This is a genomic window from Trinickia mobilis, assembly GCF_017315705.1.
GTDB classification, from domain to species: domain Bacteria; phylum Pseudomonadota; class Gammaproteobacteria; order Burkholderiales; family Burkholderiaceae; genus Trinickia_A; species Trinickia_A mobilis.
Genome location: NZ_JAFLRF010000006.1, coordinates 50,748 through 105,579, shown reverse-complemented (window position 1 = coordinate 105,579; position 54,832 = coordinate 50,748). Strand labels below are relative to the sequence as shown.

Here is a 54,832-nt window from a genome sequence, read left to right as displayed (position 1 = left end):
CCGAAGAGTTCGAACGCCACGCATACCCATGCGTAATCGGCATCACCCATCACCCAGACGCCGTCTTCCTTCTCGGCAGCATCGATATGCATCATCGCTGCGTGGGCTTCTTGTATGTCCGCAATTTCGTCTGGATGGTATCCGAGCCGACACAGCTCCTCGGCAATCAAAAGCTGTCGCTCCAAAGTCGTGAAGAGTTCGCGCGAACCACGACCTCGCCGAAAGGCGTCCAGGCCCGTGTAGCACTGAAGGAGCATGGCTTGGGTTATGGGCTCATGGGCAGCCCGACTGAAAGTAAGTGCACGCAGCAATGGTGACATCGCCGGCCGGGCGTGTTTGCGGGTTCGCGATTTACTAGGCATGTTGATTTCAAACTCGTTCAATAACTCTCAGTGCCGCCACCGACGCGACGCCCGCCGGTAAAAGACGCCGCCGATACGTTGGCGGGGAAACAGGGGACTTTGGACGTGCGTGCGACGATGATGGGAGGCAATAATTAAGACAGGCTTAAACATTGCGGCGAGCAACGCTGTTCCCGAGCATTACTCTTCGTGTGCCGCGTGTTTCTGCGCCGCCTGTTCCTCGGCGTGCTTTTTCGCCAGGTGATGTCCGACGATACAGCCGCCAACCGCTCCTGCGACCGCGTGATGTCCAGCATAGTGTCCGGCAACTCCGCCCACGACCGCGCCCTTGACGCAACCGGCTGCGTTTGCCGTTCCGATGCCTGCGAGTGCTGACATGGCAATAGTGAGCGCGAACTTGCTTATCGTTTTCATTTTGTAATACTCGTTGGTTGTGTTGAGGGGATGTTGAGGCTGTTATCGAGATTTCAATCGCGACGCAGGCGTCGCTCGTCACACGCTATATTCAAGAACGCCCACATCGGAGAACTCTCCTGTGCACGCTGACGCATATAACGCTCGCGCCGTCATTGCCGTGCACGTTGGAAACATGGCCTTTGTAAGCAATTGTCAGCTGCCGCAAGCGCATCGTGGCCGTCGCAGAAAGGAAGATACTTGCGCACTCCGGCGAACGGATTGTGTTGGCCGCGGCTGATTTCGGGGTGCGGATGTAGCGCGCCGCCTCGGCCGGGCTGTGCGCGCGCAGGAAACGAAGTGACGACAGTGATGTCCAAATCGACCAAGACGTTGCGGCGACGGCTGCACTGGTGACAGAGACATGACGACACGAAACACACTCTCGCCGGAAGCCATTGCGCTCGAGCGCATTGCGGTCGCGGCGCGGGAAGTGCAGGCAGCCTCGGCTGCACTAGAAAGGCATATCACCGTCGACGCGGGCGCGCTGCCATCGACGCTGGAACTCGCGCGTTTCGCAGCGGCGATGCAGGAACTGCTCAATGCGCGCGAAGCATTCGACTGCCTCATGGCCAAATCGCCGCCTCAGTAACGTGCCGGCAATGGCGAAGGCCGTCGGGCTTTTCGTGTGTGCCTCGCATGCGACATCGGATTCCGCACGCGAGCGACCTCGCTTCGCTAACGGTCTGTTACCTAATGCATACGTTGGTTTCAGCTATTCACGAGTTCCGTCCGTAGACTCTAATCGTTCCGTCGCCATGGCGATTCTTGAGACGAGGCTGAGGCTGCGCTTCCCATGCTGTCAGTCGTTGTGCAGCCGTCTGGTCCATCCCGTCGCACATGATAGGAGTGACTGATGCCACAAACACGTTGCCTGCGAGTCATCACGCAAGTGAGGGGTATTGAAATATGCGTCGAGTATAGTTCGGCGACGGGTCGCGTTCGCCTTCTGCGCGATGGCGCTGTGTTGCACGAGTGGTTCCCGCCGAACTCGTGGATTGCTATCGCGTCGGTAAGCGGCGCTCGAAACTGGGGAACACCTCCTAGTTCTGATGAACTTCGTGCGCTGCTCGAAAGTCACGTGTCAACGTTGTCCGAGAGATACTGTCTATGACGGGCATCGCTATCGGCAACGTAGAGCGTGGGAGGAGCGTCAGCAAGAGCTAAGGATGCCAAAAGAATCATCCATTCGACAGATAGGTAATTGTGCTGAGCGCTCCAGATTGCTGCTGCCGAAATCGGTGCGATTCCCTTCGCGATATTCGATGGCATGGACAGCAGGCCGCTGATTGCCCCATAGCCTTCCGTCCACATAACGTCCTGCACGATGGTGCCGCGCAGTATCGTCATCATCCCGTTTGCGCCGCCGTACCTGAGCGAAAACAAGATGACCGCGTTGGGGATTTGCCTTTCCAACATTAGCGGCACCAGGTGTAATGTCAGCGCAGCGAAGGTAGCGTAGTAGGCGGTGAAGCACACGGCCGGCGCCCAGAAAGCCGGCGTACGAAGCGCGCGCCGTGTTGAAGCCTTGTTCGCAGCCTTCAAATGCATCCTGTCGCTGATAGTCGTGTCGGAGTCTTCACCCCGTCCGATAGCCACCAAGTGAATAGGTAAACTGATCAATCCAGGTGCCAAGGGGGTACGCAGCAAGCCCTGACACCAGCAACCCGAGCGACAAGGCGGCATTGGGGGCCGGCCAATCGAACAACTCAACGCGGTCGCCTCAGGAGGGGTTGATGTTGTCACACAGTACGTCCCCACAAGCGGACGCCTACCGGAAATTCTACTTGTAATTTCTCCATATTTCCATAGAATTGGAAATATCAAATATTCCAGCGATTTACGGTTTCGATGACTTCTCACCTCGCCCCAGACAACCATTCGCTTTCTGCTGCAAAGCCGCAGTTTCTGGACACCAGCATCGCCGGACGGCTTGGCATGCCGGATGCACCGCCCGTGCGCATCCTTTTGCTCTACGGCTCCTTGCGGCAGCGGTCTTATTCGCGTTTGCTCGTCGAGGAAGCGGCGCGCCTCCTTCAGCTCTTGGGTGCTGAAACGCGCATCTTTGACCCCCGTGGACTGCCGTACCCGGACGAGGTCGAGGGCAACGACCATCCGAAAGTGAAGGAGCTGCGCGATCTGTCGGCGTGGTCGGAGGGGCAGGTCTGGTGCAGTCCGGAACGTCACGGGACGATTTCCGGGGTGCTCAAGACGCAGATTGACCAGTTACCCCTGTCGATGGGCGGTGTCCGCCCCACGCAGGGGCGAACGCTCGCCGTCATGCAGGTCAGCGGCGGCTCGCAGTCGTTCAACACCGTGAACCAGTTGAGGCAGTTGGGACGCTGGATGCGCATGTTCACCATCCCCAACCAGTCGTCGGTCGCGAAGGCATATGAGGAGTTCGACGATGACGGGCGTATGAAACCTTCGTCCTACTACGACCGTCTGGTCGACGTGATGGAAGAGCTCGTGAAGTTCACGCTGTTGCTGCGCGGCCGGGCCGATTACCTGGTGGACCGCTACAGCGAGCGGGTCGAGGAAGGGCGGCCGCTCGACCCGAGCACCGACCTGGCGTCGCTGGCGATGGGGCTTCGATCGGCGGTTCCCCAACAGGAAGACATCGAGTAACCAAGATGGCGACCATCGACTCAAAGTCAGCAGTGACGGCGTTGGCAGCCCTCGCGCAGGAGTCGCGGCTTGCGGCGTTCCGGCTGCTCGTCACGGCGGGGCCGTCCGGCATGAGCGCGGGCGCGATTGCCGAGGCCCTCGGACTTCCCTCGCCGAGCCTTTCATTCCATCTGAAAGAGTTGAGTCACGCCGGACTCATCGAAGGCCGGTCGCAGGGTCGCCACATCATGTACAGCGCCAACTACGGCAACATGCAGGCGCTTATCGACTTTCTGCTTGAGAACTGCTGTGCGGCGCAGCAGTGCGCCTGCGCGCCCAACCCGATGGAGGCTTGAATGAAGCGCTTTCACGTGCACGTGGTGGTCCCAAAACTCGACGACAGCGTTCGTTTCTACCGTGGTCTGTTCGGTGCAGAGCCTACTGTGCTGAAGGACGACTACGCCAAATGGATGCTCGAGGACCCACGCATTAACTTCGCCATCTCCGCGCGTGGCGGCGAAGTCGGCGTCAACCACCTCGGTTTCCAGGTGGACAGCGATGAGGAGCTCGCAGCACTGCGTGAACAGGCCGTCGCCGCAAGTGTGAACGTTGTTGACCAAGCGGATGCGCAGTGTTGCTACGCGTCGTCCAACAAGTACTGGAGCCAGGACCCGGCCGGCGTGCCGTGGGAGACGTATCGCACGCTCGGCGATATCCCGCTTTTCGGCGCGGATGACCGCCAGGCCGCAGCGGCGAAGAGTGAGGGTTGCCGTGTTCCGACGACCTCGATTCCGGCGGCCATTGGCCGGAAGGTCAGCTGCTGCTGAACCCCGGAAAACCGACGGCCGCCCGAGAGGCGGCCGTTGCAGGCGCATTCTCTTTCCCGTCAGACGCGGTACCCGCTCCGCCGGGACCGGTTTCCCGGCGGCCCTGCGCTTTTTCATCCACTCGCGCAGGTTACAGGTTATCGGGGCCGACTGCCCGCCGCTCGAAGGCTCAGGCAGGCACGGCCTTCGGCTTGCACTTCACCTTCTTCTTGGGCGCGCAGGCGGCCGAATCCACTCCCTGGCAGCAGTTTTCGGTCAGGAACCCGATTAGCTCGTTCATGTGCTCGATTTCGGGCGCGTAATAAACGAACCGGCCTTCCTGGCGCGACGCCACCAGGCCGGCGTGCGTCAGCTCTTTCAGATGGAAAGACAGCGTTGCACTCGCCAGTTCCAATTGTTCCTGGATAACGCCCACGCTCAACCCATCCGGGCCGGCTGTCACGAGCAGTCGAAAAATTCCGAGGCGCGTCGGCTGGGCCAACGCGGACAGGGCTTTGATGGCGTCTTTTTCCTTCATGATGCGAGCGTTGTGGGAATGAACGAACGATTCTAAACCGATTGAGATAACCGTGGCGCCCACTATCGACCAGAATCACTCCGGCCGCGAAACACCTCATGGCTTACGACCGTTGCAAGTGATGCGACAGCCGCATAGCACAGCGTGGTGTGGTTGATAGTCCAAAGAAAATGAGGCGAAGCACTCGTCTCTCTGGAGTCAGCCCATGCGTTAATGAAATGTCTGTGACGCCACCGACTGGCGACCCACTAACGCACCATCCTCCAAAACAAGCTTGTCACGGGTAGATAGTTCCATTAAATTGGAGATATCGATATATAAAACCTGCCCGAGGCACAACTCGGCCGGAGCGCCCCGTGGCTGAACACCGCAAATACAACGTCCTCTTCTTGTGTACGCATAACTCTGCGCGTTCCATCCTCGCTGAGGCTACCCTCAATGCGGTGGCCGCCAACCGGTTCGTCGGCTACAGCGCCGGTAGCCACCCGGGCGCGGCTCCCAATCCGTTTGCCCTGGAGTTGCTACGCTCGTGGAACATCCCGACGGAAGGCCTGCGCAGCAAAAGCTGGGACGAGTTCGCAAAGGATGGCGCACCGCAAATCGACTTCATCATCACCGTATGCGATGACGCTGCAGGCGAGGTTTGCCCGATTTGGCCGGGGCATCCGACGAAAGCGCACTGGGGCGTGCCCGACCCGTCAAGGGCCGAGGGTGGGGACGATGAGAAACGTGCGGCGTTTCGCGTGGCATACGGTCAACTGCGTAAGCGCATCGACCTCTTCACGAACTTGCCGTTCGACAAGCTCGACCCTATCGCCATACAGCAAGAAATGCAGGACATTGGCACGTCTTTGCGTGAGAAAGGGGAATAACGCGTCCGCGTCTCAGAAAGAGGAGGTGATATGAACGACAAGGTCTATAACGTGCTGTTTCTCTGCACAGGCAATTCAGCCCGAAGCGTACTCGCTGAGGTTCAGTTGAATGCATTGGGAGGCGGGCGCTTCCACGGATACTCCGCTGGCAGTCATCCGAAGGGAGAAATCAATCCGCTTACACTGGAGCTTCTGCAGCAGATGAGACTTCCCATAGAGGGTCTTCGGAGCAAGTCGTGGGACGAATTTGCGACCCAGGAAGCGCCAGTGATGGACTTCGTCTTTACCGTTTGCGATGCCGCGGCGGACGAGCAATGTCCGGTCTGGCCGGGTCAACCCGTTACCGCACATTGGGGCGTTCCCGACCCGGCTGCCGTGGAAGGCTCCGACGACGCGAAAATGCGCGCCTTCAAGGATGCTGCGGCCACATTGCGCAAGCGCATTGAACTCTTCAAGAGCCTTCCACTGGCATCGCTCGACCGTCTCGCAATCAAGAAAGAAGTCACTGATATCGGGAAGTCCGTACCATGAGACTGCGTCATGCTGTCGTCGCCGAATTCCTTGGCTCGGCAATGCTCCTTGCGACCGTCGTTGGCTCGGGCATCATGGGAGAGCGCCTTGCTGGCGGCAATGTCGCAATCGCGCTGCTGGCCAATACCATCGCGACTGGGGCAGGCCTGGTCGCACTGATTGCCACGTTCATCAGTGTCTCAGGCGCGCACTTCAACCCTTTGGTGACGCTCGCGGAGGTCTGTCTCGGCAAGTTGCGATGGAAGCACGCCGCAGCCTATGTAGCGGCACAAGCCCTCGGTGCGATTGCCGGTGTGATAGCCGCTCACGGGATGTTTGACCTGCCGTTGATAGAAGCCTCGCGGCACGTTCGCACCGGCCCGTCGCAATGGTGGAGCGAGGTGGTTGCCTCGTTCGGCTTGCTCACGGTCATTCTGAACGTAGCAAAGCGGCGCATCGAGTTTATTCCGCTGGCCGTCGGCGGCTATATCACGGCGGCCTACTGGTTCACGGCTTCGACCTCGTTCGCCAATCCGACGGTGACAATCGCACGTTCGCTCACGGACACCTTCGCTGGCATCAGACCCGTCGACGCGCCTGGTTTTATCGTCAGCGAAGTGGTGGGCGGCGCCCTCGCAGTCCTCCTGTTCCGCTGGATGGAGCGCTCACACGATTCATCGCGAAGCGAGCCTGAAGCGGTTCACAAAGAAGGCGCCCGCGATGATGCCGGACGCCCGCGTGAAGAGGCTGCCAAGCAGATTGACGACGCCGGACTCCGGGTTGTGGAGAGGCGCTAGCGCCTATGGATCGTGAAAGCGCACCTTCTTTCACCCTGGCGATTCGCCCGCCCTTACAGGGTGGGCAACCGCTCGAAGTTGTCGAAGCGGGCAAACGGCGGCTGCAGTTCGGTCACCTCGAGCTCGTCGACGAGCGCTGCGGACATGCCCTCGCTTAACCAAGCGCACATGTCTGCCAGCTGTTCTGGCGAGCCCTGCAGCATCGCCTCTACCGACCCATCCATACGGTTGCGGACCCAGCCGGTGACGCCTAGCGCTGTCGCCCGGCGTACACAGGCCTCCCGATAGCCGATGCCCTGTACCTGACCACGCACCTGCACCAGTCGGGTCTCGAGCGGCTCGTCCTTGTCGTGAGATTCCATGCGCGTACTCCGGTTGCAGGTTGATGCGCCTGCGAGGGTGGTTCAATGAAGAGGTTCGGCTGCAATCGCATGTTTGCGCATCTTCTCCCACAGACTCTTCCTGGAAATACCAAGGGCATGGGCGGTCTCGGAAATGTGGCCTTGGTGCTGCAACAGCGCGGCGCGAATGAACGCGTTTTCGCAGGCGGCCATGTAGCCCTCGAGCGGAGTGTCCATATCCAATACTGCAGCAGCCTGAGTCCCGTCTTCCTCGAAAATATCGGTCGAAAAGAGCATGTTGCGGGAACACACGATGCATGCCCGCTCAAGGCGGTTTTGCAGCTCCCGCACGTTGCCCGGCCAGCCGTGCGTTGCGAGCCGCGCCTCCGCCGATGGGTGAAACAGTTTCGTCGATTCTCCGAGCCGGCCGGCGATATCTCGCACGAAGCGGTGAGCAAGCCACAGGACATCGTCGGGCCGGTCGCGAAGCGCCGGCACACGTAGTTGCAGGATGTTGATGCGATAGAACAGGTCTTCCCGAAACTTCCCGATGCGGACCCGTTCCGCAAGGTCCCGATTCGTCGCACAGACCAGCCGGAAGTTAGTTTCGAATTCTCTCTCCCCTCCAACTCTCGTGATGCGACGCTCCTGCAAGGCACGCAGCAGCTTTACCTGCATCGACAGCGGCAAATCACCTATCTCATCGAGAAAGAGAGTGCCTCCCTCGGCCTGCTCGAAATAGCCTTTTTTCTGCCGCTCTGCACCCGTGAACGCGCCTCTTTCGTGTCCGAAAAATTCGGATTCGAGAAGCGACTCGGGAACGGCGCCACAGTTGACTGCGACGAACGGGAACGCGTCGCTGGGCGCATGCCGATGAATGAACCGTGCGAGCACTTCCTTGCCGACACCCGACTCGCCGGTAATCAGAACCGATTTGGCGCGGCCTGCGACTCTCGGTACAAGTTCAGCCAAGCGCCGCATGGCTTCAGACACACCAAGCTCGCTGTGGGCGGGCATGGCCTGGTCGGGGATGCCAGTGCCTGTGAGGAGCCGGATCTTGTCGACCAGCGCCCCGATGTCAAACGGCTTCGTGATGTAGTCCGCAGCACCGCTCTTCAGGAGCGAAACCGCCGTGTCGACCGACGCATAAGCCGTAATAAAAACAAATGGCGGGATGGACGTCTGCGCTGAAGTGGAACGTGAAAACAGGTCCTCTCCCGATATGTCAGGCAACCGGATATCGCTGATGACCGCCTGATACGGACGAGTTTGAAGCGCTTCGAGGGCGGACGCGCCGTCGGTATGCCAGTCCACGTCGAAACCTTCCAGGCGGAAGCGGTCGGCCAATGACTCTCCCATGATGGGATCGTCTTCGACGACACAGATAAGCGTAGTCGACATGATGCGCTCCTGCTTCAACGAGGCGTAATCGGCAACAGTACAGCAAAGCATGTCTGACCAGGCTCGCTGTTCACTGAAATGGTGCCGCCAAGCTGCGTAACAATTTGATAACTCACCCACAGACCTAGGCTGTACGACCGCCGGCCCTCCGTTGCAGCGACCGAACCGAACGGCTCGAATAGATGCTCCATGGCAACACCCGATATGTGCTGACCCGTGTTGGAAATGGTGATTTGAAGACCGGCTTCACCGACCGTCGCAAGGCAGTTCACGCGTCCACCGATTTCCACGGCTTTCACTGCGTTCAGCAGCAGATTGAGGACGAGCTGACGCACCAGGTGTGCGGGCAGTGCAATTGCCTCATCCAGCTCGACTTCCCAATGAAATGCCGCTTGCTTTGCGTGTATCTGCGGCGCCACCAGAAGCTTCAAATCCTGCCAGTCTGACAGGCTCATTGCTGGCGAATCCAGTCGCGCCTCAAACAGCAGCGCACCGACGATCGCACGGATTTGGCCCAAACCTCGCTCAAGGAGTCCCAGGGTTTTCCTCGTCTGGGCATCCGGCTCCCCATGAGTGTTAAGCGTGTCGATGGCGTTTAGCATGCCGCCTAACGGATTGTTGATTTCGTGTGCGATGCCCGCCGCGACCCGCCCGACAGCCGCAAGCCTTTCGGACACGACGACTTCGCGTTCGAGCGCCTGCTTTTGTTCAAGTTCGGAAAGCATGAGTTGGAACTGCTGCCCTAGTTGACCTATCTCGTCGTTGCTCTCTGTCGCTATCCCCGCGCCGACTTTCTCCGGCGGCTCCTTCCCGATGCGGGCCATGGCCGCCGAGAGGCGCAGGAGCGGTTTGGCCATCCGGTCACCCCACAGCCATCCCAATGGGATGAGCAGGAGCAATGCGGGCACGGTAGCCAGCGCAAGTTTGAGAAGCGTTGACTGAACCCTGCTGTACACAACCTTGGAGTCGTAAACGAGCACCACATATCCAAGCCGACTCCCGTCGTCGGAATTGACCGACATGCCGGCGGAAATGTCGTTTGTTGAGAGCGGGCCAGGAAAATCGAAATAGAACGAGTTGCCGGAACCCGTGAGATGCGAGATTGCAGCGCCGTATAGTGCCGGCAGCTGTGCCGCCACGCTTTGGATGTGTTCCTCCCTGGGAGAGGTTGACGCATACACGCGTGCGTTGCCGTCGAAGAGGATGATTTTCTTGAGCGGATTCATGGGCTCGCGGACAGCCACCGGTGTTCGAATAATTTCGAACGCTCGCCACAGGTCATCTTTGACCATCGGGTCCCGGACGGAGAGGGTGAGAACGCGGCAAAGATTCTGAGCGCTGCTTTCGAGGTCGCTCCTGGCGTCCGAAACGGCGAGCGTTATCAGCCCGATGGTGACGACAAGTTCCGTAAGCAGAATAACGGCGCTCAGCGCCAGCGGAATCTTATAGCGGTAACTGAGGCGGGAAAACATCTGCGCGGCCTTAGACTGGCCCAGCATGCAAAATGGCAACCAGACGGCGGATGCCATCGAACACCTTGTCGTCGTCGGGCACAAAGCCGTCGAGATTCAATCGCTGCAGGACCTCTCGACCAGCCGGCTGGTCTTTCATGCCGACCAAGGCGTGCTGAATGCGAAGAAAAGCTGCTTCATCGAGCGAGCGGCGCGCCACTATCGGCGGAAAGCCATACTGAGGCGAGCGCCATGCTACCCGTACGTCGCGAGTGCGCTCCGGGTACTGCTTCTCGATGGTGTCGTACACGTACCCATCAATCTCACCTGCATCCGCAAGCCCGGATGTCACTGCATCAACCACTTTCCTGTGTGCATACGTGAAAAAGAACCTCTTGAAAAAACGAGTGGGCCGGATACCCGTACGTATCAGTTCGGTAGTTGGAACGAGAAAGCCCGAGTTCGACTCCGGGTCGCTAAACGCGAACACCCGGTCCCGCAACTGCTTGATATGGGTCGTCTGCGTATCGCTTCTGGGAACAATCAAATAAGAACGATAGAGCGGATGCCCGTGATAGTCGGGAATCGCCATCAAGCGCATTGTCTGCGGATGCGTAACGTACGGAAACCCACAGACCCAGGCGAGGTCGACACGGCTGTCGGCGAGCAGGCCATCGATTTCACGATAGCTATTGCGCTGCACAAACCTCACATTGGCGCTGCACACATCTCCGAGTTCCTGGCTCCACTGGTCGAGCAGGCTGATTTCGTTGTCGAGGAACACAGCGGTCGTGCCGAACGCGACTGCCGGATTTTCGTTGCAGGCAACCCACTTGAGCCGCAAAAGGAGCGGAAGGCTGAGGGCGAGGCGCAGAATCTGTCGCCTTTGGACGTTACGAATTGGTGACATAACGGCTCACTCCCCATCACGAACCGTTACCGGACGGTAATGCTGTCCAGCAGCCTGGCGGCGGCAACGCTACCGCGCGCGGGCCTCTCAGCAAAGGTCGAGCCAGGTGGCACACCTCTTGCCGTTGAATCGATGCTAACGACAACACCTGCAAGATTCAAGCAAAGGAGGAGGCCATGCCAGCAGAGTTGAAAATCGCGCGCCGGACATTCCTGAAAATCGGTGCTGGCTCGGTCGCCGCAACGGCGGCAACGGCCCTGGCGCCGAAAGCCGTCGCTGCAGCGGCCGCTGTGGATACAAGTAAGACGAATCTTCCGTATCCGACGAAGGTCGTGGCTCAGGTGGGACGCATGGCGCTTAACACGCCGGTCTCCTTCACCTATCCCGACGCAGCATCACCCTGTACGGCCCTCAAAGTGGGTAGCCGAGTACCTGGCGGCGTGGGTCCCGATGGCGACATCGTCGCTTATAGCGCGATGTGCACGCACATGGGGTGTCCTGTCACGTACGACGCCTCGACGAAGGTATTCAAGTGCCCGTGCCATTTCAGCATGTTCGATGCCGAGAAGGCTGGGCAGATGATCGCCGGGCAGGCTACGGAAAATCTTCCGCGTGTGCGACTTCGCTACGACGAAAAGACGGGCACCGTGTCCGCAGTGGGCATCGAAGGGTTGATATACGGCCGTCAGGCCAATGTTCTTTGAGTTCGAGGAGCTGAAAATGGCTAAGGACAAGGACCGCATTGCGCTACCGCCGGTCACGGCCCAGCGAACCAATATGACCTGCCACTTCTGCATCGTCGGGTGCGGGTATCACGTGTACAAGTGGCCGGAAGACCAGGAAGGTGGTCGCGCACCGAGTCAGAATGCGCTTGGCGTGGACTTTCGCAAGCAGTTGCCGCCGCTCACGCTCATCATGACGCCTGCCATGGAAAACGTGGTCACGGACCACGACGGCTCGCGTCATACCATCATGATCGTCCCCGACAAGAGCTGTGTCGTGAACAGCGGCCTGAGCTCGACGCGTGGCGGCAAGATGGCTACCTACATGTATACGCCGGACGGCATCACGCAGGAGCGGCTGAGGAATCCTCGAGTGTTCATGAGCGACCAGTGGGTCGATACGAACTGGGACGACGCGATGGCGCTCTATGCCGGCCTGATGAAGAAGGTGCTCGACAAGGACGGGCCGAACGGCATCGTGTTCTCTTGTTTCGACCACGGCGGCGCCGGTGGCGGATTCGAGAACACATGGGGTACCGGCAAGCTGATGTTCACGGCACTGCAGACGCCGATGGTGCGCATCCACAATCGCCCGGCCTATAACTCGGAGTGTCACGCTACGCGCGAAATGGGCATCGGCGAGCTGAACAATTCGTACGAGGACGCGGAAGTAGCCGACGTCATCTGGTCCATTGGCGCCAACTCGTATGAAACGCAGACGAACTACTTCCTCAATCACTGGGTGCCCAACCTGCAGGGTGGCACGCTCGACAAGAAAAGGAAGTGGTTCCCGGGTGAGACGTTCCCGAAGACGAAGGTCGTATTCGTCGACCCGAGACGAACCCCGACCATCGCGGTCGCCGAGCAGGTCGCCGGAAAGGACAACGTGCTGCATCTGGATATCCAGCCGGGTACGGATGTCGCGCTCTTCAACGGACTCTTTACCTACGTGGTCCAGCAGGGCTGGATTGACCGCGACTTCATCGCGGCTCACACGAACGGGTTCGACGACGCCGTAAAGGCGAACAGCCTGTCCCTGGATGAATGCAGCAAGATTACCGGCGTGCCCGTCGAAAAGATTCGGGCGGCGGCGGAATGGTCGTACAAGCCGAAGGCGCCGGGTCAGTCGCCACGGACGATGCACACCTATGAAAAGGGCATCATCTGGGGCAACGACAACTATCTGATTCAGTCGTCGCTCGTCGACCTTGTCCTCGCCACGCACAACGTTGGCCGGCGAGGTACGGGATGCGTGCGCATGGGCGGCCACCAGGAGGGATACACGCGACCACCGTATCCGGGCAGCACGAAGATATACATCGATCAGGAACTCATTCACGGCAAGGGGCGGATGATGACCTGGTGGGGGTGCAACAACTTCCAGACGAGTAACAACGCGCAGGGATTGCGTGAGGTGGTGTTGCGTCGCTCGCAAATCGTGAAGGACGCGATGCAGGGAGCACGCGGTGCGACCACCGAGCAGATGGTCGACGTCATCTATGGCGCGACGTCGAAGGGTGGCCTGTTTGTAGCGAGCATCAACATCTATCCGACGAAACTGGCGGAGGCCGCGCATCTCATGCTGCCCGCGACACACCCCGGCGAAATGAATCTGACTTCGATGAATGGCGAGCGCCGCATGCGTCTGTCCGAGCGGTTTATGGATCCGCCGGGCACGGCGATGCCAGATTGCCTTATCGCCGCACGTGTAGCTGACACGCTGCGCGACATGTATCGCAAGGACGGCAACCAGAAGATGGCCTCGCGGTTTGACGGTTTTGATTGGAAGACCGAAGAGGATGCGTTCAACGATGGGTTCCGTCGCGCCGGACAACCGGGGGTAGAAAAGATAGATAGCCAGGGCGGCAGCACGGGCAACCTGGTTACCTACGAACGCCTGCGGGTGATGGCAAACAACGGCGTGCAGTTGCCAACAAAGGCGTGGGAAGGGGGCAAACTGGTTGGCACGGAAATGCTGTACATGGACGGCAAGTTCGATACACCGGACGGCAAGGCGCAGTTCAAGACGTCACCATGGCCGGGATTGCCGAAGCTGGTCGCGGACCTGAAAGGGAAGTACCGTTTCTGGATTAACAACGGCCGTACGAACGAAGTCTGGCAAACGGTGTATCACGACCAGTACAACGAGTTCGTCCGCGCCCGGGATCCAATGGCCTACATCGAAATCAACCCGGCTGACGCACAGGAACTCGGCATCAGTGCGGGCGATATCGTCGAGGTTTACAACGACTTCGGGTCCACGTACGCGATGGCGTACCCGGCGGCTGAAATAAAGCACGACCAGACTTTCATGGTGTTCGGCCACATCAACGGCATCCAGGACGACGTGACGACCACGTGGACCGACCGCAACATCGTCCCGTACTACAAGGGGACATGGGCGAATATCCGCCGCGTCGGGTCGATGGAGGACTACAAGCGAACGGTCAGCTTCAAGAGCCGGCGTTATATATAAATGGCTGTGGCCGGTGTATTGCCGGCCGCATTTTGCCGATGGTCAGGGAGCAATCGGCGTCATCTCGAGCGCCACACAGCCTTTCTGCGGCGGCCGCACGCGGCTACGGTTGTCAGCGGACGGCCAACTCTTCACCTCTGCGGTTCATCGTCCCTTGTGTTCCGCTACTTCACGCGACGCCCGTGCTCGTCAATTACCACCTCGCCATCTTCTTTGGTAAATGGAATCTTCTGCGCTTCTGGCAGGATGTCCAGAACCAATTCTGACGGCCGGCACAATCGCACGCCATGTGGAGTCTCCACGAACGGGCGGTTGATGAGTATTGGGTGTTTCATCATGGCGTCGAGAAGCTCATCGTCGCGAAGCAACGGGTCGTCAAGGCCTAGCTCCGCGTACGGCGTACCTTTCTGCCGTAAAACTTCGCGCACGCTGAGACCGGACTTGCCGATAAGCTCCACCAGCCGTTCGCGGGTCGGCGGTGTTTTCAGGTATTCAATGACGACCGGTTCGATTCCGGCGTTGCGAATCATGGCCAACGTATTGCGCGAGGTGCCGCATTCCGGGTTGTGGTAAATCGTGACGTTCATGGTGTCTATTCCTCAAGAGTATTCAAATACTGGTCAATCTGCGCCGCCGCCGCCCTCGTGTTGTCGCCGACGAATTACGGTTAGACATGGCGGGTTGGGTAGCTGATACTTCGATCACAGTCCTTGTTGGTACCGGGCGGCTGCGCGACATAGGCCGGCCGACGACTTGTGGCTCGTCGGCGTCCCGGGCCCGCGTGTTCGGCATCCCAGACTGGGAGCGAGCATCACGAGTCTCGCATGGAGCGTGCAGCCCCTGCTGTCTCGCGGATACGCCCGGGTTCATATGGTCTAGTTGGTAATCGTGCAGGCCGTTGCCAATGTGTTCCGAATTCGCCCAGGTCGCCTATAGTGGAATCATCGTCGCCCTATGGGCGAGCTATCGATTCAGGACACGCATCTTTGACTGGGGGACGGCAAGATGGCTGCCGCTTCAGATTTGACGTACAGCCCGCAGGGGCAGACGCCAGAGTCATTGCGGACGCTGGCCAAGTATCTCGAGCTCTCGCTCGACGAGGGGAAGCGAGTCGTCATGATGCGCAATAGTACAGGCGTCTGTTTAGTCTACCTCGGCGACCCAGGGGGCGAGGAGGACAATTTGACTGGTCATGGGACCATTTCGGCAGCGGTGGCCGACGAGATACTTCAGTTGACGCAGGTTGGTGTAAACCGGATAAAAGTCGGCGACCAGACGTATCGGTTTTTTCGAAGCTTTACGCACATCGCCGATGTTGGTGCGGTGGTGTTCACTCCGGCGTAGCTCGGCATCTCCACTTCGCGTTTCCTATAAAACTCTTCAATGTATTCGAACAAGTCCGCCACGGCTTCACGATGCGCGCAATACCTCGTGCCGTGTACCCGCTCGTTCTTCAGGCTGTTGCATGGTGAAGGTTTCCGGAATTGGGACGTACCGCCGTGAGTCGCGATCATTCGCACCCTCTCGTTGCGATCGCCGCTGAATTGAGTCTCCTACGGAGGAAGCGCGTCGGGCAGCGCTTCGATTCCGGGAATTCGCGTATCGGCCTCGCTGAGGCGGCGACAGACATATCGCTTTCCTGTTGTTCGCACCTCGCCGGCCGCGAATGGCAGATTGCCGTCGCCGCGTATCCGCAACACCGCGTTTTCTCATTGTGACCCTTCCTGACAATTACTTAACGAAGGAAGCAATTGGGTGAGGGTGAAGAAACGGTCGCGGCGGCCGCCGTATTAGCAGGCTGATCGCCCTTACTCGGCGATTGAAACGCGAGCCGAGCGGCGTTGCGGAGATTTGGCGGTTTGCTCAACGCGCGCGCTGGCGCCGCGGATGAAGAGGATTGCGCAGATAGCTACCATCGTCCAAATGCAGAGAATTACGGTCAAGGCACTCATTTCGGTCTTCCGAAGTTCGACACTGCGATGCCCGCCTCGAAGTAGGGCGACGGACTGTTCCATTCGGACATCGATGCGTCCGGCAGGCCAACCTCGAACTGACGACTTTTGTTGTGACGGAAAGTCATCTCAGGCTCCCTGCGCGATTGGCACGATGTCAGTGTGCGCCGACGAGGGGGAGTCCAATCCGTTGAAAAGAAGCCAAATTATGAGTTATTCCCTCGCCATCGATAGGACGAAAATTTTGCCAAGAATGGGGGCCAGGCCGCGCGCAGCTAGAAACTGTGGTGCGGGCGGATATTTTGCGGGACGCAACATAATGAGGTTACGTCAGCTACCTTTGCTTCAGCTCAGCGACGACGCTGACCTGCAGAAAGCCGAGATAGAAGCCGCGTCGATTGGCAGGCGCCACCTCGCTCAGATAGGTCGCGCTCGTGCCGTATTCACCTCTCATGCTGAGGTTTCGCTCACGACCGGTATACCGGCGATCTTTGCCTGCCATTCCCTCGGCCCCGTTTCGTGGACAGACGTTCCGGCGGAGTCCACGGCAACCGTAACTGGCATGTCCTCGACGTCGAACTCATAGATGGCTTCCATACCCAGATCCTCGAATGCCAGTATCTTCGCGCTTCGTATTGCTTTCGAAACCAGATACGCTGCTTCTCCAATCGCAATCATGTAGGCCGCACGCGATACTGTTGGATAGCCACAATTCGTCGATCGTCTTGTGTGCTGGCCGATTGACGTGAGTCGGTCTGGGATAGATCGTGCAACCGGGAAATCGGAACCACATTCAACCCCGCGGCCTTCAGTCGGTCTGCGAGTTCTTCGCGGAACGGATTGACTGCGACGCCGGCCTCCGTAACGACGACGTCGATAGTGGAACCCGGGGTAGTGACGGTCGTAACGTTTTCGACAATCTTCGGATAGTTTCCGGCCTTGAGTTTGGTTGTGACGATGGCCAGTTTCGCGCCGCACGCAGTGTCGGCGTGACCTCCGGAGCCGCCCATCAGTACGCCATCCGAGCGAGTTGTGACATTCACATTGAAGTCGAGGTCGATTTCTGCAGCATCCAGAATCATTGCGTCGAGGCGATTGACCACGGCACCGCGGTTCCAGGGATTCGCATATAGGGACGCGGACATGCCCTGGTGCGCTGCATTCTTCCGATACGACTGGACAGCGCGCAAGTCGAAGCACTGAACGTCGAACAGGGATCTGAACAGTCCTGCTTCGAGCATCTCTACGATGGTCCCGGTGATCCCACCTGCTGCAAAACTTCCCTGGATTTTTTTGCTCTGCATGCGTTCCTGGACAAACTTGGCAACCGCGAGTGAGATTCCACCTGCGCCAGTCTGAAACGAGAACCCATCCTCAAGCAGACCCGAGACCTCGATAACCTGCGATGCGGCGCGGGCAATCTCAAGCCCTGCCGGATCCTCGGTCACCCGAGTCGAGCCCGAGACGATCTGGGCTGCATCTCCGATTTCAGGAACAGCGACAACGAAATCCACGAAATCCTGGGTGATTTCGGCTGGACACGCGGGATAGGGGACCAGATTGTCGGTGACCGCCACAACGCGACGCGCAGCGCGCGCGTCGACCTGCGCATAGCCAAGCGTGCCGCATGCGGAACGTCCTTGAACACCGTTCAAATTGCCGTAGTCGTCAGCTGTCGGCGCTGCGACAAAAGCCACGTCAATGGGGAGTTCGCCAGACTCGATGGCCCGCGCGCGGCCCCCATGTGTTTGCAGGACAGCGGGAGTTTTCAGCAGACCTGCGCTGATTGCTTCCGCGGCCGGTCCCGAGGCGTAGCCGGTATATACGCCAGTGACTACGCCCGTCTTCATGTGCTCTACGAGGGGTGCGTGTACCGGGAAAATCGAGCTAGGCGCGCGATCATGCGCTGGCGCAGTGGACTGGCGTTTGCCTGTGAGGTCATGATGGGGCTCCTGCAGGAGAACGAGGCGGATTGCCTCATTCGCCAACATACGGAACCGCGTTGCTGGCCTCTCCTTGACCACCAGCGCCTGATCGGAGCCCTTACCGCGCGAGCGGTTTCGTCCTGTGTCGAGGGTTATTCGATGCCTGCCCGCACACGGCAGCGCGCACTCGCCGATCGGTGAATGAGGGCAGGCATCGAATAACCCTCGACACGAACCGCCGTTCACATGAGTCGTCGGTCGGACGTTCAGGCGGCGGCTCCACCATCAGAATCAGCCATTCCATCCGTGACAGCGAGTGTTGCAGTCTTTGTGCGAAATAACATGTTGGCTGACGAAATATAGTGGCAAGGAAGAAGCGACGACAAATGGAGCCGCATCAGGGTTATCACGGACCCCACCATGTTCGGCAAGCTCTTGTCTCGTTTGGGAAAAACGCGCTTGACAGACGGAATCGCCGTCAGTAGTATTTTCTCCGTATCGAAACATCGTTTTGCTCAAACAAACACACGGCCTGTTTCGACAGCCTGAATACGATGTAGTCGTGGCCCAGCTGACCGATCAAGGAGACATCACATGAGCAGCACAGCAAAGTTGCACAACTGGAACGACCTGCCGCGCGAAGTCGTGCGCAAGGGAGTCGAGCGCGTCGGCTTCCGTGGCGAAGACACGATCTGCGTGATGAACTGGCTCACGCCCGGTATGGACATCAATCCCCACAGTCACCCGTTCGAGCAACTGGTGATCATCGTGCAGGGACGGGTCCGCTTCCATCTGGGCGATGAGGTGGTCGAGGGCGGCCCGGGCAGCATGATCCGCATCCCCCCGCAGGTCGTGCACTACGCCGAACCGGTCGGCGACGAGATGGTACTCAACCTGGACGTGTTCTCGCCGCTGCGCGCGGATTACCGCCATCTGGTCGAATACCAGCGTGACGAGTTCGCCGCTGCGTCGGAATGAGCGCCATGAACACAAACACCGAGTTCCGCACCCGCCTGCGGCGCGGCGACCCTATGTGCGGCCCTTTCATCAAGACGCCCCACTATCAGAACACCGAGATCGCCTGCGCGGCAGTGGCCAGAATCGCCTACGTCGCTTTCCGCAAGGAGACGAACGGCGTATCTCTGGAGCTGCGTCATTAGGCAGAAATCCTGTCTGTGTGAAGCAACGGCCGGTGCACCCGTCGTTGATGATTCGAGCCGGCCATGAAGGACCTGCTTTTTAAGCTGCTAAGTGAGGACTACTATGAAATTGGCGACCTTTACGAACGCGTCGGACGCGACTCCTCGAGTGGGCGCGGTCCTGGACGACGAAGCGGGCATTCTCGACGTGCGCGCCGCGTGCGAGCGTCAAGGCGTGAAAGCGCCGTTTGACGTGCTCGACATGCTGTCGTTGATCGAGCAGGGCGCCCCCGGGCTCGAATTCCTCGACGACCTGCAGCAACGCGATCCGGCGCGCCTCGCCTTGTCCGACGTGCGACTGCTCGCACCGATTCCGCGGCCGCGCAAGAACATCTTCTGCGTCGGTTGGAACTATCTCGAGCATTTCGCGGAAGGCGAGCGCATTCGTCCTCACGTGAAGGAAATGCCGCAGTATCCGACCTTCTTCAGCAAGGCGCCAACGACGGTCAACGGCCCGTACGATCCTATTCCCTATTTCCCCGAGCTGTCCAAGCAGCTCGACTGGGAGGTCGAGATCGGCGTCATCATCGGCAAGCCGGGGCGCGACATTGCGGAGGCGCATGCCGCCGATCACATCTTCGGCTTTACGGTGCTCAACGACCTGACGTGGCGGGATGTCCAGCGTCGCCACGGCCAGCAATGGTTCAAGGGCAAGAGCATTGATGGAACCTGTCCGATGGGTCCGTGGATCACGGTCGCATCGGACGTCGACGTGTCGAGTCTCGACCTCACCTGCCGCGTCAACGGCGTGGTCAAGCAGCAATCGAACTCGAGCTACCTGTACTTCAAGATTCCGGCCATCATTGCGGAGCTTTCCCGGGGGCTGACGCTGGAGGCGGGCGACGTTATCGCGACCGGCACGCCGGCCGGGGTGGGCCACGCCCGAACGCCGCCCGAGTTCATGAAGCCGGGCGATATCGTCGAAACGGAGGTGGCTGGTCTGGGTCGCCTCGAAAACAGGATTGGCGCGGCGTGAGGCGCCGCTGCGCCGGAATGAGCGCCATGAAGACAAACACCGAGTTCCGCACCCGCCTGCGGCGCGGCGACCCTATGTGCGGCCCCTTCATCAAGACGCCCCACTATCAGAACACCGAGATCGCCGGCGCGGCCGGGATGGACTTCGTGGTGCTGGATGCCGAGCATGCACCGTTCTCCGTCGAGGCAATCGACCGCTGCCTGCTGGGTTGCGCCGCCGCGTCGTTGCCCGGCCTCGTGCGGCTGCCGGACGCCGAACCTTCGACGATCCTGCAAGTGCTGGATATGGGTGCGGCGGGTATCGTCGTGCCGCACGTCGTGTCTGCAACCCAGGCGCGCGCGGCAGCAGCGGCCACACGCTATCGCGACGGGGTGCGCGGCTTCAGCAATTCGCCGCGAGCGGGCGGCTATGGCCGGCTGGCGATGACGGAACACCTGCGTTTGCACGATGCGGCGGTGTCGATAGTCTGCCAGATCGAAGACCCCGAGGCCATTGATCACGTCGACGAAATCGCCGCCGTGCCCGGCGTCGACTGTCTGTTTATCGGGCGCGCGGATCTGGCAGTCTCGTACCAGGCAACTTCGCTCGATGACGAGCGTATTGAACGCGACATTGACCGCACCATCGAGGCAGGACGGGCCGCTGGCGTCACCGTCGGCATGTTTCTGCCCGATGCGAGCGCGGCGCGGCGCTATGCCGAACGGGGAATGCGCTTCTTCATCCTCGGCTCTGACCAATCGCTATTGAGCAGCGGTCTCACGCAGATAGCCCGCACCTTTCACGCCGTATGAACGTCGCGCGAGTCGAGGCATGCTTTCGCTGCGGCTCGCGCACGCCCCGTCTCACCCATCTGAATTGATATCCGGAGACAGCCGTGGCTTCCGACACTACCCGAATCGCAACACCTTACTCAACCGAAACGGTCGACGCCCTCGTGCGCGGCTCCATCGACCTGCATTGCCATAGCGGCCCCTCCGTGATGCCGCGCTACCTCGACCATATCGAGGCGATGCAGGAAGCCTCTGCCGCCGGTTTGCGCGCGGTACTGCTGAAGGACCACTACTACTCCGCGACGCCGGTCACGGAACTGCTCAACAAGCACTATGCGCACCTTGGCGTTTTGATGCTGTCGGGCGTCCCGCTGAACAATTCAGTCGGCGGTCTGAATGTGCATGCGGTAGAGCACGGCCTGGAGCTTGGGGCGCGCCTCGTCTGGATGCCTACTTTCTCGTCGGCGAACCACATCGCGCACCACAAGCACGATGTGGACTTCAACGAGAAGTTTCCGCAGACTACGCAAAGGATGCTCGAACCGATTCCACTGACCGTGCTCGACGACGACGGCAAGTTGAAGGAGGAGGTCAAGGCGATTCTCGATCTGATAGCAGCCGCTGATGCGGTGCTGTCCGCCGGACACCTGCACATCAGCGAGATCTGGCCGCTATTCGAAGAAGCGCGCAAGCGCGGCGTCAAGCGCCTGCTCGTGAACCATCCGACCTATGTCGTCGATGCGAGCCTCGACGACCTGCGCCAACTGGCGAAGGACGGCGTTTATATGGAACACTCGATGTGCATGTGGGTGCCAGGCTCGAAATTCCGGTTCTACGACCCGGAGTTTCTCGGTCAGGTGATTGAGGCCGGTACGGTCGATCGGACGATTCTGGGCTCCGATCTTGGGCAAAAGGGTAACCCAACCATTGCCAACGCATTCCGCAGCGTGATCCAGATGGTGCTCGATATGGGTTACAGCGAAACCGATGTCCGTAGACTGACCGCCACGAACGCGGCCAAATTGTTGGGTCTCTGAATCCAGTATCACGGTTTCCCGGGCTTGCATCGGCCAGTCTTTTGCTGATGCAATACCGGAATTTCATGTCCTTGAGGAAAATCACATTGGTAACAACGCGCACGCCCGACACTGCACCTGCCGCGGGGCCCACCGGGCCGGTGCTGCTCGAATCCGTCGGCATTGTGTTCCGGCTGCTAGATGAACTCGCGCTTGCGCGACGGCCGCTTGGCGTCACCGAACTGGCGCAGATCGTCGGCGAACCGAAGCCGCGCGTCTACCGTCATCTCGCCTCCATGAAGCAGGTAGGCGCGGTCGAGCAAGACCCCATCACCGAGAAATATCGGCTCGGAGCAAAGCTCGTCCTCTTCGGCACGGCCGCCGCGGAGCAGTTTGACTTGCGCGCCCTGGCGGACCCTTACCTGACCCGCCTGCGCGATGTCACTGGACAAACGGCCATCCTCTCGGTTGCGACTCACGATTCGGCACTTGTCGTCGCTGCGGCGGAATCTACCCGGAGCGTGGTGATTTCCGTCAAGCCTGGCAATCGCCCGGCGACACATTGCTCCGCGCAGGGCAGACTCGTGCTGGCCTATCTGGACGAAGCCGCACAACAGCGTGTGCTCAGGCGTAAGTTACAGCAATTCACCGACCGCTCAATGACGGATCCGGCCGAAATTCAGGCACGCCTGGCGGTAATTCGTGAGCGTCTCTATGAGGACGCGGACGGCGAAGTCATCGACGGCATCAACGTGCTGGCAGCGCCGATCTTCAGGGAGCGCGACGTCTTGGTCGGCTCAATTGGCGTGATCGGTCCAAGTCGCGATGTCCCGTCGCCTCCTACGGCTGATCTCCTTGGGGCAGTCCAGTCAACCGCCGCGGAACTGAGCACGCGACTCAACAGCGACATTTATGAGCGTCGGCTCGGCAACGCGAGGCTTGTTGCGAAAGGCTGAGTCCGGACCTGCGCTGCTAACTGATAGCGGCTAGGCGGTGTCTGCTTTTTCTTTGTTCTGGAATGTGCGCTTCGGCCGATGACTTGCCGACCGACTCGAAGGAACGGATGACGTCTGGACTGACATAACCGCCGTCGGGATGGCGGCAGTGCCGATGACGGAAGAGGGTCGGTGCATCGGGGTAAGAAACCGCGTTAGCCGCCCCCCGAAATCGATGTGCAGCTTGATTCTACATCGCGATTGGCGCGCAGATCGCGATGAGCCTCAGACATTGTGAGCAGCCCAATCTTAGCGGAGAAGGCATTTGATCCGCTTGATTCAGCACTGTCGACGTTTCGGCGTTCCTGTGGCGGACGGTATGAAAAGCCGGCGGCTGAGCCAATCAACAGGAAGTAGCATGACAGTGTCTAGAACGAGACGAACGGACATTTTATTGATCCTTGTAGGTATCCTAAACATCTGGACTCCGTCTTACAGTGAAGATTCCTAAACCGCGGGACTCGCTATGCGATTCCAGCTCCATTCCCGTAGATGTAGACTTTCGCGCCTGAGTGTCTCACTCGGCCGTGAGAAGGTGAGAATCAAGTTGCCTTATTTAGGCAGAGTTGTCCTCGCGGGTCGTTCATCCCGGGACCGAGCCGCGTTTTGACTTCGGTGTTCTCCTAAAACCAAGACTGATCTGACCGTCCTACATGAATCGGGTCGATTATGGCGCATACATAGTAATACTAATTTATTTAGGCTAATGGAATGGCATCGAGATTTGTGGGCAATTACAAGCGTCTCCTGCTGTTTACAAGTGAAGAATTCCCTTCTCACCTACAAAGATGTGGGTAATCCTGACGGGACCGAAGTCATCCGTGATGCAGGAGACGAAGCGCAGCGGACGGTCACGTCATTGGCGTTTTGACGAGCGGCGGCTTTGGCCGCACAGGCGCGCTAGGTGGGGATAGTGATTCGCTGGCGCGATACAAGTAATGATCGGCCTCGCAGGCCGAGGAGACACTCATGCGATTTCTCGCACGCACAAGCTTCGACGATCCCGATGACGATCGGATCTACAACCGGGTCGCCACCCGCCTGTTGCCCTATCTGCTGCTGACCTACATCGTTTCGTTTCTCGACAAGGTCAACGTCGGGTTCGCCAAGCTGCAAATGGCCGCGGACATTGGCCTGAGCGACGAGGCGTTCGGGTTTGCAGCGGGCATCTTCTTTATTGGCTATTGCCTTTGCGAAATTCCGAGCAACCTCATGCTGCAAAAGCTCGGCGCGAAGTTCTGGATCGCCCGCATCATGGTCGTGTGGGGCGTAATTTCCACTTGCATGGTGCTGGTGCGCTCGGAGCACATGTTCTATGTGCTGCGCTTTCTGCTCGGTGTGGCCGAGGCCGGGTTCTATCCTGGCATCGTGCTGTACCTCACGTACTGGTTTCCGACCCGGCTGCGCTCACAGGTGAATGCGATTTTCTTTCTTGGCATTGCGCTGTCGGGGGTGGTAGGCGGCGCGCTGTCAGGGCTAATCATGGCGAGCCTGAGTGGTGTGGGTGGTTTGCGCGGCTGGCAATGGCTGTTTCTGATCGAGGGAGCGCCAGCCGTGCTGCTGGGCGTCATCACTTACTTTTACCTGGACAACGGTCCGCGTGATGCACAGTGGTTGCCAGCAGAGGACCGCGCCAGGGTGGCCGGCCAACTCGCCTCCGAGCATGCTTCGCAGCTGGCGGCAGGCACTGGGCATGCGTTCGGCGCCGCCTTTAAAGACATCAATATCTGGCTGCTCGTGGTCGTCAATTTCGCATTGCTTGGCAGTACGTATGGCGTTTCGTTCTGGCTACCGCAAATCATCCGCAACCTTGGCATCCGGAATTATCTCGACACAGGATTGGTGGCGAGCATTCCGTTCGTTGCCGCTGCAATCGGCATGGTGTTGATCAGCCGGCACTCCGATCGCACTAAAGAGCGACGCTGGCACGCGGCGGGTAGCGCTTTTGTGTCGGCCGCCGGACTCGCGTTCACCGCGCTGTGCTCGACGAGCCCGGTGCTTTCGTTAACCGGCTTGTCGTTCGCGATGATCGGCGCGCTCGCGGGTCTTGCGGTGCTTTGGTCTTTGCCTGGTGTGCTGTTGACGGAGACAGCGGCGGCGGCAGGGATCGCCTTAATGGCGACCGTCGGTAATCTGGGCGGTTATGTGACGCCGTATGTGATCGGCGAGCTCAAGCAGCGCACCCACCATCTCGAGTACGGCCTGTATGCGCTGGCGCTTCTCACGCTGGTGGGCGGCCTGGCCATGTTAGGCCTGCCGAAACTGCGCGGGCGCTTGGGCGAGCCGCGCGTGCGGCCTACCCCGTTAGGACACGCCGCAGTTTCCGATGATCAGCGGCTTTGACTCGTTCGGCGCCGCCGCCATGGCGTCGGACTTCAACAATCTGGCGGCTTACACGTTTCGCGTCAGCAATTCGGTCAGTTAAGCGTCATGCGAGGAGATTAATCAATGAAGATCCGTAGTACGGTTATTGCAACGACAGGCTTGTTGGTGGTGGCCGCCGCCCACGCTCAAAGCAGCGTGACACTTTATGGAGTTATCGACACCGGGGTCATGTATGTAAGCGGACAGAAGAGTTCGACGGGTGCCGGGTCCAGCAACTGGCTGATCAACAGCGGGACACTCACCACTCCGCGCTGGGGCTTGCGAGGCAACGAAGATTTGGGCGGCGGTCTGAGCGCTATCTTCTGGTTGGAAAACGGCTTCAATTCTTCGACCGGCACGCTCAGAAACGGCGGCACTTTCTTCGGTCGTCAAGCCGCGGTGGGTATCCAGTCGCAGCAATTCGGCGCGCTTACTTTGGGCCGTCAGTATGACTTCCTCGTGAACTATCTGCAGCCCCTCAGTGGGGCAGGTGCGGGGGGCCTTGGCAACAACATTGCCATACACCCGTTTGACAATGACAACATTGGCAACAACGTGCGCATCAACAACTCGGTCAAGTTCAGCAGCACGTCGTTCGGTGGCCTGAAGGTCGGCGCAATGTACGCGTTCTCGGGGGCGGCCGGCGGATTCGGAAACGGCTCCGCATACAGCGGCGGCGCAAGCTACTCGTACGGCCCGCTCGATTTTGCAGCTGCCTATCTTCAAATCAACGGGACCCGCGTGGCGGGCAGCGCAGGTGGGGCGACAAGCACTTCTGACTTTGATGCAGAGTCGTTGGGTGGTCGGCAGCAGATCTATGGTGCCGGCGTGAAGTACAGGATCGGTGAGTCGTCGATCGGCCTCCTGTGGACGCATTCCTCGATCAACAACCCGACGGGCATCATCCAAGGCGCAAGCTCCTACGTCGTGCTGCCCTCAGGCAGCTCCAATCTCAAGTTCGACAACTTTGACATCAGTGGCCGCTATTTGGTGCGCCCGAACCTGAGCCTCGCTGCGTATTATTCGTACACGATAGGCGAGCTCAGTTCGGCGACCCACGGAGCGAGGCCGCATTGGAACCAGGTTATGGGCCAAGTTGATTACCTGTTCTCGAAGCGGACCGATGTCTACTTCGAAGGCCTTTATCAAACCGTCGGCGGAGGTAACGGACTCTCGGTCTTCAATGCAGAGGTAGGTGTGCTCCCCCCCTCGGCAACCGGCTCGCAACTGGTGGTCGGGGCCGGTATCCGCCATCGCTTCTGATTTCCGCGGTCGGCAAGACGCGTGGGCAGGTATATCAGGAACTGGTGCAGGCACAGGAGGATGGCGAAATGACGTATCTGAGGCAGCTCTACAAGGGGCGTTAACGTTGGCAACAGTCCTGCTGTCGTCTACGCGGTTACGCAACAAGTACAAGCTCAGGCGTCGCAGGGGCGGGAGCTATCCATCCTCGCACCTCTACGGGCACTTCGGTCTCGTGCGCCTGACGGGGCCTTGGCTGTAACCTGCCGTGGACGAAGGCGTGCTGTCTTGTCCGAGAGCCGGATGCGGGAGATCTGCCTGTCCGGTTCGATGAGCGGGGTGTGGAAACGGGGCTAAGGCGAGGTTACTCGGGCACCGCCAGACGAAAGGGGCGGCTTCATATGACGCAGAAGCCGCTGGGCTCGTTCAATAACCGGTGCGTCGATCATGCGGCCCTCGAACATGAACACACCGCTGCTCGACGCGGCCCGTTCAATTACGCTGTTCGCCCATTCCATCTCGGCGGCAGTCGGCACGAAGCATTCGTTCACGGCCGACACCTGTGACGGATGAATGCACAGCTTTCCGCCGAACCCGGTGCGGCGCGCCCGCCGCGTCGCCACCGCCAGTCTTCCGGCGTCGCCAATGTCGAGCGTCACACCATCGACGGGAGCCTGTAAGCCTGCTGCGCGTGACGCCAGGACGAGCAACGAGCGGTATGAGGCGAGGTCATCCCCGTCATCCTCGATTGCCAGATCAAGACAAAAGTCTACCGTTCCGAACAACAGACGGAGGACGCCCGGCGCCGTAGCGATCTCTTTGACATTCATCATGCCATTCGCGGTTTCGATGATCGGCAGGACAGGCACGCCGGGTAGCAGGCGTCCGGCGACCTCGGCGATGTCCGACTTGCTTTCCGCTTTCGACAAGACGACTCCTTGCACGCCGGACAAGCCGCACAGCGAAAGATCTTCCGACGCCCATTCCGTGCCGAGGGCGTTGATGCGAATGCAGCCCGTGCCGCCGCTTTGCAGCCACGTCCGGCACGCTGCCCGCGCGGTCTCTTTGTCGGCGATGCCAACCGCGTCCTCTAGGTCAACAATGATTGCGTCTGCACCGCTTGCTGCGGCCTTGGCAAACCGTTCCGGGCGGTCCCCCGGGACAAAGAGAAACGACCGCGTGGCGAGATGCTGGCTCATGAATTCACCTGTGCGCTTGCTTGCATTCCTGCAGGAAGGGCTGCGGTTTTCGATCGCCCAAGGAAGAAGGATGCGCAGACGCTGACGAGCGACATGACTGCAAGATAAGCTGCGACCGCGTATCCCGAGTGGAACGTCTGAAACAACCACAGCGAGATCAACGGTGCCGGGCCTCCCGCGATAATCGACGCTCCCTGATATCCCAGTGATGCTCCACTGTAGCGAATCCGAGCCGGGAAGGATTCGGCGATATAGGCGGCCTGAGATCCATACAGCGCTGCGTGAATGACCATCAGTACGACAGTGCCTCCAATCACCGCGATGGGCAGCCGCGAGTCGAGCATCGCGAAGTACGGAAACGCGAACAACATCATGCAAATGGCTGCTGACATGTAAGTGCGGCGGCGGCCAATACGATCGGCGACGTAACCGAAGAACGGCAAGGCGAAGCAAGCGACCACGGCGGCGATCAGCACGGCATTGAGCATGAAGTCCCGGCCAAGCGCCAGGTGTTTCGATCCATACAGCACCGCGAACGTCGTGAGCGTGTAAAACGCTGCCTGCTCACCCGGGCGGATGAGAGCGGAGAGGAGAATGGCGCGCCACTCGGTGCGAATCGCTTCCCCAAGTGGGCTCTTCTTGCGATCGACCGATTTGTTGGCTTCGATGAAGTCGCGCGTTTCGGGAACGCCGAAGCGAATGATCAAGCCGAAGATGAGCAGGACGCCGCTTGCAAGGAACGGAATCCGCCAGTCGTGTTCCAGCAGTGCTGAACCGCTCAGATGACTGCACGCGCTCCAGACGAGGACCGAAATCACAAGCCCGAGCGGAACGCCGACGTTCGGTAACGAAGCCATGAAACCGCGCCGCTTCCCGTTATGCGATTCCATTGATAAAAGCACGGCACCTCCCCATTCGCCCCCGACCCCGATCCCTTGCAGAAAGCGAAGTCCGATCAAGAGCCATCCCGCTGCAGGCCCGATCGCTTGTGCCGTAGGCAGAAAACCGACCAGCACGGTAGCGACGCCCATCAGGGTCAAGGTAGCGACAAGGGTTGACTTGCGGCCGACCCGATCGCCCATATGTCCAAACAGGGCGCCTCCCAACGGACGCGCGAGGAAGCCGACAAAAATCGTGGCGAAGGACTCCATCAGTCCGTCCGATCCACCGTGTGAGAAAAACAAAGTTGGAAATATGAGTGCTGCAGCAGTGCCATAGATGAAAAAGTCGTACCACTCAATGGTCGTGCCGATGACACTGGCGATCGCCGCGCGTCGTTGCACACGCTTTGAGGCAGATGGGTCCTCGATCGCGTCTTCGTGCAGGCCGGGTGATTGAATCGGGTTCATGGTTTGTCTCCTGATATCCACGTGAACTTCCTGTATTGCGTGATGCTGCGCCCCTCAGAACATCGCCTCGGCGCGCATCGAGATTGCACCGTCGGACAGTCCGACCCACAGCACAAGCTGGTCGCCGTCTGACGCGGCGTTGATCGTCAACTCTTGCCCGAGAATGGCGGGTTGCACGCCTCGGTAACGAAACTGCTTAAGCGGTCGTCCTTTCACTTCCTGTGCAAAACCCGCCAGCAAGGTGGCGTTAAGCGGACCGTGGATGACCAGATTGGAATAGCCCTCGACATCGCGGCAATAGTCGACGTCGTAGTGAATGCGATGCCCATTGAAGGTGAGCGCGGAATACCGAAAGAGGCTCGTCGAGTCCGGCTGAAAGCGTCGACTGTGCTGGGCTATTGGCATGTCAACGGACGTTGAGCGGGTAGGCGCGGTCGTGGCCTCCTTATAGACAATGTCGTGATGCTCGCTAATGACGGTTCTTCCTTCATGCACGAGTTCGTGCAGGACCGTGACGAACACAAGTTCTCCGCTTCGACCATGCTTGTGCTCGACCGATACGACGCTCGAGCGCTTTTCGACCTCGGTACCGAGCGGAACGGGGCAGTGAAATTCCAGCTTTCCGCCAGCCCACATCCGGTTAGGCAGTGCGACGGGCGGCAGGAAGCCCCCGCGACTCGGATGCCCGTCGCGGCCAAGAGCTTGCGGCGCCTGGCCTTCGAGGAAATAAAGCCAGTGCCAGAGCGGCGGCAGCGGTGTGCCGTCCGTGAAATCCGACTGCGGGAAGCCCAGTGTGGCGGCCATCAGGCGGGCATGGCGCGATGACAGTACGTCGCGGTCGACGACTGATTTGCCGACCCATTGGCGCAAGTGATCGAGATCGACGGCGCTCATGCCATTGCTCCGGTGTCGTGCTCCGCGAATTCGGCCCGGAGGCTTTCGCTGTGCTCGCCGACGGCCGGCGCGCGGGCAAACCGTTGCGCATCCCATGGCGCACGCACGGGCGGGGCAATCATCTGGATTTCCGCGTCGTCCACTGGCATTGGCCAGGTGCGAAGTGCCGGGTGTTCGGCCATTGCGCGGACCGAGCGTACCTGGGCATAGGCCGTGTTGGCCGACGACAGGCGATCCAGTGCTGCATTTGAATCGAGGCTCGCGAAGGTATTGGCGATCACGCGGTCCAGCGCCTCGCGGTTGCGAACCCTTTCCGTATTCGAAGCAAAGCGCCGATCTAACGCAGTCTCGGGCTGCTGCAGGAATACTTCGCAGAAGCGCTGCCACTCGCGCTCGTTCTGGATGCTGATGACGATGTCACGCTCGTCGCAGGTGGTGAAGGCGCCGTAAGGTGCAATCGATGGATGCTTGAGCCCTTGTCGTGTCGGCGCCCCATTGCCATAGACTTCGTGCAGGTACGGAATCGTCATCCAGTCTGCCGCCCCGTCGAACAGGGACACAGATACGCCCGCACCGTGGCCTGTACGCTCGCGTAACGCCAAAGCGGAAAGCACTGCAATGGCCGCATTCATGCCCGCGCCGATATCGCAGATGGAAACCCCAATTCGGCCGCAAGCCTCTGGCGCGCCGCTGATGCCGGCGAGGCCACTCTCGCATTGAACCAACAGGTCATAAGCCTTCAGGCTGCTCGCGTCGTTGTCGGTGCCATAGCCGGTAATGTCGCAGGTGATAAGACGCGGATAGCGGTCTCGCAGGGCGGCGCTGTCAAAGCCAGCGCGTGAAAGCGCCCCAGGCGCAAGGTTCTGCACGAAAACGTCTGCGCCGGCAAGGATACGGTGCAATAGGTCGGCGTCTTCGGGCTGCTTGAAGTCCATGACGAGCGACTCTTTACCGCGATTCGTCCAGACAAAATAAGACGAGACTCCGTTGGCAGCGCGGTCATAGCCACGCGAAAAATCGCCCTCGGCGCGCTCTATCTTGATCACGCGTGCGCCCATCTCCGCGAGTCGCCCGGTGCAAAGCGGCGCGGCGAGCGCCTGTTCAATTGAAACTACGACGATGTCGGCGAGTGGCTTGGCCAGCGACGCCTCTTTTGCGGGCACGTGCATTGTTGTCTCCATGGTTTGCGAAATCGGTGGATTCAGTATCGACAAACGGCCGTTGCAGATAAAGCGAGCTTTTCCGAACGTAGCGTTCGCCAGCGACGAAATGGCGCGGCGCAGCAATACGTAGCGCCTCTCACTACTTGGGGAGGATTGAGATAAACTCGATGAAAATTCGGCGATGTCTAACGCTATGCCCTACGATCTAACCGACTTGAAGGTCTTTCTCGCCGTCGCCGAAGAAGGCAATCTTTCGCGCGGAGCCGAGCGGTGCCACCTGGCGGCATCGTCGGTCAGCCTGCGGATAAAGAATCTCGAAGACGCGGTGGGCGTGCCGCTGCTGACTCGTCGGGCGCGCGGAGTCAGCCTCACTGGCGCGGGGCAAGTTTTGATGGAGCATGCGCGGCGGTGTCTGGCTCAGCTTGAGCAAATGCGCGCAGATCTCCTTCCATTCGCGCAGGGCCTCACGGGCCACGTTACTGTGTTCGCCAACAACAATGCGATTAGCTCCCACCTGCCAGACGACCTTGCCCGGTTCTTCGCGCTGTATCCAAGTGTGCGGATAACGCTCGAGGAGCGTCTGAGCCACGACATCATTGGTGCCATCTCGGCCGGTCGCGCCGATGTTGGCGTGGTCGCGCTCGAAACAGGGCATCCGGATCTGGAATTTCTTCCTTATCGCAAGGATCAACTCATTCTCCTCACACCCGTAGACCATCCGCTCGGGCTGAAAAGTACGGCGAGTTTCGCCGACTGCTTCGGTCAGCCATTTATCAGCCTGCAGTCAGGTGCGGCGCTGCACACGTTCCTGATGAACCATGCCAGCGCTATCGGCGGGCGCCTCGACGTCCGTGTGCAGGTTTCAGGCTATCGGGCGATCGCACGCCTGGTTTCCTCTGGGGCCGGCATAGGCGTCGTGCCGCGCTCGGCTATCGAAGCCTCAGACAAGGGACGGCTTGCTGTCGTCGAGTTGATCGAGCCTTGGTCTCAGCGCGACCTACGCGTATGTGTGCAGCGGCATTCAAACGAGAAGAATGTCTTTCGCGATAAGTTGATCGAGGTTCTGTGTGGCGGCGCCAAAGATTGTCACGCGCCTGCTACCCTTGAGGGCTGACTGGAACTACGACGGTCAAGGTTCGGCGGAAGCGAGTGCTGGCCCCTTGTCTGTTGCGAGGGAGAAAGACCATCAAGCAAATGGCCGCTTTCGAATTGAAGCGAACCGCAACGCCTCTCGGGCGAGTGGCGGCTGGGGGTCGACCGCGGGCCTTCGACTTGGGATCTGCTGAGCCGGCGCGGCCGGACCCCGCGATGCGGGCGGTCTTGCGACACTCCGTACACGGCCGGGGAGCGCGGGGCCATCCGGCAGAAGGGGCACGCTTGGGTTGAGTTCAGTCGTCTGCATTGCGTGGTGCCGTTAGGGTGGCCCATCGCTCGACGATCTTGCGATTCGCAAATCGCCATAGCACGAAGCCGTGGAATTCGATCTTCTGTCCGGTCGCCGCGTCGGTTGCGCGCCACGTGTTTCTCACCATCACCTTGTCACGCTCGGCAATCATGTCTTCGATCGTGACGTGAAGGTCCGGCCATTTTTGGTAAGCCGCCTTCATCATGGTTATCGCCGCTTCCGCGCCGACCTGGGGCCCCGACGGTTCGTCATGGTCGAGGAAATCCGCGCTGAAGTTATCCCGTGCGACCTCCGGATTCTTGCGGTTCACGAATTCGTCGAAGTGTTTCGCAACGAACTGCTTCATCTCGTCGAGCGTGAATCCCGGGTCGCCGTCGGGCGGTACTCGGTAAGCTTCCATAGCGGCCTCTACTCAGTCAGCATCTTGAACGCGTGATGCCAGTCGTTGCGGAGAAGCCCGGGCAGGCACCACAGCATGCATAACGGCTCCAGCGCCCGCGCTGAAACAATGCTCCCACAGTCATAGGGTTCCCAGCCGAATTGCCGTGCGATCGCGCTAACCTGGGCCTTTGCATTGTCATCGTTACCGCACAGGAACATGGTCGGCGTGCCCTGCGAAAAGTGCGGATTCACCATCAAGGCATTGCCGACGCTATTGAAAGCTTTCACCACGTGCGCCTGCGGAAGCTGCGCCTGAATCCACTCACCAAGCGATTCGTTTGGCCCGGTCGTGTATTTCAGGATCCCGCTGACCGGCGGCTCGTCAGCGAGCGGGTTGGTCGCATCGACGACAGTCTTGCCGGAAAGGTTCTCCGCACCTGCAAGTGCGATCACGCTCCCGGCGATGCGGCCAAGCACGGCCAGCACGATGAGTTCGCCAAACTGCGCCGCCTGCTCGAACGTCCCGGCGCGTGCTCCGGCTGTGTCTCGGACCCACTCCTGCACGTCGCTCTTTTGCGGATCCCGCGTGCCCAGCATCGTGTCATGGCCGTGCTTGATAAAGCCCGCGCCAAGCGCCCGGCCGACCACTCCTGATCCCAATACGCCCACTTTCATTTCAGCCTCCTCTAGTGCAGCCGCGGCAATGCCGATGCTCAGGAACGCGAGCCTTCAGGCGCGCTGCGCGGCGTCTCATGCAGCAACGACAGCCCGATCCGGGCGCCGAGCCCCTGTTGATAGGCGAGCTGCACCAGCAGCATCGCCGCTGGTTCGGCGTAACGCGCAAGGGCAAGCGGCCCCGCGTCGACCGGTTGTGCGCCAATCTCGTCGACGAGCCTCGCGATGACCGCCCGCGCATCGGCGTCGTCGCTGCAGACAAACACGTTTGGTCGGTGCTCGCCGATGAGCATGCGGGGCGAGTGCAGCATCTGCGCGAATGGCGGAATTGCCTTGACAACGGTTGCCCACGGCGCGAGTTTCGCGATCTCTTCCGCGCCGGATGTAGTTGTCCCGACGGCAAGGCCGCTCAGGTCGGGTTTGAGCGCGTTCGTGCAATCCCACATGATCTTTTTACCCTGCACGCTGCCGGTCTGTCCGAGCGCGTCGGAGGTGACAGTCCAAGGCGTGGCCAGCACCACCACGTCGGCGAACTGCACCGCTTCGGCGACCGTGCCGACGCGCGCGCCGAGCTCGGCGGCGGTCGCATTGAGCTTGTCCATGTCGAGACTGAAGCTCAGCATCACGGCATGGCCGTTCGGGATGAGATGTTTCGCGAGGCCGGTTCCGACGTTACCTGCTCCGATGATTCCAATGTTCACGATCGGGTCTCCTTCCATGAACTCGAGTTCATGCAATGTTTGCCCAGATGGACTTGTACTGCGTGTAGCTTTCGAGCGCCTCCGCACCTTGTTCGCGCCCGTAGCCGGACATCTTGTAGCCGCCGAAGGGCCCGTTGGGATGGTACTTATGCCAAGTGTTGATCCAGACTGTGCCGGCCGCGATGCGGTCCGCGAGACGCAGCGCTCGGCCCAGATCGCGGGTCTGGATGCCCGCAGCGAGGCCGTATGGCGTGTCATTGGCGATGCGCACGGCTTCTTCGTCGCCATCGAACGGGATGATCGGCAGGACCGGCCCAAAAATCTCCTCGCGACTGATTTTCAGTTCGTTGGTCGCGTCGCCGCGCCGTTACGGATGATGTTCTGCCCCACGGCTGTGGACCCCGTAAAGGCAATCTTGTCGACGAGCGGATGTTTGACCAGCGCGTCGCCAAGCGTGCCGCCGGGGCCCGTGACGAGGTTGTACACGCCGTCCGGCACACCCGCGTCGAGTATGACCTGGGCGAGGGCCAGCGCCGTCAGCGGCGTGTCGGAGGCTGGCTTGTGCACGATGGCGTTGCCGGCGGCCAATGCCGGCGCGACCTTGGAGCAGGTGAGTGCCAGCGGAAAATTGAAGGGCGTAATCGCGGCCACCACGCCGAGCGGCTCGCGACGCGTGAGAATCCGGGTATGCGGTTCGTAGGACGCGCGATAGGCGCCGTCCATCGCATGCATGGCAAGCCCGCCGAAAAAGCGGAATAGCCCGGAACAGTGCGGCATGATGACGTCGAGAAAGTCGCGATAAGGCATGCCCATATCCATTGCTTCGCGCAGCGCGAAGTCTTCCGCCCGCTCGTCGAGCAGATCGGCCACGCGGAACAGGATTTTCGCGCGCGCTTCGTGATGCAGGCGCGACCAGTCGCCCGCTTCGAATGCCCTGCGCGCCGAGGCAACCGCTGAATCGGCGTCCTCGGGGGTCGCTCTCGCAACCTCCGTGATGGTTTCCTCGGTGGTGGGATCGACCGTCGGGACGGTTGCGCCGTCCGACGCGTTACGCCATTTGCCGTCGATCAGAAGCTGTCCCTGCGGCAGACGCTTGCGCGGAGGGATCCGCGCCGGTTCCTGATTCATGGCCGCGCTCCTCACGGTTCACACGGTGCAGTCCATTGTCGGCGTGCTGTCGCGGCTGGTCTATGCTACGGAGCAGCGAAACAGTTGTGAGCAAGGGTGCAAGATGAAAACGAACGGCGGCGGATCGATCGACCTGTTCAGGGCCCTGAAAACGTTCGCCGCAACCGTCGAGTCGACAAATTTCTCGGCGGCCGGCCGTCAACTTGGCGTGACACCCGGCGCGGTGAGCAAACAGATCGGCATGCTGGAGACATTGCTCGGGTGCCGGCTATTCCAGCGCACGACACGCCACCTGTCGGTGACGGACGAGGGGCGGCGCCTGTACACGATGGTGCACGAGCCCGCGCAACAGATCGAAGATGCGATCGCGGCTCTGTCGTCTGACGAAACCCAATTGAGCGGCACCGTGAAGGTATCGTTGCCGATCGCCTTCAGCCGCGTCGCGTTGCTGCCGGTGTTGAGCCGGTTCCGCGAGCGCTACCCCCAGGTCACGCTCGACCTGCGATTCGAGAATCGCCACGTGGACCTGATTTCGGAGGGATATGACTGCGCGATCGGACAATTGCACGATACGGATTCCAGTGTGGTCGCGCGTACGCTCGCTCCTTTGACGCTCATTTTGTGCGCGGCGCCCGCGTACCTGGAGCAGCACGGCGAACCGCAGTCGATCGAGCACCTCACGCATCACGAACTTATCGCGTTCCGTTCTCCCAGTTCGGGAAGAATCCAGACGTGGAAATTGCAGGCGCGGAACAAGGAAGTCGTTTTACAGCCAGGCTCGCATCTCATCGTTTCCGATACGGAAGCGTTGACGGAGCTTGCCCTCGGCGGGTGCGGCATCGCGCTGCTTGGTGCACATCATGCGGCAGGGCTGATTGCCGCCGGCAAGCTGAAGTGCGTACTGACGAAGTTCGTGTCACGGCGCAGCGACATCTGCATCTACTACGCAGCGAGAAAGCACTTACCGCCGCGCGTCGCGGCGTTCGTCGAATTCGTGGTCGAGGAAGTCCGGCAGAGCGAGATCGTCAATCGATCAAGGGAACTCGTTCAGCGGCGTACCGTTCGAGTCCTCTGAATTGCCGCATGGCCTTGGCTGCAGGCTTTGAGCAAATCCGTCCGGCCATCTCGAAGCACCTGAAGCTGTTATGCGACGCGGAACTTGTCATTGCGGAGCCAGCGGGGCGCGAACGGGTGTATTGCCTGCAAGGCGCGCCGCTGCAACAAGTGGCGGGCTGGATTGACGCCTACCGAACGCACTGGCAGGTCAGTTTGGACAATCTCGAGGAACTGATGGAGAAATCATGAGCGCTTCGCCCAATAGCAGAGCCCGCGCCGTTGCCGATGTCAACCGCGGCACGATATTGGCCGTCGTGGAAATCGCGGCTGCCGCGCAGAAGATTTTCGACGCCTTGACTTCCAGTGAAGTCACCCGTTGGTGGGGGTCGCCTGATACTTATCAGACCACCGAGTGGCAGGCCGAGGTTCGACCAGGCGGTAAATGGCGCGCGGGTGGCGTGAGTGCAGACGGCCGCTCCTTCAGCGTGGGGGGAGAGTACCTGGAAGTGTCGCCGCCAACGCGACTAGTGCAGACCTGGGTGGCGGATTGGGACGGCGGCAACACCACGACGATCACGTACGAACTCAATCCGATCGATGGCGGCACGCGACTGACGCTGTGGCACGAAGGATTCGCCGGCCGTCCGCAATCCTGTGCCGGACACGCGCAAGGCTGGGAGCGCGTGTTCGGGTGGCTCACGGCGTACGCATCGGAAGAGGGTACGCTCTCGCATTTCCTGTGCCGGCTGATCCCCCCGCGGCCAGACTTCGCCCAGACGATGAATGCGCTGGAGAAGTCGGCGATGAGCGAACATGCCAAGTACTGGGCTGGGAAGCGTCAGGAGGGCGTTGTCGTCGCATTCGGACCGGTGCTTGACCCAAGGGGCGTCTGGGGTGTGGGTATCGTGCGCGCCAAGGACGAGACCAGTGTCGAAGCGATGCGCGATGCCGATCCGGCGATGGTGGCGGACATTGGTATGCAATACGAAATACTTCCGATGATGACTGCGGTGTACTAGTGCAAACCGACATGGCGGGTGAACTGGAGGGGTCGACCTCGGCCGACCGGTTTGGCTGCAGGGTCGGCGATGCACGCAAGGCCGCACGTCCGGCTAAAGTCATGACTGGCATCCGGACTAGATGCATTTCAGGGCTGGGTCAGTCGATTGAGATGAGGCGGAGCCGTGACTATCCACAAGCTGAGGGTTCGCACACTCGCGTTCTGCGTGACGCTCGCGTTACTGGGCCAAAGCGCGGCATTGGCAGGCGAAGTCAAGGTAATGATGTCGGGCTGGTTTGCGCCAGCGTATCGCGAACTGGGCCCGCAATTCGAGGAAGCGACCGGCGATACACTGGTCACCATCTGGGGGCCCGCAGTGGGCACGGCCGTGAATGCCATCCCCGTGCGGCTTGCGCGTGGCGAGTGGGCCGACGTGCTAATTGTGGTCAGCTATGCGCTCGACGATCAGATTAACGCCGGCACGGTGGTGCCTGGCAGCAAGGTGGACTTCGCACGCTCGCCAATCGGCATGGTGGTTCGCGAGGGTGCGCCGAAACCGGACATCAGCTCTGTCGACGCATTGCGCAGCACGCTGCTCGCAGCGAAGTCAATCGTCTATCCGGACGACGCGAGTGGAGTCTATATCGGCAGCGAACTGTTTACGCGTCTTGGCATTGAGGGGCGTGTAAAAAGCAAGAGCCGCATGGTTCCGGCCGAGCGGGTCGCCATTATCGTCGCGAACGGCGAAGCGGAGCTCGGGCTTCAGCAGGTCGTGGAGCTGTTGCCGGTGAAGGGGGTGACGGTGGTCGGCAGTTTGCCCGCGGAAGTACAAAGCTACACGGTGTTCTCCGGGGGCATCGCCACCACTGCGAAAAATCCAGCCGGCGCAGAGGCGCTGATCCGGTTTCTGTCGTCGCCGGAGGCGGCGCCGGCGATTGCGAGGACGGGGCTCGAACCGCTCACGGCGGCGCCTGCGAACTGAGCGAAGCAGCAGCGCTGCCGACAAGCCAGCACCGAAGGGGCTGCCGCCATAGGATAGTCATGCGCGGCAGCTACCAACGAGCAGAAGGCCAACCTTTAACCGCGATCGTCTCGCGTTGGTCTGGGAACGGACCGTCGCAACTCTTTCCTGAACGGCACGGCCACGAAGCGTCATTCGCTCGCACCATCGCTCAGACATTCAGGCGTCGGTTCCACTCAGGAATCAGCCATTCAATTTGCAGCGTGAAAGTGGTGCCTGTGATCTTACCCACGTTCGGCTGTCGGCATTGGTGAGGCAGCAACCAGTTGCATTCCTGATATTCCCGCCTCTATCGCCATGAATGTCATGGCTTCACTACATGCGGATGCGTACTTTCGACCGAAATAGCAGGACTCCCCCGCGGTATGACATTGGACAAGCGAAGGTACTGAAATTAGCTAGACGCGGGACGCCAGAAGTCTGATGCCGGCAATCCCGAATACTACGGCCAGGCATCCTTCCAGGGCACGACGGGTCCGCACATACAACCTGCGAGCCGAGTCCGTTGAAAACAATACCGCATAACCGCCGAACACCAGACATCCGATGGCCGCACAACCTGCAATTACAGCACGATGGGCTGATCCCGTGCTGTTCGACGATAGAGCAACAATTGAAACCCACACGAGGATAGCTTTTGGATTAGTGAGATGGAGCATCACTCCGCGGGAGTAGACGCTCGTCAATGTCGGTGTTCGTTCCGCCTGCAGTACGGATTCAGCTGCTGTCGCAAGCGCATTGCGTCCGGATTTGAAGGCTAGCCACAAGAGATATAGACCACCAAAAATCTTGACTGCAATGATGAATTGCGAATAGGCGATCAGGGCAGCCGACACGCCTAGCGTTGCCACCGTCGCCCAAAACATTGACCCCGAGATGACACCGAGTGCGAACATCAACGCCGCTTTCCGGCCGTGACTGGCCGCTATGGACATAATTGCAAGGTTGCTCGGCCCTGGACTTGCGGTGCCAACGAAATACGCTGCATAGGCAAGCAGCAGGTTTGTCGAGAAATAGGCGTTTCCAGTCATGTTTGGGTTCCAGAAATATAAAGTCGCCTAATTATCGGGCTCTGCCGAAACGAGCAGGAGTGGCAATATTGCCATCTTTCGAGGAATATCAGACATGCGCGCCAGTGTTCGTCGAACAAGGCGGGCGGATGGGGCCGCACGGCCGAAGCAAGTCAAGCGCCCGGGCCGCCTTCATGAATGCCTCAGTCCGACCTGTTTCGTCGAAAACCCGTGTTTCGCAAGCGGACCCGGGGCCGAACCAAACGGCAGATCAATGCGAACAACATCGCATGGACCCGACTAGCGCGATGATATCGAGGAGCGCTCCGACGCGTGCGCGTCGGAGCGCTTCGCACTTTAGGCGCGCAGGGGCCTTAATCCTGCACGCACTTCATTCGCGAAGATCATCGGTTCTTCCCATGCCGCAAAGTGCCCGCCTGTTTCAGGTTTGTTGAAGTAAATCAGGTTGTGATAGGCCTTTTCGGTCCAGCTCTTCGGCGCCTGATAGTTTTCTCCCGGAAACGCGCTGACGGCGGCAGGCACGTTGACGTCGGCTGCGAGGAAGAAGTTCGAGTGCGACTCCCAGTAGAAGCGCGCTGCCGAAATGCCCGTATTGGTCAGCCAATAAAGCGTGATGTCGTCGAGCACGTCGTCTCGCGTCAGCGCGCCTGCTGAATGACCGTTGACGGGATGACCGAGCACGGCCGCGCTCAGCGCCGCGGCTGGCTGGCCGTAACCGTCGCCATGGTCGAGAAGCCAGGAAGCCAGCGCGACGGGCGAGTCGGCGAGTCCGTACAGCGTCTGCGGGCGCGTGCCCATTTCGAAAGCGTAGCCCCGCTTCTTTTTGAAGTTGGCACTCAACTGCTCATACGCGTGCTTTTCCTCGTCCGATAAGCCGGCAGGCATCGCGTCGCCCGCGGCCAGCGACTTCAGAATCTCCGCCGGAACGGAGGCAGGGAAGTTCACATGAATGCCGATCAGTTCGGGCGGCGCCTGTTTGGCCATGATATTCGTGACAATCCCGCCGAGATCGCCGCCCTGCGAAGCAAAGCGCTCATAGCCGAGGCGTTTCATCAATGTGACCCACGCGCGCGCGGTGCGCTCCGGTCCCCAGCCCGTTGTGGTAGGTCTCGCCGAAAAGCCGTAACCGGGCAATGACGGAATCACGAGGTGGAATGCATCCGAAGCCGGCGCGCCGTACACAGTCGGATTGGCGAGCGGGTCGATGATCTTGAACTGTTCGATGACCGAGCCGGGCCAGCCGTGGGTCACCATCAACGGCATCGCGTTTTCGTGCTTCGACCGCACGTGGATGAAATGGATATCGAGTCCGTCGATCTCGGTGATGAACTGGGGATACGAATTCAGCCGCGCTTCGCATTTGCGCCAGTCGTAGCCGGTTGCCCAATATTGCGCGAGTCCCTGAATGGTGGCGAGCTGAATGCCCTGTGATTCGTCGGGCACCGTCTCGCGATCCGGCCAGCGCGTGGCCTTGATGCGGCGCCGCATGTCGACGAGCTGCGAGTCGGGAACGTGAACGCGGAACGGCCGGATCGCCGTCTTGTCGCCGTTCGCGGCTTCGGTGATCTTGCCGATTGCCGGGCTCGTTTCCGCGAAGGCGAGCCGGCTCAGCGAGCCTGCCGCGAGCGCCGCGGCGGCCGTACCGACAAAGTGCCGGCGCGATGAGGATTGGGGCGTGTCTTTTGACATGGGATCGATCTCCTGCCTTGGATCAGCGTGTTGCGTTGCGCGTGAAGTCTGCGATGTGCAGTCTCACGAAGTCATACATGCTCATGGGTTTGCGGCCCGTGAGTTCGAACAGATCGTTCGTCATGCGGTCGTATCGTCCCTGAGCGTGCAGGTCGGCCATCACGGCCAGATGCCTGACGACGTGGTCGGGAATACCGAACTCGCGCAGTCTGTCGGACCACGGCGCGACAGGCACATTTCGGTAACGGATTGGCCGGCCGAGCGCCTCCGAAAACACGCGAGCGGCATGATCGAGATCCGTCGACTCAAGGCCCGTCAGGTTATAGATCTTGCCAATATGCGGCGCCGGGTCTTCGAGAATCACCGATACCGCATTCGCGACGTCAACCGCTGAAATGGGCGACGTCTTGCTGTTGCCGAGCGGCAGCGCGAGTTCGTCGTTGTCGCGAACGCCGGCTGCGCCAAGCGTCAGGAAGAAGCTCTCGAGAAACGCGGTGGGCCGTACCGTGACGACGGGCAGCCCCGACCACTGCAATACCTGCTCGGCAAGCCAGTGCAGCTTATGCTGGGGGCTGTCGGTCGTCTCCGTGATGCTCATTTCCGTGACTGTCATCTGCGACATGTTCACGATGGCTTCGACGCCATGATGACGCGCCACGGCAGCAAAATTGACGGTTGCTTCGAGATAGGCCGCAGAGACGGACATGCCGAAATAGACGCGCGAACAGCCTTCGATTGCGCGGTGCATCGAGGCGAGCTCGGTCAGATTGCCGACCACGACTTCGGCGCCAAGGCGGCGCAACTCGTTCGCGCGATCGTCTTCCTTGCGGACCAGCGCCCGCACTTTATAGCCCTTCGCGAGCAATGACGTTGTCACGTTGCGGCCAATTCCACCAATCGCGCCTCCGGCACCCGTTACGAGAATGGGCCCGTCATGGGCAGGTTTCGTTGTCATATCACATACCTTTCAAGGAGAGACTTCACTATATTCATATATGTATATACACACTTATGTATGAAAATGTGCGCGTGCATACATCGATCAACGCGACGAGCGGGTCATCAACGAGGCGGCCGCCATCAGCGCCGCAACGACGATGCTCGCGCAGCCGGTGCTGATCATTGCTTTCAAAGCAAATCCTCCTTCGATAGAGGGGCAATTCCGAAGTTCGCGGGTCATGCAGCCTGGGTGCGCAGATCGTCGGAGCCCTGGTCGTTGACGAGCATCGGGTGAGAAGCGCGTTCGTGAACATGCGCGGCCGGCGTACGGTCGATCATCAGACTCAGCAATTCGGGGCGGTTGTAGTGGCCGGCCGAGTCCATTAGTATCTTGCGGCGGTCGATTTGCGTGAAGTCGAGATCGACGATCACTTCGCCTTCACCCGAGCGAAGCGGCTCGGCCATCAGCATGCCGTCAGGAGCGACGATCGTGGTGAAGCAGCCGCCCGAGATCGGACCGATTCCACAACCGGTATCTTTCATGATTTGCGCCTGCTGGTCTGCGTCCAGCCACGCCGTTGCATTGACGACGAACGCGCCGGATTCGAGCGCATGCTGGCGGATGTTGATTTCCATGCGCTGGGCAAAGCCCTCGCCAAAGGCGGAACCCGGATACATCGCCGAATGGATCTGCTCGCCGTCGGCAATCATCGCGTAGCGGGCGAGCGGGTTGTTGTGCTCGAAGCATGCGAGCTGGCCGATGCGGCCGACTGCGCTGTCGACTGCACGCAAGCCCGAGCCATCTCCCTGGCCCCAGATCATGCGTTCGAAATGCGTCGGCGTGATCTTGCGGCGGCGCTGGATTAGCGTACCGTCGGCATCGAAGAGCAATTGTGTGTTGTACAGCGTGCCGCCATCGCGCTCATTGACGCCAATGGACACGACCATGCCGGCCTTTCGCGCGGCTTCGCCGATCGCGTCGGTAGCAGCGGACGGCACAGTCACAGCCTGTTCGAGCAGGCGCAGATGTTCGGTGCCCGACAGAAGCTCGATGCCCGTCTGGACGGCCGCAAAGTAAGGGTAATAAGGCACGACCGTTTCGGGGAAGGTGGCGAACTGCACGCCTTTCTGGCCGAGTTCGTGGATCTTCTGCACGACCTTGGCGACGGTTGCTTCACGGCTATAGAGCACCGGGCTGAACTGGACGGCGGCGGCTTTGACGACATTCATGACACACTCCTTGACGAGGGGGGCGGGTACCAGGCGTTGGTCAATCTCGCATATGCAACATCGACCGAAAAACTTCAGACCATGCGCAGCGGCAATTTGCGCGCGATCTGGCTGCTCAGCGGTTCATCCGCGGCGCGGTCCAGTTCAACGGTTCCGTTCGACTCGTGTTGCGAATGCACTACCTCGGTAAGCCCAGTTTTTTGCGGTGCGGTGTGTTGCTCGCGATGGGCGTATTTGAGCAGATGAACGTATCCCGCTCGTGTCCGAAAGTCGGTTGTGTGTAAGCGTGCGTATTCCTATCTGTTGTAGATACGTTGAGATACAAAAGGACAGTGCGGGGAAAGAGTGAGGGAAATGACGAGGGCAGCGGCGTGATGATCTCGCGAGGCCTCAGCCGCCGTTGCGGCCTGACACGGCTTCTATATTCTCTGCCGCTGCACGCGAGAACCGCATTTGATATTCACTCGGCGACAACCCGGTCTTGCGCTTGAACAATTGCCGAAATGTGCTGATATCGCCATAACCGACCCGCTGACTCACCGCCTCGAGCCCAATTGGCCGCGTTTCCAGCAACCTTTTCGCGACCTCGATGCGCAGATTCTGCAGATATGTCAACGGTGCGAGCCCGACGGCTTCCTTGAAACGGCGATTGAGCGTGCGTTCGCTGACAGCAAGCGACGCCGCCAGATCGCTCAACCGGAATCCCTGCTGCAACGTAGCCTCCATCTGCTTCTGGGCGCGCGCGACGAGCGTGTCGGTATGCCCATGTTCGTCGAGAAGCGTTGCAAAGGAAGCCTGCGAAGTCCGGTTCATGTCGATCAACAGCGCCTTCGCGGTCGTCGTGGCGAGTTCTTCGCCGGCGAATGTTTCGACGAGCCGCACCGCGAGATTCAGATACGACGTCACGGAACCGCCCGAGATGATGCGGTCTTGCGCGATCAGCAGTTCCTGTGCGCGAACTTCGACACGCGGATAGCGGCGCGCGAAGTCCGCGGCTCTCGCCCAGTGCGTCGTTGCGGCGCGGCCATCCAGCAGGCCCGCCTCGGCGAGCAGGTAGTTGGCCGTGCAATAAGCCGCCAGCACGGCACCTGCCTTGCGTTGACGCCGCAGTGCGGAAGACAGCGCGTTCAACTGCTCGCGGCGCCCGATGAACTCGTCGATGTTCGAGAAAAACGGTGCCGTCAGCAGAACGGCGTCCGCCCGTTTGCGCGGGTCGATCCTGCCGTCGACGTGAATGGTCTGGCCCGACGCAGCCGTGACCGGTTGCCCGTCGAGAGATTCCACGCGCCATGCAAACACGGGCGCGGATTTCGTGCCCGGTGCAGCCTTGCGCGCATGGAACTGATTGGCCGCGCTGAAGACGTCAACAGGGCCCGCGACGCCGGACGCGAGGATTCCGTCATAGACCCAGATGCGGACGATGGCCATTGCGTGTCTGAAATTCCCTGAATAATGGCGATGCTGCCACTTCCGGCCGCGCGAGTAAACCCCGATCATGGCCACATCCAATGACCTGAATACAGGAGCAGCACCATGCCAATGATCGATGCACTGTGGCCCGAAGACGCCTTGACGCCCGAGGCCGAGGCGCGCCTCGTCAAGGAACTGACCGACATCCTCATCGAGGCGGAAGGGTACGATCCCGCCAATCCGATCGCACAGCGTGTCACCGTGTTCCATCTTCATCGGCCTGCTGCGATCTATATCGGCGGCGAACGCACGAACACGAAACGCTACCGGATCATTCCGTCTGCACCCGAAGGGCAATACACCGACGAATCGCTTCGCTCGCTCGTCAGAAACGTCACGGAAGCGGTGGCGCGCGCGGAGAACCGGCCGTTCGACGACGTCGCGCCGTGTGTCTGGGTCTTCCCGACCGAGATTCCGGATGGCGCCTGGGGGACGCGCGGCGCGATCTGGATGCTGCCCGATATTCATGCGCTGCTGGCGGGCGAGTCTGAGCGCGGCGCGGGCGTTGGACGCCTCGCGCGACGCCGCCTCGAAAAGGCGCGCATCACGCTCGAAGCAGCGCTCGATGCCGCTAGCGCAGGCATGACGAGCAAACCGTAACTGGAGCGCCCAGCATGAAATTCAACGACACAGCCCCCGTGCTGGCGCCCGCAGGCGGTCCGCCGCTCTGGCTGGCGAGGCTCGCCGAAAACGCGACGCTCGAAGCCACCGTCCTGAAGCGTCCGATCGAGGGACGAGCCGATATTCTCTCCGTGATCCAACACGCGGTCTCGCTCTACGAATTCCAGCATCACAGCTACAAGGGCGAGATCGGCAACGGTTTGTACATGGAATCCTATCGGACGCAGATCCAGGGCGTGCCGATCGAAACGGTGGTCGTCGCGCATCTGAACGAACAGGGCGAGACGGATTCCGTGGTCATCAACCATCGCCCGCTCAACGCAGCGCTGCTGTTTTCGAAACGGATGTGGGAACGCGTCGATGAGCGCTTCCGCGATTGCTATCTGACGGGACCAGAAGCCGCAGCGCTGAATACGGCATCCGGTGTGGCCTCGCGTCAGCCTTCAGGCTAATGCGACAAGAACAGGACATGATGAAACGCCTTCTTCTTAATTTGACAACAGCCTCCGTGCTGGTCGCTTCTGCTGGAGTCTCCATGGCGCATACCACTCCGATGCCAACCACGCCAACCACGAAGATATTGGCGATTGGCACCTTTCCGCCGGGCACGGACATGCAACTTGTCCAACACATTCTTCCGACCGAAGTTCGCGAGACGGCGCAGCTCTACCTCGAGGGCAAGATTGACCAGTGGTATTCACTGCAAGACCGGGCTGGGGTGGCGTTCATCCTGAACGTTACGGACGTCAATCAAGCGCATGAAATGCTTGAGGCACTTCCCTTGGGGAAAGCGCACTTAATGACATTCTCGCTCCTCCCAATAGGCCCACTGAAGCCGTTGAGTAAGCTTTTGAATGCGCCTTCCGCCCAGTAGAAAGCGCTAGTGCGCACTGGGCTGCTGCGCCGCCTGTTTTCCTGGAGAGGCGGGCAACGCGGGCAGGCCGCCGGAGCAGCGATATTCATTGGCCTGCTCGTGTGATCGTTATTCCGGCATCGGCAAGCCGAGCCGCCACGTCAGATTATCGCGCGCACGTTTCTCGCAGCGCGCATGGAAGAAATCGGTGTAATAGAGGCGTGGCCGCGCAAGCAGGCTACCCAGAATCGTCCGTTCGTGCAGGTCGTACGCGCGATCGTCGAGATCGGGGCGTTCAGCTCTCAAGCGTCCTCCATCCTCGCGAAACCGGCTGCGCGGCACGCCAAGCACTGCGAGGTCGATGTCGCACGCGAAGCGATCGTCTAGTCCGTCCGGCACGCATGTATGTTTGGTCGCGAGAATGATGTCGCAGATGCGGTCGCGCACCAGGATGCGGTCGTCGGCCCAGCGCCGGAACCAGTCTGCGCTGCGCTGCTCGTTGTCCCGTGCGCCGGGGACATAGATCACGTCGTGGCACCACAGCGCAAGCTCCACGACATCGGGATCGGGAATCACGCTGCGCGCTAGATCAAGATCGCGTAGACAGCGACGCACGTGACGCAACGTGTGATAATGACGCACCGGTTCTCGGTAGCATTGCGTCAAATCGATATAGACCGCCTCGGCGCGCGCGCCACCGCTGCGCGACCACAATGCAACGAAACGTGCCTGCGTCCGGCTCATCCCCGCTCCTTTCCACCCGGCGCGAGCGCATGGCTTCCCGGCGCCCTCACCTTGATTGCGACACTCAAAGAAACTCCTTGCGAATGTCGATACTCGACTGTTGCCCGATGTACCGATAGTGCTGCATCTGCCATGCCTCGGCTGCGCGCCGGCCGTTATCGCGCAGCTCGCACAGGAAATCCCAATCGGCGTTGTACTTGCTGGACACGCTGAGCGCGCACATCGCTTCGTCGGAGCGAATCGAATGGATCAGCATTTCCTTCATTTCGTCGCGATCGACCTTGTCTTGTTGGATCAGATCGGTCACGAACGCGATCGCGCGCAGCTCTCGCATCAGCGACGAGTTGAAGCTGATTTCGCTGATACGATTGAGAATTTCGGCCGCCGTGATCGGCACGCCGCGGCGCACGAGCGGGTTGATGTGGACGATCACGACGTCGCGCGTCTTGCAGTGGTAGATCAGCGGATAGATGGCCGGGTTGCCCATGTAGCCGCCGTCCCAATAGTGTTGACCGTCGATCGTGACCGCCTGGAAAAGCGTCGGCACGCATGCGGATGCCAGCACGGCGTCCACACAGATATCGTCGCCCGTGAAGATGCGTATTTTCCCCGTCTCGACGTTGGTTGCGCACAGGTAAAGCAGGATCGGACACCGCTTGCGCAGCACACTGAAGTCGACCTGCCTTTCGAGCACTTCGCGCAGCGGATTCAGATTGTGCGGATTGAACTGGTACGGCGAAAAGCTGCGCAGCACCATGTCGGCGAACGCATAGAGCGGTGAATGATCAAGCCCGAAGCTGTGCTTTCCTTTCAACCACGGCATCCAGCGCAGCGGGTTGTAGCGCTCGGCCGATTCCGCGACCGCATGCCAGAAGTCGTGCAGCGCCTGCCGCGCTCCGTCCTCGCCGCCCTTCAGCAGCCCGTACGCGAGCATCGTGCCGTTCATCGCGCCGGCACTGGTCGCACTGACGCCTTCGATCGCGAGCTTACCGTCCTCAAGCAGCCGGTCGAGAACACCCCATGTGAACGCGCCGTGCATCCCGCCGCCCTGCAGAGCCAACGCGACCTGCTTGGGTGCGTCATCGCCGCGCCGTCTGCTATGCGAGTTCGTCATGTCCCGCCTCCTCGGTCGGTATGGGTCGACGTTGCTCACCCGACGCAGGGCACCGGACTGTCACGCGCAGCCGGCAGCATGCCAACGCGCCGTTAAGCGACACTACGCGGTCCGTGAGCGCGGCGCGGAGGGCGTAATCAGGCCCGCGGCATCTGTGCCGCCTTGGACAGCACCCGGACGGGCACTGGGTCATCGCGGCCCCTCAGGCGTGCGGCAAGCTGCGGCAGGCCAGCGGCTGAAACGCCGGCATACTGGAAGACCTGTTCTGAGACGATCGCCTCGCAAGCCATCTCCTTTGTCAACTGCTCAAGTCTCGAGGCCACGTTCAATGGGTCACCAATTGCAGTGAATGTGGAATGCTCGCGAAAACCAATCTCCCCCATTACCGCCCGGCCGCAATGCAATCCAATGCCAAACCGAATTTTCGCTTGCAACTGCTGCTCGAGCGCAGCGTTGAGTTCGTCAATATTGGCTGCCACCAGCGGTACCGCGCCGAGCGCCTGACGACAGGCGATGGACGGCTCGCAGCTAAAGCCAAATATTGCGAGCACTGCGTCCCCCAGGAACTGGTTAGGCAGGCCGCCCGCCTGGACTACCGCGGAGCTGACCGCACTCAGGAAGCGACTGACCACGAATAGGCTGTCGAACGGTAATTGTGCCGCCGCAAGCCTTGTGGAATCCCGCATATCCACGAACATGAACGCTGCGAATCGCTCTTGCGGCATCAGGTCCCGCTGGCGCCGTTGCAAGAAGGCCGTTGATGCTCCCGGAGGCACGAGTGGCCACACGGAGAGGTCATGAGTCGGCCGCAACTGGCAGGCGAGGCGCACTGTCTGCGAATCAGCTCCCAGCCGCTCCAGAACGCGACGCTCCGGCTCGGCAGGCGCGGGCAGCGGCACATTGCTGAGCACGCGTACCCGGCACAACGTGCATCGGGCACGCCCACCGCAGCTGCTGGCATGGGGAACACCGGCCATGCGGCTAGCCTCGAGCACCGAAAATCCGAGCGGCGCGAATACCCTTCGCCCGTCTGGATACAAAACGCAAAGCCGACCGACCCGGCGCTCCCGCACCGTGCGCACCAGCCGCGCGGCGAGCACGAGCAGCAGCGCACCGCCATCGAAGAGCAAAAAGTCGTTGCGCAGCTCGGCGAGCCAATGATTTTGTAATCCCGTTCCGATAATCGTCGGCCGGGTCGCCGCGGCGCGCCAGACAGGATCTCGCGCGAGCGCGATCACTTCCCGGCCGCTCTGCAAGAAGCCAAGCAGCGCGAGCACCGGGAGGAGGACCGCTGCGCTCAGCAGCACGCTCCGCCACGCTCCGAACCAAGGTTTCAATCGCAACCAGAACCAGATGCCGTAACACCCATGCAGCCAGGCGACCACCAACAGCATCAGCTGCACACGGCCGAAGAACGGTGAATCGATCCAGAACGAGTACAGCAACTGCGCGTAACCCTTGTTCAGGCCGAACTCGGCAAAGGCGGCCCGCGTATTCACAAGATGGTTGGCGAGCAGCGGCGGTATGCACAAACCGAGAACGAGTTGCGCCATTTCACCCGGAGTCCAGTGCAACGAGCGTCGTTCGTACAGAGCCCACAGACCCAAGAAGAAATGCGTCACCAGTGCGCTGTACAGCACGGCCGTCCCAAGCCACCCCTGCCAGATGAACTTCTGCACAAGCAGATCACGCTCCATCCATGTGAGCGAGACATTCCCCAGCGAGTGATTCAAGAGGTGCGTGCCCACGTAGGCGAACACCACCAGTCCCGTCATCAGCCGGATCGATCGCACACCCGCCGGCCGCAACCATTGAGGAAAGGGAACGTGTGACATGCTCTACTCTCCACGCGTCTCGATGCGCACGTTCTTGACTACCTCGCTACACCGTGTCGATTCGGAATCCGTTCGATACGTCGAGGGCGGGTTCCCGCACTGAAGGTGTCCATCGTTCACGTCGTCAGGCCGCCCCACGCTGCTACGCTGAGGATATCCCTTTTTTGCTGACCAGTTCCTCTTTTACTGTGGCCTCGTCAGCTTTCTGCATTCACGGTTTGCAACCGACCGATACGATATCACCCACCTCTCGAAAGCTCAGAAGTTCGCCCTCGCATCCCAACTCCCGTCCGGATTGCCAGTCCCGGAACTTCATATCGTCCCGGGCGAGCACGACGAATTCCTCTAACGATTAAGAAATATATGCAAGGCGACCGTCAATCGATCGGTAGTGCTTAAAATACACGCCATCGAATACTCTACCGGGGGAACCCGCATGGGATTGACCACCTTTGCCTGGCAGCGCCGTTGGGACCGCCACGTCGAGCCAATTGCGGCGCTCGTCGTCCCTCAATCAGCTAGACGTGTGCCTATCAAACCGCGACAACGAGCGTCTTATTCCCGATCAAATCATTTGGTGTCGCCGACGCAAATGGCAGGGGTACGCAACAGCCGCCGCTGACATGATCGCTGAGCATCTCCAGGCTGGGTTTGTTGCAAGGCGTTTCTTAACGGCTTGGGCCAGCGTGAAGGCGGACTCTCCGGTCTGAACATACCAACGCGGAACCATCAGTGTGTTATTGGAATCTGACAACGCTCGACGCCGATTCCTCGATTCTTTGTAAACAGTGGTAAGGACACTCCAGGCGATCATCGTGAAATAGATGGAATTTTTTGTGGCTTTCCTGCGTTTCTATCTCTGTCACTACCATGACGGAGGGCATATGTCTTACCAAGAGATTAATGGCGGCTTGCAGATAAATGATCATTCAGATCTGGCAGAAGCGAGGCGGCGCTTACTGGATCACACTATTTACAGAAAAGTCGCTAGCGTCGAAAGTCTGCGATCGTTCATGAGAGCGCATGTCTTTGCTGTATGGGATTTCATGTCGCTGGCCAAGCGACTTCAACGTGAACTGACGTGCGTGTCATTACCCTGGATGCCTCCAAAGGATCGAGAAGGTGCGCGCCTGATAAATGAGATAAGTCTCGCTGAAGAAAGTGACATTGGCCCGGATTGCTCGCCGATCAGTCATCTTGAGCTATATATCGGCGCAATGAAAGAAGTAGGTGCGGACACGAAACAGTTTGAGACATTCTGCGGGCTAATTTTTCAGGGCGTCTCGCCGACCAAAGCTATGAGCGAGTGTAATGTTCCTGAACACGTCCAGGATTTCGTTCTGACTTCTTTGCGCGTTGCGCTGACAGGAAGTCTGGAAGAGGTAACTGCGTACTTTTTTTTCGGACGAGAAGATGTCATTCCAGGAATGTTCGAGCGTCTGAAAGCCGCCCTGGACGGACAAACTGAGATGACCTACTTTAAGCATTACCTCAACCGGCATATCGAACTAGATGGCGGCGAGCATGGACCTGCGGCCCTCAACATCCTGCTGAGGCAGGTTGGAAATGATCGAGACCGTCAAGAGCAAGCAATCAAGTACGCGGTATCGGCAATCGAAGCACGCATTAAATTGTTCTCGGGTATAGAGCTTTCGCTGCCGGTGTGAAGGAGGCGACCTAGTGTGACCGACGGGCGCGCGCCCGTCGACAACGTCATTGAGCGCGACATCAGGCTATTCTGCGAGCATCGAGCCGAAGAGCGTCGTTCTCGCACGATAGACCTCGTCGACCGGCAGCGTCCCGATCGATTCGAAAAGCGTTCGATCCGCCCAGGCGTTGTAGTCGGCAAGCTGCGTTGCCGTGTCCGTCTGCATCATCGCCGCATCTCCTCGGTGATTCGTTGGGTTGCAGGCCTGTAGCCCGTTCGCCGCTCTGCGCCGTATCCTGCTGCTCACATAGCCGCCGCGCTGGCGTACGGCGGCTGTTGATGCGGCACGCTCAATTCAGCCGTTTGAACGTATCGTCTTCGGCACACCAGTCTACCGTTTGCCCGTCGTTTTGATCGTGACAGCCGCGCCGCGCTCCAAGGTGCCAGGCGTCGCGGCGGATGAGGGAACGCCTGAAGGTGGCGGCTTCGAGTGCGGCTGCTATCGCACGAGCGGTATGAGCGGCACGAGCGGCGTGAGCGCGAAGACTACCGCCATGATTCGGGGCGCCCGCCGAGCGCGCCACAGACGGCGATCGCGATCGCATGCAGCTTCGCTTCCGAAGTCGCGCCCGAGAGCGCATAGCCGAGATCGGCGTTGACCCAGTAGAACGTGCGTCGATCGCCGCCCTCCAAGAGCCGGAACGAGGGCTCGGCCTTGGTGACGTGAGCGAGGTAGAGCGTGAGTCTCGCGCCCGCCTGATCCTCATACATGAATTGCGCGGCGGGCCCCGTCTCACCCGGCAACAGTCGTCCACCTACGAGCGTGTAGCCGTATTCCTGTAGGGAAGGCGCCGAAAGAGGCTGGCCAAGCCGCTTCGAGAGCCAGCTCGTCAATTGCGCTTCGTCGGCCGCGCCCACTTCCACCGGATGACGCACCTCAGGCGAATAGACGGCGTAGGCGACGTCTGCAAGCCGCGCAAATGCGGGTGCTTGCGACGGCACCCCGAACGATCGCGGCACGAAGCCGCCGATCGCCGCGCCGAGGCCGACACCCACCGCAAGCCAGCCCGCGGCGACGGCCATCGCGCGAGGCCACGACCGCCGCTTGCTCACCACGACGAGCGGCGGCGCCTTTTTTTCCAACTCGCGGCAGAGCGCGCGAAGCGCAACGTCCTGCGCGCGCCACGCCGCAACGCGCGCCTTGGCCTGCGGATCGCGTTCGATGCGGGCATGCAAAGCGGCCGCTTCCGATTCCATCAGTTGTCCGTCGACGAACGCAGAGAGCGTCTGCGGGTCGATCGTCACCGGATCGCCAGGATTGTCGTAGTCGCTCGTCATGACGTGTTTCTCACGACTTTGAGCGGAGCCACCTTCGGGACGCGCTCGCCGCTCAACAGCATCCGCATCTGCTCGCGAGCGCGCGACAGACGCGACATGATGGTGCCCATCGGCACTGCGAGCACGGACGACGCCTCCTGGTATGTCATCTCCTCGACCCCGACGAGCAGCAACACCTCGCGCTGCTCGAGCGGCAACTGGTAAAGCGCGCGCTGCACGTCGCGCAGCAAAAGACCGTCCACCTCCGTGCGCGGCGCCTCGAGAAATCGCCACGGCGCGCATTCGTCGTCAACCGCGATCTCGCGCCGAGCGCGCAACTGGTCAATATAAAGATTGCGTAAGATCGTAAACAGCCACGCGCGCAGGTTAGTCCCCGCACGAAACGCACTATTGCGGACGAGCGCGCGCTCCGCCGTGTCCTGGACGAGATCGTCGGCCCATGCGGGGTCTCCCGTCAGCGTGCGCGCATAACGACGCAGCTGCGGGAGCCTCGAAACGACCTCCGCTTCGAAGCTCACGCGGTCAGTGCCGGGCTCACGCCGGCACTCAGTAACCGCCGCCGCCTGAACTCGAGCTGGTCGACTGCATCGAGCCGTCAGGCGTCGAGCACGCCGCGACCGACAGCGACCCCAGGCCGAGCACGATCGTCATCAGTAACGTGGAAAGGGATCTAAGGTGTCTCATTGTCATCTCCGTGGAAAGGGCTGGTGGCGTGCGTCGGTGCGATTGCGTTCAGTCATGCAGCGTTGCCGCATGCAACCGACGCACTACGAAGGCATAACGTGGCCTCGCGCTGTTTTATTCCCACGGCCCTATGCTTTTAACCGCTGTTTTCATGACCTTAGTTATGTTTTATTGAGCTGGCTTGTCGCTCCCTCTCAGACGTAGGCGTGTTGCGACCTGCGCTCGTGAATTTTCACAAGGGCCTTTCCGAAGCTTGCTCGCATAGGAGCCTGTGGGCAGGCGTTTCGCCGGCTAGCAGCGCGGTGGTCAGCTGCACATGGCCGGTGGATGCCGCGAACTGATTGCCCGCTGCCGAGGTGCCGCCGCTGGTGCCTTTGGTGGCTGCGTTTTGTTGGGCGAGATGCGCCTGCTTCATGCGGTCAACCTGTGCCGCGAACATCGGATTGACGTCTGGGTACGAGGTTTCGGTGACGTAGTTCAGACCGTTCTGCTGCGCCTCGATCAGTTCCTGATAGACCTGCGCGCGGGTTTTGCTCTGGGCAAATGCGCCCGGCGACGCGATAACGGCCAGAGAAATGGCGACCATGGCATATTTCTTCATTGCATGCTCCTAAGCGTGTTGTGCGATATGCGATGAGGAGACGCCGTTTCGTCGCCGGATATTCCCACGCCTTCAAAAAAACCGTTTGCCCGGCCGTGCAACCCGCTCGCCGTCGGCTAGCCGGCAACGACAAGGCCACGAATTCATTCGAAATGTCCGGCAGGCGGGAATAAAACGAATGACCCGGCAGTATTAGCTCTCGAACCCATTCGGGAGGCCCATTGGATGATCCGGCGGTCTGCTTCCCGAACCTAATCGCGAGGGCACCATGTCGTCAGATCTTCCATCCGATCCGTAGCGCCGCGGCGCGTTGAAATGTCTCGCCTTCGGTGGCGTAGGCACCGTGTTTGTCCTGAGCGGCGGAATTCTCACGCCGGT

General features: G+C 60.2%; 59 protein-coding genes and 3 pseudogenes (1 of these 62 running past the window's edge). 28 read left to right on the top strand and 34 right to left on the bottom strand.

Going from position 1 to position 54,832, the window contains the following annotated elements:
* A protein-coding gene (locus J3489_RS10680) for a hypothetical protein (RefSeq protein ID WP_206998043.1) crosses the window boundary here: on the bottom strand, positions 1-362 show its 5' portion. Its footprint begins 112 nt before the window's first position; only the first 362 of its 474 coding nucleotides appear in the window; its start codon is at positions 360-362; the stop codon falls past the left edge of the window.
* Positions 363-542: 180 nt separating this feature from the next.
* Positions 543-776, bottom strand: a complete 234-nt coding sequence (locus J3489_RS10675; protein WP_206997697.1) for a hypothetical protein — start codon at positions 774-776, stop codon at positions 543-545.
* A gap of 403 nt (positions 777-1,179) precedes the next feature.
* Here J3489_RS10675 and J3489_RS10670 point away from each other — a divergent pair, with 403 nt between their 5' ends.
* Complete coding sequence (locus tag J3489_RS10670) at positions 1,180-1,407, top strand: hypothetical protein (RefSeq protein ID WP_206997695.1); 228 nt, start codon at positions 1,180-1,182, stop codon at positions 1,405-1,407.
* Between the two features lie 485 nt (positions 1,408-1,892).
* Here the strand turns inward: J3489_RS10670 and J3489_RS10665 are convergent, their stop codons facing one another.
* Positions 1,893-2,465, bottom strand: a complete 573-nt coding sequence (locus J3489_RS10665) for an MFS transporter (RefSeq protein WP_374193444.1) — start codon at positions 2,463-2,465, stop codon at positions 1,893-1,895.
* A gap of 288 nt (positions 2,466-2,753) precedes the next feature.
* Between J3489_RS10665 and arsH the strand changes: the two genes are divergently transcribed.
* From arsH to J3489_RS10650, 3 genes are read left to right on the top strand one after another with little or no spacing between them, the layout of a single operon-like run.
* Positions 2,754-3,443, top strand: a complete 690-nt coding sequence (gene arsH, locus J3489_RS10660) for an arsenical resistance protein ArsH (RefSeq protein ID WP_242539952.1) — start codon at positions 2,754-2,756, stop codon at positions 3,441-3,443.
* A 14-nt stretch (positions 3,444-3,457) separates the two neighbouring features.
* Positions 3,458-3,778, top strand: a complete 321-nt coding sequence (locus tag J3489_RS10655; RefSeq protein WP_206998041.1) for an ArsR/SmtB family transcription factor — start codon at positions 3,458-3,460, stop codon at positions 3,776-3,778.
* Positions 3,779-4,249 (top strand): ArsI/CadI family heavy metal resistance metalloenzyme, encoded by a 471-nt coding sequence (locus tag J3489_RS10650; RefSeq protein ID WP_206997691.1) that lies wholly within the window; start codon positions 3,779-3,781, stop codon positions 4,247-4,249.
* A 169-nt stretch (positions 4,250-4,418) separates the two neighbouring features.
* Here J3489_RS10650 and J3489_RS10645 read toward each other — a convergent pair whose 3' ends face one another.
* Positions 4,419-4,766, bottom strand: coding sequence for an ArsR/SmtB family transcription factor (locus J3489_RS10645; protein WP_206997688.1), 348 nt, complete (start codon positions 4,764-4,766; stop codon positions 4,419-4,421).
* Between the two features lie 356 nt (positions 4,767-5,122).
* Here J3489_RS10645 and J3489_RS10640 point away from each other — a divergent pair, with 356 nt between their 5' ends.
* The 3 genes from J3489_RS10640 to J3489_RS10630 are packed head-to-tail and all read left to right on the top strand — an operon-like array spanning position 5,123 to position 6,945.
* The gene (locus J3489_RS10640) at positions 5,123-5,638 is read left to right on the top strand and encodes an arsenate reductase ArsC (protein ID WP_206997687.1); all 516 of its coding nucleotides are present in this window, start codon (positions 5,123-5,125) and stop codon (positions 5,636-5,638) included.
* A gap of 30 nt (positions 5,639-5,668) precedes the next feature.
* Positions 5,669-6,169, top strand: a complete 501-nt coding sequence (locus J3489_RS10635; protein ID WP_206997685.1) for an arsenate reductase ArsC — start codon at positions 5,669-5,671, stop codon at positions 6,167-6,169.
* A complete protein-coding gene (locus J3489_RS10630; protein ID WP_206997683.1) occupies positions 6,166-6,945 on the top strand; it encodes an aquaporin in 780 nt (259 codons plus the stop codon). Before J3489_RS10635 ends, J3489_RS10630 begins: the two co-directional genes overlap by 4 nt.
* Before the next feature lie 53 nt (positions 6,946-6,998).
* Here J3489_RS10630 and J3489_RS10625 read toward each other — a convergent pair whose 3' ends face one another.
* Genes J3489_RS10625 through J3489_RS10610 form a run of 4 tightly spaced genes read right to left on the bottom strand, consistent with a single transcriptional unit; the run spans position 6,999 to position 11,048 of the window.
* The gene (locus J3489_RS10625) at positions 6,999-7,307 is read right to left on the bottom strand and encodes an acylphosphatase (RefSeq protein ID WP_206997682.1); all 309 of its coding nucleotides are present in this window, start codon (positions 7,305-7,307) and stop codon (positions 6,999-7,001) included.
* 42 nt (positions 7,308-7,349) lie between these two features.
* Complete coding sequence (locus J3489_RS10620; RefSeq protein ID WP_206997681.1) at positions 7,350-8,687, bottom strand: sigma-54-dependent transcriptional regulator; 1,338 nt, start codon at positions 8,685-8,687, stop codon at positions 7,350-7,352.
* 14 nt (positions 8,688-8,701) lie between these two features.
* On the bottom strand, positions 8,702-10,216 hold the full coding sequence (locus J3489_RS10615) for a sensor histidine kinase (protein ID WP_206997680.1): 1,515 nt from the start codon (positions 10,214-10,216) through the stop codon (positions 8,702-8,704).
* Positions 10,170-11,048 (bottom strand): PhnD/SsuA/transferrin family substrate-binding protein, encoded by an 879-nt coding sequence (locus J3489_RS10610; RefSeq protein ID WP_206997679.1) that lies wholly within the window; start codon positions 11,046-11,048, stop codon positions 10,170-10,172. The genes J3489_RS10615 and J3489_RS10610 overlap by 47 nt, the downstream gene beginning before the upstream one ends.
* A gap of 176 nt (positions 11,049-11,224) precedes the next feature.
* Here J3489_RS10610 and J3489_RS10605 point away from each other — a divergent pair, with 176 nt between their 5' ends.
* Together J3489_RS10605 and J3489_RS10600 are read left to right on the top strand one after the other, a co-directional pair.
* Positions 11,225-11,752, top strand: coding sequence for an arsenate reductase (azurin) small subunit (locus tag J3489_RS10605; RefSeq protein ID WP_206997678.1), 528 nt, complete (start codon positions 11,225-11,227; stop codon positions 11,750-11,752).
* Positions 11,753-11,768: 16 nt separating this feature from the next.
* On the top strand, positions 11,769-14,246 hold the full coding sequence (locus tag J3489_RS10600; protein WP_206997677.1) for an arsenate reductase (azurin) large subunit: 2,478 nt from the start codon (positions 11,769-11,771) through the stop codon (positions 14,244-14,246).
* 164 nt (positions 14,247-14,410) lie between these two features.
* Here J3489_RS10600 and arsC read toward each other — a convergent pair whose 3' ends face one another.
* Entirely contained in the window at positions 14,411-14,833 is a 423-nt protein-coding gene (gene arsC / locus J3489_RS10590) for an arsenate reductase (glutaredoxin) (RefSeq protein ID WP_206997676.1), read from the bottom strand.
* A 418-nt stretch (positions 14,834-15,251) separates the two neighbouring features.
* On the opposite strand from arsC, the gene J3489_RS10585 reads away from it, so the two are divergent.
* Complete coding sequence (locus J3489_RS10585; RefSeq protein ID WP_206997675.1) at positions 15,252-15,590, top strand: hypothetical protein; 339 nt, start codon at positions 15,252-15,254, stop codon at positions 15,588-15,590.
* A gap of 1,058 nt (positions 15,591-16,648) precedes the next feature.
* Here the strand turns inward: J3489_RS10585 and J3489_RS10580 are convergent.
* Together J3489_RS10580 and J3489_RS10575 are read right to left on the bottom strand one after the other, a co-directional pair.
* A pseudogene (locus J3489_RS10580) lies at positions 16,649-16,888 on the bottom strand (fumarate hydratase C-terminal domain-containing protein); the annotation flags it as partial.
* Entirely contained in the window at positions 16,873-18,048 is a 1,176-nt protein-coding gene (locus J3489_RS10575; protein ID WP_242539930.1) for a citrate lyase subunit alpha, read from the bottom strand. The gene J3489_RS10575 and the pseudogene J3489_RS10580, both read right to left, overlap by 16 nt.
* A 669-nt stretch (positions 18,049-18,717) precedes the next feature.
* On the opposite strand from J3489_RS10575, the gene J3489_RS10570 reads away from it, so the two are divergent.
* The 8 genes from J3489_RS10570 to J3489_RS10535 all read left to right on the top strand — a co-directional run bounded on the left by J3489_RS10570 (position 18,718) and on the right by J3489_RS10535 (position 26,706).
* Entirely contained in the window at positions 18,718-19,101 is a 384-nt protein-coding gene (locus tag J3489_RS10570) for a cupin domain-containing protein (protein WP_206997673.1), read from the top strand.
* Positions 19,102-19,106: 5 nt separating this feature from the next.
* Positions 19,107-19,283 (top strand): hypothetical protein, encoded by a 177-nt coding sequence (locus J3489_RS10565; protein WP_206997672.1) that lies wholly within the window; start codon positions 19,107-19,109, stop codon positions 19,281-19,283.
* Between the two features lie 103 nt (positions 19,284-19,386).
* Positions 19,387-20,298: a fumarylacetoacetate hydrolase family protein gene (locus J3489_RS10560; RefSeq protein WP_206997671.1), complete on the top strand. Its 912-nt coding sequence runs from the start codon at positions 19,387-19,389 to the stop codon at positions 20,296-20,298.
* 17 nt (positions 20,299-20,315) lie between these two features.
* Positions 20,316-21,089, top strand: a complete 774-nt coding sequence (locus J3489_RS10555) for an HpcH/HpaI aldolase family protein (protein ID WP_206997670.1) — start codon at positions 20,316-20,318, stop codon at positions 21,087-21,089.
* 83 nt (positions 21,090-21,172) lie between these two features.
* A complete protein-coding gene (locus tag J3489_RS10550) occupies positions 21,173-22,105 on the top strand; it encodes a DUF6282 family protein (protein ID WP_206997669.1) in 933 nt (310 codons plus the stop codon).
* A 47-nt stretch (positions 22,106-22,152) separates the two neighbouring features.
* Positions 22,153-23,040 carry an IclR family transcriptional regulator gene (locus J3489_RS10545; RefSeq protein WP_242539949.1) on the top strand — a complete coding sequence of 296 codons (888 nt, stop codon included), beginning with the start codon at positions 22,153-22,155 and terminating at the stop codon, positions 23,038-23,040.
* Between the two features lie 1,008 nt (positions 23,041-24,048).
* Positions 24,049-25,422 (top strand): MFS transporter, encoded by a 1,374-nt coding sequence (locus J3489_RS10540; protein WP_206997667.1) that lies wholly within the window; start codon positions 24,049-24,051, stop codon positions 25,420-25,422.
* 105 nt (positions 25,423-25,527) lie between these two features.
* Entirely contained in the window at positions 25,528-26,706 is a 1,179-nt protein-coding gene (locus J3489_RS10535) for a porin (RefSeq protein ID WP_206997666.1), read from the top strand.
* Between the two features lie 332 nt (positions 26,707-27,038).
* Here the strand turns inward: J3489_RS10535 and J3489_RS10525 are convergent, their stop codons facing one another.
* The 4 genes from J3489_RS10525 to J3489_RS10510 are packed head-to-tail and all read right to left on the bottom strand — an operon-like array spanning position 27,039 to position 31,413.
* Positions 27,039-27,884, bottom strand: coding sequence for an HpcH/HpaI aldolase/citrate lyase family protein (locus tag J3489_RS10525; RefSeq protein WP_206997665.1), 846 nt, complete (start codon positions 27,882-27,884; stop codon positions 27,039-27,041).
* Entirely contained in the window at positions 27,881-29,233 is a 1,353-nt protein-coding gene (locus tag J3489_RS10520) for an MFS transporter (RefSeq protein WP_206997664.1), read from the bottom strand. Before J3489_RS10520 ends, J3489_RS10525 begins: the two co-directional genes overlap by 4 nt.
* Positions 29,234-29,287: 54 nt before the next feature.
* Positions 29,288-30,127: an HTD2 family dehydratase gene (locus J3489_RS10515; RefSeq protein WP_206997663.1), complete on the bottom strand. Its 840-nt coding sequence runs from the start codon at positions 30,125-30,127 to the stop codon at positions 29,288-29,290.
* Positions 30,124-31,413 (bottom strand): CaiB/BaiF CoA transferase family protein, encoded by a 1,290-nt coding sequence (locus tag J3489_RS10510; protein WP_242539929.1) that lies wholly within the window; start codon positions 31,411-31,413, stop codon positions 30,124-30,126. The genes J3489_RS10515 and J3489_RS10510 overlap by 4 nt, the downstream gene beginning before the upstream one ends.
* A 91-nt stretch (positions 31,414-31,504) precedes the next feature.
* Here J3489_RS10510 and J3489_RS10505 point away from each other — a divergent pair, with 91 nt between their 5' ends.
* Positions 31,505-32,404 (top strand): LysR family transcriptional regulator, encoded by a 900-nt coding sequence (locus J3489_RS10505; protein WP_242539928.1) that lies wholly within the window; start codon positions 31,505-31,507, stop codon positions 32,402-32,404.
* A gap of 274 nt (positions 32,405-32,678) precedes the next feature.
* Here the strand turns inward: J3489_RS10505 and J3489_RS10500 are convergent, their stop codons facing one another.
* Genes J3489_RS10500 through J3489_RS10480 form a run of 5 tightly spaced genes read right to left on the bottom strand, consistent with a single transcriptional unit; the run spans position 32,679 to position 35,580 of the window.
* Positions 32,679-33,095 carry an ester cyclase gene (locus J3489_RS10500; RefSeq protein WP_206997661.1) on the bottom strand — a complete coding sequence of 139 codons (417 nt, stop codon included), beginning with the start codon at positions 33,093-33,095 and terminating at the stop codon, positions 32,679-32,681.
* Positions 33,096-33,103: 8 nt separating this feature from the next.
* On the bottom strand, positions 33,104-33,751 hold the full coding sequence (locus tag J3489_RS10495) for an NADPH-dependent F420 reductase (RefSeq protein WP_206997660.1): 648 nt from the start codon (positions 33,749-33,751) through the stop codon (positions 33,104-33,106).
* A 38-nt stretch (positions 33,752-33,789) separates the two neighbouring features.
* Entirely contained in the window at positions 33,790-34,452 is a 663-nt protein-coding gene (locus J3489_RS10490; protein ID WP_206997659.1) for an NADPH-dependent F420 reductase, read from the bottom strand.
* 28 nt (positions 34,453-34,480) lie between these two features.
* Positions 34,481-34,750, bottom strand: a complete 270-nt coding sequence (locus J3489_RS10485) for an aldehyde dehydrogenase family protein (RefSeq protein WP_309491363.1) — start codon at positions 34,748-34,750, stop codon at positions 34,481-34,483.
* A 41-nt stretch (positions 34,751-34,791) separates the two neighbouring features.
* Entirely contained in the window at positions 34,792-35,580 is a 789-nt protein-coding gene (locus J3489_RS10480) for an aldehyde dehydrogenase family protein (protein WP_206997658.1), read from the bottom strand.
* Here J3489_RS10480 and J3489_RS10475 point away from each other — a divergent pair.
* The 4 genes from J3489_RS10475 to J3489_RS10460 all read left to right on the top strand — a co-directional run bounded on the left by J3489_RS10475 (position 35,579) and on the right by J3489_RS10460 (position 38,618).
* The gene (locus J3489_RS10475) at positions 35,579-36,655 is read left to right on the top strand and encodes a LysR family transcriptional regulator (protein WP_206997657.1); all 1,077 of its coding nucleotides are present in this window, start codon (positions 35,579-35,581) and stop codon (positions 36,653-36,655) included. The two genes, J3489_RS10480 and J3489_RS10475, sit on opposite strands and share 2 nt — an antisense overlap.
* 8 nt (positions 36,656-36,663) lie before the next feature.
* The gene (locus tag J3489_RS10470; RefSeq protein ID WP_206997656.1) at positions 36,664-36,885 is read left to right on the top strand and encodes an ArsR/SmtB family transcription factor; all 222 of its coding nucleotides are present in this window, start codon (positions 36,664-36,666) and stop codon (positions 36,883-36,885) included.
* Complete coding sequence (locus J3489_RS10465) at positions 36,882-37,655, top strand: SRPBCC domain-containing protein (RefSeq protein WP_206997655.1); 774 nt, start codon at positions 36,882-36,884, stop codon at positions 37,653-37,655. Before J3489_RS10470 ends, J3489_RS10465 begins: the two co-directional genes overlap by 4 nt.
* Before the next feature lie 165 nt (positions 37,656-37,820).
* Positions 37,821-38,618, top strand: a complete 798-nt coding sequence (locus J3489_RS10460) for a substrate-binding domain-containing protein (protein WP_309491357.1) — start codon at positions 37,821-37,823, stop codon at positions 38,616-38,618.
* Positions 38,619-39,055: 437 nt separating this feature from the next.
* On the opposite strand, the gene J3489_RS10455 is transcribed toward J3489_RS10460, so the two are convergent.
* From J3489_RS10455 to J3489_RS10430, 6 genes are all read right to left on the bottom strand, one after another.
* Positions 39,056-39,688, bottom strand: a complete 633-nt coding sequence (locus J3489_RS10455; protein WP_206997654.1) for a LysE family translocator — start codon at positions 39,686-39,688, stop codon at positions 39,056-39,058.
* A 336-nt stretch (positions 39,689-40,024) separates the two neighbouring features.
* The gene (locus tag J3489_RS10450) at positions 40,025-41,377 is read right to left on the bottom strand and encodes an epoxide hydrolase (protein ID WP_206997653.1); all 1,353 of its coding nucleotides are present in this window, start codon (positions 41,375-41,377) and stop codon (positions 40,025-40,027) included.
* Positions 41,378-41,399: 22 nt separating this feature from the next.
* On the bottom strand, positions 41,400-42,332 hold the full coding sequence (locus J3489_RS10445; RefSeq protein ID WP_206997652.1) for an NmrA family NAD(P)-binding protein: 933 nt from the start codon (positions 42,330-42,332) through the stop codon (positions 41,400-41,402).
* An 87-nt stretch (positions 42,333-42,419) separates the two neighbouring features.
* On the bottom strand, positions 42,420-42,557 hold the full coding sequence (locus J3489_RS10440; protein WP_206997651.1) for a hypothetical protein: 138 nt from the start codon (positions 42,555-42,557) through the stop codon (positions 42,420-42,422).
* Entirely contained in the window at positions 42,554-43,546 is a 993-nt protein-coding gene (locus J3489_RS10435; protein ID WP_206997650.1) for a carbon-nitrogen hydrolase family protein, read from the bottom strand. Before J3489_RS10435 ends, J3489_RS10440 begins: the two co-directional genes overlap by 4 nt.
* Positions 43,547-43,936: 390 nt before the next feature.
* A complete protein-coding gene (locus J3489_RS10430) occupies positions 43,937-44,974 on the bottom strand; it encodes a GlxA family transcriptional regulator (RefSeq protein ID WP_206997649.1) in 1,038 nt (345 codons plus the stop codon).
* A gap of 105 nt (positions 44,975-45,079) precedes the next feature.
* Between J3489_RS10430 and J3489_RS10425 the strand changes: the two genes are divergently transcribed.
* The 3 genes from J3489_RS10425 to J3489_RS10415 are packed head-to-tail and all read left to right on the top strand — an operon-like array spanning position 45,080 to position 46,511.
* Complete coding sequence (locus J3489_RS10425) at positions 45,080-45,616, top strand: tautomerase family protein (RefSeq protein WP_206997648.1); 537 nt, start codon at positions 45,080-45,082, stop codon at positions 45,614-45,616.
* Between the two features lie 14 nt (positions 45,617-45,630).
* Positions 45,631-46,089 (top strand): hypothetical protein, encoded by a 459-nt coding sequence (locus J3489_RS10420; protein ID WP_206997647.1) that lies wholly within the window; start codon positions 45,631-45,633, stop codon positions 46,087-46,089.
* 17 nt (positions 46,090-46,106) lie between these two features.
* Positions 46,107-46,511: a hypothetical protein gene (locus J3489_RS10415; protein ID WP_242539926.1), complete on the top strand. Its 405-nt coding sequence runs from the start codon at positions 46,107-46,109 to the stop codon at positions 46,509-46,511.
* A 108-nt stretch (positions 46,512-46,619) separates the two neighbouring features.
* Here the strand turns inward: J3489_RS10415 and J3489_RS10410 are convergent, their stop codons facing one another.
* From J3489_RS10410 to J3489_RS10400, 3 genes are all read right to left on the bottom strand, one after another.
* A complete protein-coding gene (locus tag J3489_RS10410) occupies positions 46,620-47,234 on the bottom strand; it encodes an HD domain-containing protein (RefSeq protein WP_206997646.1) in 615 nt (204 codons plus the stop codon).
* A gap of 64 nt (positions 47,235-47,298) precedes the next feature.
* Complete coding sequence (locus J3489_RS10405; protein ID WP_206997645.1) at positions 47,299-48,348, bottom strand: patatin-like phospholipase family protein; 1,050 nt, start codon at positions 48,346-48,348, stop codon at positions 47,299-47,301.
* A gap of 137 nt (positions 48,349-48,485) precedes the next feature.
* The gene (locus J3489_RS10400; protein WP_242539925.1) at positions 48,486-50,183 is read right to left on the bottom strand and encodes an adenylate/guanylate cyclase domain-containing protein; all 1,698 of its coding nucleotides are present in this window, start codon (positions 50,181-50,183) and stop codon (positions 48,486-48,488) included.
* Positions 50,184-50,418: 235 nt separating this feature from the next.
* Between J3489_RS10400 and J3489_RS10395 the strand changes: the two are divergent.
* Both J3489_RS10395 and J3489_RS10390 read left to right on the top strand, forming a co-directional pair.
* Positions 50,419-50,520: pseudogene (locus J3489_RS10395) on the top strand (metallophosphoesterase); the annotation flags it as partial.
* Positions 50,521-51,007: 487 nt separating this feature from the next.
* The gene (locus J3489_RS10390) at positions 51,008-51,850 is read left to right on the top strand and encodes a DUF3050 domain-containing protein (protein ID WP_206997644.1); all 843 of its coding nucleotides are present in this window, start codon (positions 51,008-51,010) and stop codon (positions 51,848-51,850) included.
* A 66-nt stretch (positions 51,851-51,916) separates the two neighbouring features.
* On the opposite strand, the gene J3489_RS10385 is transcribed toward J3489_RS10390, so the two are convergent.
* The 5 genes and pseudogenes from J3489_RS10385 to J3489_RS38470 form a co-directional block, all read right to left on the bottom strand.
* On the bottom strand, positions 51,917-52,060 hold the full coding sequence (locus J3489_RS10385) for a DinB family protein (protein ID WP_206997643.1): 144 nt from the start codon (positions 52,058-52,060) through the stop codon (positions 51,917-51,919).
* A gap of 317 nt (positions 52,061-52,377) precedes the next feature.
* Entirely contained in the window at positions 52,378-53,169 is a 792-nt protein-coding gene (locus J3489_RS10380) for an anti-sigma factor family protein (RefSeq protein ID WP_206997642.1), read from the bottom strand.
* Complete coding sequence (locus J3489_RS10375; RefSeq protein ID WP_206997641.1) at positions 53,166-53,687, bottom strand: sigma-70 family RNA polymerase sigma factor; 522 nt, start codon at positions 53,685-53,687, stop codon at positions 53,166-53,168. Before J3489_RS10375 ends, J3489_RS10380 begins: the two co-directional genes overlap by 4 nt.
* A gap of 28 nt (positions 53,688-53,715) precedes the next feature.
* Positions 53,716-53,853 carry a hypothetical protein gene (locus J3489_RS10370; protein WP_206997640.1) on the bottom strand — a complete coding sequence of 46 codons (138 nt, stop codon included), beginning with the start codon at positions 53,851-53,853 and terminating at the stop codon, positions 53,716-53,718.
* Between the two features lie 349 nt (positions 53,854-54,202).
* Positions 54,203-54,454 (bottom strand): annotated as a pseudogene (locus J3489_RS38470) (DUF4148 domain-containing protein); the annotation flags it as partial.
* Between the last annotated feature and the right edge of the window lie 378 nt (positions 54,455-54,832).

What these genes read in the sequence shown, in the direction of transcription:
- J3489_RS10675 (WP_206997697.1), bottom strand. Translation starts at nt 776, where the DNA reads ATGAAAACGATAAGCAAGTTCGCGCTCACTATTGCCATGTCAGCACTC.
- J3489_RS10670 (WP_206997695.1), top strand. Translation starts at nt 1,180, where the DNA reads ATGACGACACGAAACACACTCTCGCCGGAAGCCATTGCGCTCGAGCGC.
- arsH (WP_242539952.1), top strand. Translation starts at nt 2,754, where the DNA reads ATGCCGGATGCACCGCCCGTGCGCATCCTTTTGCTCTACGGCTCCTTG.
- J3489_RS10650 (WP_206997691.1), top strand. Translation starts at nt 3,779, where the DNA reads ATGAAGCGCTTTCACGTGCACGTGGTGGTCCCAAAACTCGACGACAGC.
- J3489_RS10645 (WP_206997688.1), bottom strand. Translation starts at nt 4,766, where the DNA reads ATGAAGGAAAAAGACGCCATCAAAGCCCTGTCCGCGTTGGCCCAGCCG.
- J3489_RS10635 (WP_206997685.1), top strand. Translation starts at nt 5,669, where the DNA reads ATGAACGACAAGGTCTATAACGTGCTGTTTCTCTGCACAGGCAATTCA.
- J3489_RS10630 (WP_206997683.1), top strand. Translation starts at nt 6,166, where the DNA reads ATGAGACTGCGTCATGCTGTCGTCGCCGAATTCCTTGGCTCGGCAATG.
- J3489_RS10625 (WP_206997682.1), bottom strand. Translation starts at nt 7,307, where the DNA reads ATGGAATCTCACGACAAGGACGAGCCGCTCGAGACCCGACTGGTGCAG.
- J3489_RS10620 (WP_206997681.1), bottom strand. Translation starts at nt 8,687, where the DNA reads ATGTCGACTACGCTTATCTGTGTCGTCGAAGACGATCCCATCATGGGA.
- J3489_RS10615 (WP_206997680.1), bottom strand. Translation starts at nt 10,216, where the DNA reads ATGGCATCCGCCGTCTGGTTGCCATTTTGCATGCTGGGCCAGTCTAAG.
- J3489_RS10610 (WP_206997679.1), bottom strand. Translation starts at nt 11,048, where the DNA reads ATGTCACCAATTCGTAACGTCCAAAGGCGACAGATTCTGCGCCTCGCC.
- J3489_RS10605 (WP_206997678.1), top strand. Translation starts at nt 11,225, where the DNA reads ATGCCAGCAGAGTTGAAAATCGCGCGCCGGACATTCCTGAAAATCGGT.
- J3489_RS10600 (WP_206997677.1), top strand. Translation starts at nt 11,769, where the DNA reads ATGGCTAAGGACAAGGACCGCATTGCGCTACCGCCGGTCACGGCCCAG.
- arsC (WP_206997676.1), bottom strand. Translation starts at nt 14,833, where the DNA reads ATGAACGTCACGATTTACCACAACCCGGAATGCGGCACCTCGCGCAAT.
- J3489_RS10585 (WP_206997675.1), top strand. Translation starts at nt 15,252, where the DNA reads ATGGCTGCCGCTTCAGATTTGACGTACAGCCCGCAGGGGCAGACGCCA.
- J3489_RS10575 (WP_242539930.1), bottom strand. Translation starts at nt 18,048, where the DNA reads ATGAAGACGGGCGTAGTCACTGGCGTATATACCGGCTACGCCTCGGGA.
- J3489_RS10570 (WP_206997673.1), top strand. Translation starts at nt 18,718, where the DNA reads ATGAGCAGCACAGCAAAGTTGCACAACTGGAACGACCTGCCGCGCGAA.
- J3489_RS10565 (WP_206997672.1), top strand. Translation starts at nt 19,107, where the DNA reads ATGAACACAAACACCGAGTTCCGCACCCGCCTGCGGCGCGGCGACCCT.
- J3489_RS10560 (WP_206997671.1), top strand. Translation starts at nt 19,387, where the DNA reads ATGAAATTGGCGACCTTTACGAACGCGTCGGACGCGACTCCTCGAGTG.
- J3489_RS10555 (WP_206997670.1), top strand. Translation starts at nt 20,316, where the DNA reads ATGAGCGCCATGAAGACAAACACCGAGTTCCGCACCCGCCTGCGGCGC.
- J3489_RS10545 (WP_242539949.1), top strand. Translation starts at nt 22,153, where the DNA reads ATGCAATACCGGAATTTCATGTCCTTGAGGAAAATCACATTGGTAACA.
- J3489_RS10540 (WP_206997667.1), top strand. Translation starts at nt 24,049, where the DNA reads ATGCGATTTCTCGCACGCACAAGCTTCGACGATCCCGATGACGATCGG.
- J3489_RS10535 (WP_206997666.1), top strand. Translation starts at nt 25,528, where the DNA reads ATGAAGATCCGTAGTACGGTTATTGCAACGACAGGCTTGTTGGTGGTG.
- J3489_RS10525 (WP_206997665.1), bottom strand. Translation starts at nt 27,884, where the DNA reads ATGAGCCAGCATCTCGCCACGCGGTCGTTTCTCTTTGTCCCGGGGGAC.
- J3489_RS10520 (WP_206997664.1), bottom strand. Translation starts at nt 29,233, where the DNA reads ATGAACCCGATTCAATCACCCGGCCTGCACGAAGACGCGATCGAGGAC.
- J3489_RS10515 (WP_206997663.1), bottom strand. Translation starts at nt 30,127, where the DNA reads ATGAGCGCCGTCGATCTCGATCACTTGCGCCAATGGGTCGGCAAATCA.
- J3489_RS10500 (WP_206997661.1), bottom strand. Translation starts at nt 33,095, where the DNA reads ATGGAAGCTTACCGAGTACCGCCCGACGGCGACCCGGGATTCACGCTC.
- J3489_RS10495 (WP_206997660.1), bottom strand. Translation starts at nt 33,751, where the DNA reads ATGAAAGTGGGCGTATTGGGATCAGGAGTGGTCGGCCGGGCGCTTGGC.
- J3489_RS10475 (WP_206997657.1), top strand. Translation starts at nt 35,579, where the DNA reads ATGGCCGCGCTCCTCACGGTTCACACGGTGCAGTCCATTGTCGGCGTG.
- J3489_RS10480 (WP_206997658.1), bottom strand. Translation starts at nt 35,580, where the DNA reads ATGAATCAGGAACCGGCGCGGATCCCTCCGCGCAAGCGTCTGCCGCAG.
- J3489_RS10470 (WP_206997656.1), top strand. Translation starts at nt 36,664, where the DNA reads ATGGCCTTGGCTGCAGGCTTTGAGCAAATCCGTCCGGCCATCTCGAAG.
- J3489_RS10465 (WP_206997655.1), top strand. Translation starts at nt 36,882, where the DNA reads ATGAGCGCTTCGCCCAATAGCAGAGCCCGCGCCGTTGCCGATGTCAAC.
- J3489_RS10455 (WP_206997654.1), bottom strand. Translation starts at nt 39,688, where the DNA reads ATGACTGGAAACGCCTATTTCTCGACAAACCTGCTGCTTGCCTATGCA.
- J3489_RS10450 (WP_206997653.1), bottom strand. Translation starts at nt 41,377, where the DNA reads ATGTCAAAAGACACGCCCCAATCCTCATCGCGCCGGCACTTTGTCGGT.
- J3489_RS10445 (WP_206997652.1), bottom strand. Translation starts at nt 42,332, where the DNA reads ATGACAACGAAACCTGCCCATGACGGGCCCATTCTCGTAACGGGTGCC.
- J3489_RS10440 (WP_206997651.1), bottom strand. Translation starts at nt 42,557, where the DNA reads ATGACCCGCGAACTTCGGAATTGCCCCTCTATCGAAGGAGGATTTGCT.
- J3489_RS10435 (WP_206997650.1), bottom strand. Translation starts at nt 43,546, where the DNA reads ATGAATGTCGTCAAAGCCGCCGCCGTCCAGTTCAGCCCGGTGCTCTAT.
- J3489_RS10430 (WP_206997649.1), bottom strand. Translation starts at nt 44,974, where the DNA reads ATGGCCATCGTCCGCATCTGGGTCTATGACGGAATCCTCGCGTCCGGC.
- J3489_RS10425 (WP_206997648.1), top strand. Translation starts at nt 45,080, where the DNA reads ATGCCAATGATCGATGCACTGTGGCCCGAAGACGCCTTGACGCCCGAG.
- J3489_RS10420 (WP_206997647.1), top strand. Translation starts at nt 45,631, where the DNA reads ATGAAATTCAACGACACAGCCCCCGTGCTGGCGCCCGCAGGCGGTCCG.
- J3489_RS10415 (WP_242539926.1), top strand. Translation starts at nt 46,107, where the DNA reads ATGATGAAACGCCTTCTTCTTAATTTGACAACAGCCTCCGTGCTGGTC.
- J3489_RS10410 (WP_206997646.1), bottom strand. Translation starts at nt 47,234, where the DNA reads ATGAGCCGGACGCAGGCACGTTTCGTTGCATTGTGGTCGCGCAGCGGT.
- J3489_RS10405 (WP_206997645.1), bottom strand. Translation starts at nt 48,348, where the DNA reads ATGACGAACTCGCATAGCAGACGGCGCGGCGATGACGCACCCAAGCAG.
- J3489_RS10400 (WP_242539925.1), bottom strand. Translation starts at nt 50,183, where the DNA reads ATGTCACACGTTCCCTTTCCTCAATGGTTGCGGCCGGCGGGTGTGCGA.
- J3489_RS10390 (WP_206997644.1), top strand. Translation starts at nt 51,008, where the DNA reads ATGGAATTTTTTGTGGCTTTCCTGCGTTTCTATCTCTGTCACTACCAT.
- J3489_RS10385 (WP_206997643.1), bottom strand. Translation starts at nt 52,060, where the DNA reads ATGATGCAGACGGACACGGCAACGCAGCTTGCCGACTACAACGCCTGG.
- J3489_RS10380 (WP_206997642.1), bottom strand. Translation starts at nt 53,169, where the DNA reads ATGACGAGCGACTACGACAATCCTGGCGATCCGGTGACGATCGACCCG.
- J3489_RS10370 (WP_206997640.1), bottom strand. Translation starts at nt 53,853, where the DNA reads ATGAGACACCTTAGATCCCTTTCCACGTTACTGATGACGATCGTGCTC.